Raw genomic sequence first — 57,671 nt, 5'->3', positions numbered from 1 at the left:
ACAAATAAAAAAGCGGGATCACGCATGGGTAACGCAGAAATTATTTCGCAGTATCGGGGCGACAAATTAGCGTCCGAATTCGCCTGGAAAAGTAAATCTTTTATTTTTAATGGTACGACTGTGTCGGCGTTAACCAGTCGGGTAGTGGATGCTTTATCTTTGTTGTCGCAACAAATGGAACAAGTAGAGCAACCGTTTAGTGGAAAGACACCTAAAGATCTGGCGCAACAGTTTCAATCGCTTGATCTTGAGCAACCTTTGTTGTCGTTTACAGAAAGTTTGAAAGAGCTAAAGCAGTTGTATCTTGATGACGCCGTTTATTTTCATCAACCGGGATATATGGCGCATTTGAATTGCCCCATTGTTTATCCGGCCATTGTTGCTGAACTGATACTGTCGTCAGTTAATTCATCACTGGATACCTGGGATCAAAGTGCAGGTGGAACCTTGATCGAGCAGTCATTAATTGACTGGACCATACAAAAAATAGGTCTTGGTAAAAATGCCGATGGTATTTTTACCAGTGGTGGTACTCAGTCTAATTTAATGGCGTTATTGTTGGCACGGGATCATTTTTCTCGCTATCACTTGTTGCACAGTATTAAGCAACAAGGATTGCCTAAGGAAGCGAGCCGGTTTCGAATTTTAACTTCTGAAGTCAGTCATTTTAGTGTGCAAAAGTCGGCTGCTATTCTTGGGCTGGGTTATCAGAGTGTTATTTCGGTTGCTACGGATGGTGCATTTCGAATGGACACTCATGATCTGCAACAAAAACTGATCCAGTGCCGTAACGATAATTTAATTCCTGTTTGTGTTGTGGCAACTGCTGGCACCACTGATTTTGGCAGCATCGATCCGTTGCAAGACATTGCCGATATCTGTCAGCAACAAAAACTGTGGTTTCATGTGGATGCTGCTTATGGTTGCGGACTATTGATTTCGAATCAGCGTCGTAACAAGTTAGTTGGTATAGAACAGGCTGACTCGGTGACAGTGGATTATCATAAGTCATTTTTTCAGCCAGTCAGTTGCGGTGCATTTTTTGTTAAGGATAAACATCAGTTTAAGGATGTTACTCATCATGCGGATTATTTAAACCCATTGAGTCAGTCTCAGGAAGGGACGCCCAATCTGGTTAATAAAAGCATACAGACAACCCGCCGCTTTGATGCATTAAAACTCTGGCTAAGCTTGCGCGTTATTGGTGCTCAGCAATTAGGCGATTACTTTGATCAAGTGTTAGATATTGCTGAGCAAGCCTATTACATGCTGGATAACGAGCCTTGTATAGAAGTATTACATAAGCCCGAGTTATCCGCACTGGTGTTTCGGTATTTGCCACAGAAGCAATCTGATTATAACCATGAAATAAAATCCGAAACCGATACTTGCTCAATTAATGAAGCGATTAGAAAAGCTCTGTTTAAACGGGGAGAGCAGATTATTGCATCAACAAAGGTGAATGGCCTGAGTTACCTAAAGATAACTTTGTTAAACCCACAACTTGAATTAGAACAATTGGTTGAACTGATAGAGACGATTAAACGGATTGGTAATGATCTTATTAAGAGTTTTGATGCTGGTGAAAGTCTTGAATCAGCTATCGAAAACATAATTGAGACAGATGCTGAAAATGAATTTAAAGCTAACGTGAGTACTAATATCAATTCGGTGGCTTAGATAAAGCGTTGTTATTTTTAGTGATGATTAATCATCACTGAATTATTAATCCTATTAATAAAGCCGTAAATAACGACATAAATAAAAGCATTAAGAGCAGAGATATGAAAGAGCGAGTATACGATTTTATCGGAGTGGGTATTGGGCCTTTTAATTTAGGCCTGGCAGCTCTGGTTCAGCCAATAAACAATATTGACTGTCTTTTTTTCGATAACAATTCTGAGTTTAATTGGCATTCCGGCATGATGCTGGAAAGTGCACATTTGCAAACGCCGTTCTTGGCGGATCTGGTGACACTGGCCGATCCCACTCATCCACTCAGCTTTCTTAATTATGCCAAGCAAAATGGTCACTTATATTCGTTTTATATTCGTGAAGATTTTTATTTGATGCGTAAGGAATTTAATCAGTACTGTCAGTGGGTCGCTAATCAACTCGACAGTTTGGCGTTTAATTCGGAAGTTCAATCAATTGAGTATCTGGAGCATGAGGACTGCTTTTGTGTAACCGTTAAACGGGTAAAACAAGCTATATCATCCAGTCAACTATCAGATTACAGTACGAACGACAGTGAGAGTGAGCCTCATTACTACTACTGCCGAAAACTGGTGCTTGGCAGTGGACCTGTTCCAAGTTTACCTAAAGTATGCAGAGCCGATAGTAACAACATTATTCATTCGTCAAATTATCTTCATCATGTTGAGCGAATAAAGAAAAACAAGTCGATTACTCTGGTTGGAAGTGGTCAGAGCGCCGCTGAAATATTTTATGATCTGCTTCAGGATATTGATAGTCACGGATACGAGTTGAACTGGGTTACACGCTCACCCCGGTTTTTTCCTTTGGAATATACCAAGCTAACGCTTGAGATGACCTCGCCAGAATATATTGATTATTTCCATCAGTTACCGTCGGGTAAACGCGATCAGCTTATGCGCGAGCAAAAGCAATTGTTCAAGGGCATTAACACATGCTTGATTAATGATATTTTCGATCTGCTTTACGTGAAACGTTTGTCCGATGATATTCAGGTTAATATGATCACCAACTCTGAGTTGACTGAATGTTATACAAAGCCAGGTGAACAAAAACTTCATTTGTCATTCCATCAAACTGAGCAAGAGTGTGATTTTGAATTCGAAACCCATATGGCTATTTTTGCCAGTGGTTATCAATATCAACAGCCGTCTTATTTAACGCCTGTTAATCGATGGTTATGTTTTGATGAGAAAGGTCGATTTAATGTCGCCCGAAATTACAGCATTGATAAATCCGCCAGTCGGATATTTGTGCAAAATGCAGAAATTCACACTCACGGTTTTGTTGCGCCCGATCTCGGCATGGCCTGTTATCGCAACAGTTGTTTAATACGAGAAATTTGTGGCGAGGAAGTTTACCCCATAGAGCAACGTATTGCTTTTCAGAATTTTGATGCGCGCAATTTTGCACCGGCCAAACGTCAGTTTACCGATCATCAAAGTGCAGAGGCCGTGGCATGAATCTAAAAGCTTCGTTAATTGCGTTAACGTTAATATCAGTGATTTGTGACACGCTGGTATTACCCTTTTATCCGCAGTTTTTTGCTGAAAGCTTTATGATCAGTGATCCACAACATGTTGGTTATTATGTGGCAACTTGTTGTGTGACGGTTATGCTGATGTTCCCGGTATGGGCAAAAGTCGCCCGTTATCTAAACGAAGTACATATATGGGTTTATACCCAGGTGATTGCCGGTGCTTTAGGCATTGCCTGTTATCTGGTGACAGATCTGGTGAGCTTCTGGATAGTGTCGCAATTAATGCTGGTATTTAAAGCAAGTTACTTATTAATATATCCCTATGTGATGCGTCTTGAGCAACAAGATACTCGCATTAATATTGCTGGATTATTTGCGGTATTGATGCACTTTGGTGCGATTGGCGGCGCGTTAATTGGTGGAATGATACTCGACTGGGTAAATGCCCGATTCTTGTATTTGATTATGGCGACTGGTGATGCCACACAAGTGGTTATCTGCCTTTATTTAATTAAACGTTTTGCGATCCCCTTGTTCGCCCGTGATCCGGTAAATACCAATACCAATACCAATAGGACAATAGTAAATCCTAAAGAGTCTCCTTCGACAATGGATATGGTGAGCACGGATGCTTCTTTTTTCTGGCGCAAGTTAACTAAACTTAATCGGATGTTTCATTCGCTGCCTGTACCCGGGTATGTGGTTCAGCTTGGTGTGATTTCGTTACTTTTTTACTTTGCTGCTTTTGCTATCCGACCTTTCTTATCCAGTTACTGGGCATCTATTTCTAACTGGGACAGTACCCTTGTTGCCGGACTGGTATATGCCATTCCTGGTTTAGTGGCGCTGTTGGGTTTATGGGCAAACTATCGGTTTCGTGATCGTTTATCGTCTTACCACAAAATAGCGCTGGCGATGTTATGGGCAATTGTTGGCACTCTTATTCAGAGCATTTCCATTGATTGGCTAATGATTATCGGTCGCCTGATTTATGGTTGGGGACTGTTTCAAGTGATGGTTACTCTGGAGGTGTTACTGTTTCAATTAAGTAAGCCCAGTCAATTTGCTCGAGATTACAGTCAGGTTCATCTGTTTCAGAACATAGGGTTGATATTTGCTTCTTTAATGACCGGTTTTACCGTTGCTGAATTCAGTTTGAGCTGGCCGTTTTATTTGTCCGCCATAGTGTTCGTTTTAACACTGTTAATGTTCCTGATGATTAATCGAGAACATTTTTCGAAAGCAAACAACCAATCTTTTACCACACAAACCGAAAGTATTTAGTAATAGGAATGTGCAAATGAATCATTTTATATCTGACAAGAACACGCCGATTGGAAACATTTCCATTAAACCCTTTGAGATCGAGCGAGATATTAAACAGTTGCATCACTGGGTAACGCAGCCTTATGCAAAGTACTGGGGGTTACTCGATGCTTCATTAGAAAATGTTACCGCAGAGTATCAATCACTGTTAAAACAGTCGGGTAATTTTATTTTTATGGGGTTAGTTAATCATAAGCCGGCTTTCTTGCTGGAGGTATACGAGCCTGAGCATTCCGAGCTGGCAAATATTAACGCCGTTAAACAAGATGATCGGGGAATGCATATTTTAATTGCGCCGCCCGATGAAAAACAGCACGGCTTTTCGTTTCAAGTCATCTGTCAGGCTATGCAGTTTATCTTTGATCATTTTAATACCGACAGAATAGTGGTGGAGCCTGATAGCAGCAATACTAAAATTCATAAGCTTAATCGCCGCGTTGGTTTTGTTCATGACAGAGAAGTTCAGTTAAAAAGCAAAAATGCCTATCTGGCTTTTTGCACCAAAAAACAGTTTCAACTGGCTATCAATAAAGCGAAAGGGGATCGTCAGGTATTTTCAGGTTTTTATTCCAAACCTGCTAACGCTTGTGACATGGTGCAGCCGGAGGTGTGGCGAAAAGTGAATCGTCATCTGGTGTGTAAAGCTATTTCTGAGTTCAGTCATGAGCGTATATTACAACCCAAGTGTATTGGTGAGCATGAAACCTATCAACGATATCAGTTAAACAGTCAAACCGACGATGTGGTTTATCATTTTAATGCCAATCTGCTTGCGCTGGAACATTGGTCTATCGATGCCGATTCAATAAAGCGCTATCAAAGTAATCATCCTATGGATCTGGATGCGGTGGATTTTATTTTGGAGTTTAATGATCAACTTGGTATTCCTGAAGATAAACTGGCGACTTACCTTGAAGAAGTTTCAAGCACTTTATACGGTGCAGCCTATAAGCAGGTAAAATCCTGGAAGGATTCCCGTGAATTGGTACACGCGGATTTTCAGACCATTGAAAGCAATATGTCGGAAGGCCATCCCTGCTTTATTGCGAATAATGGTCGAATTGGATTTGATGCAATGGACTATCAACAGTATGCCCCTGAGTCTGCACAAAGTGTGCGATTTGTCTGGTTGGCTATCCACAAGGAACGAAGCGTTTTTAGTCACAATCAGCAATGGCCGTATCAAAAACTATTAGAGTCTGAGCTTGATCCAACGTTAATTGCTTCGTTTAATAAGACGATTATGCAGCAGTCGGCTGATCCCAAAGATTACTATTTTATTCCAGTTCATCCGTGGCAGTGGTTTCATAAACTCTCGATGATTTTTGCTAATGATATTGCCACAGGGTTTATTATTTGCTTGGGCAATGGCAACGATGTGTATCAGGCGCAGCAGTCTATCAGAACGTTTTTTAATCTTACTTGTCCGCATCGACATTACGTAAAAACAGCACTATCAATTTTAAATATGGGTTTTATGCGCGGACTATCTTCCGACTATATGGCGGTGACGCCTAAAATTAACGACTGGGTGTATGAGCTGGTCGAGCAAGATAAGTTTTTACAGCAAACCTCTTTTACCATACTTCGCGAGGTGGCCGCCATTGGTTATCGAAATCCTCATTATGAATCGAATAAAGTTGAGCAGACACAGTATAAAAAAATGTTGTCAGCTCTATGGCGAGAAAGTCCGGTTACTCAAGTAAAACCCGATCAACAATTAATGACCATGGCGGCTTTGTTGCATATTGATCCGCAAGGCAACGCCTTACTGCCTGAGCTGATTAAGCAATCGGGTTTAACTGTACAGCAATGGTTGCATCAATATTTTAATGCTTATCTTGTTCCGTTACTGCACTGTTTGTACAAACATCATCTGGTGTTTATGCCACACGGGGAAAATATTATTTTGGTGATGGATAAGGGGCGTCCGGTAAAAGCGATTATGAAAGACATTGGAGAGGAAATCTGTCTGATTAATTCTGATACGGAGTTACCACAAGGGATCGAACGTATTAAAGTGACCATGCCGAACGATATTGCCATATTGTCGATTTTTACGGATGTGTTTGATGATGTTTTTCGATTTATGGCAGCGATATTGGTTGAGCATTGCGCGATCAGTGAAGATGATTTCTGGCAGCAGGTTGCAATCAGTATTCATCAGTATCAGGCCTCCATGCCAGAATTGTCTCATCGATTTAAGGAGCTTGATATTTTTGCCGACAGTTTTAATCATTCCTGCCTTAATCGTTTGCAACTGCGTAATAATTTACAAATGGTGAACTTAAGTGATCCCGCAGGCGCACTTCAGTTTGCAGGTGAGCTGGTTAATCCCATTGCAAAGTATCGGTCTATCAAGCAGGACAATAAACTGTCGATTACAAAAGTTGCTGTTAAATCAAATGACCAATTTGACCGATCAACGTCCGTTGCTTAGGGCTGGTAATCTTATAGTGCCGATAATATATCTTAGGCTAAGTTAAGTAATGACGTCATGTATTGTAAGCGTTAATAATTCGAAACTCGAAGCATTAACGCATTACTTAGCAAAATACTACAACCTGACAGTCGATGGGATCTGTGTTCATGACGGTAATCAGCCAAAAGATAGAAATGGTTATCGTGCAAATGATTTGGAACATAATAATCACTGGTATAAAACGGAGCAAATGACAACCTTATTGGTTGACAGTGTTTTTACAAAAATATGTCAGGGTATGCTCAGTCATGTAAAACCGGCTATCGAAAAAAAGAGTAGAGAAAATTCTTGTCCAAAAAAAATAGTCATAGCAAAGCAGTATTCTATATTTCGCTGTTTTACTGAACTCGTTTGGCGTCAGGTGTACACCATTGTTTCGTCAGTGCATCAAGTGAAATCCTGTGTAGACACGGAATCATTGTCATTAAAAATAATCGATGGTGAAGTCTCTGCGGTTAACTTTAATCTTCTTAGTGAACAGAATTTTGAAGAGAGTGGTGCAGTTAGTGGTGCAGCATATCGAAACAACAATATGTCATTAGAAGCTTTAATTGAACATTCTGCTTATTCGATTAAGCAATGGTCAGTCTCTATTGCTGAGTTGGTTCATCAGGTGTTTAACGTTAAATATCAGCTATTAATAATGTCGCTACAGGACATTGTTTTATCGGCACTGGCATCGCAAGCTAAACTGGAATATGAGGATTTAAGGCAATACGCGCTACTATGGTTAAAGCCCTGGCAATCCAGAAAAAACATTGCATTTATTACAGATGAAAGGCAATCAGCCAAATTGCTGCCTATACGAAGAAGCTGTTGCTTTTACTTTCAAGTCGACTCACAGGGTATGTGCACAAACTGTCCAAAATTATCTCGTGCTAAAAAGTATAAAAACTTAATCAAAATTGAACCGGAAATTGAGCCGGAAGTGAGAAATTAATATGTCTTCTAATGTAGCGTTAACTAATGAAGCGTCGTCTAATCATGAGTCATTAAAAAAGAACCGTATAGAGGTGGTTGATATCGCACGAGGATTATCCGTAATTGTTATGATTATGGTACATACCCTCTGGATGTATGGCAGTGAACTAACACAATCCGAATCTGTTATAGGTGATTTGCTACACTTGCTGGGAAAAGGTACTGCGGCATTTCTGGTACTAATGGGATTTTCGATGGCATTATCCTCAAGAAATACTGCATTCGGATTGATCTCTCGTGGTGTGTTGCTGCTTGCGTTTGCTTATGCGCTTAATTTTTTAAAGTTTATTGTGCCCATCACACTGTTTCAAACCATGCCGGAAAGTTTTGTTCAGGCTTATCAGTGGCAGTCGCCATTGAATATTACTCAATATGTTTACTTGTTATTGACCGGCGATATTTTACAGATGGCCGCTATAACTTTAATCATTATGGGGATCTTTAATAAGTGGCTCAGCAGCAATAGCTTTATTATCGTTTTTGGTTTGTTAATTATTGCGCTTTCCGGTGAGCTTCGCGGGGCAACTTTAGACATTAATGGACTAGGCTATTTAGCCAGTTTGTTTTGGAGTGATAATTATCAGGTTTATTTCCCCGTTTTTCCCTGGATGGCTTGTGTATTGTTTGGTCGGTTATTTGGAAACTTATTTGTGCAGAGGCAACACGATCAGGGGTATACCTTTAAAATGATGGCTATCACTGGTGCTGGATTAATTGCTTGTGGTGTCGGATTGATCGCCATTAATACGGAGTATCATTTTAATAACTTCTTTCACCTTGGTCCGGGCGGTGCGCTGTATTTAATTGGTTTAAATGGCGTAGGTATATGGCTACTGTTTCATTTAATAAAAATACTACCGGATAATAAAATCACTCAGTTGCTTTGCTGGTGCAGTGTGCGGGTCACGTCTATTTATGTGTTGCAATGGACATTGATTTGCTGGGGGATGGGCGTGATTGGTTTTAAAACCCTATCGCCTGAGCAATTGATGCTTATGTTACCTTTAATGATTGTATTGACATTAACGGTTCATTATCTTTTGGAGAAAGGCATCCAGTTTAGTCGTCAGATTATTAGAAATAAAATGCAAGCTGATAGTTGCTCAGACCGTTTAAACGCGAGCTGAATGATTTCAACTTTGGCGATTGGCTTTGCCGCATTTTCTCAATGGTTTGTTCGCTGTCTCAGGTGACCAGAAGTACAAGCTTGCGGCCACATTGTGGCCATTGTTATTAAGATGCGTGCGACCACTGGCGCCATCAAATTGAAAACTTGTGTGTTTTGTTGCCAGTTCGGGAAAGCGATGGAAGTCATCTGGGGTTAACTGAATGCCATCGGCAGTGATCTTTAGAATGGCTTCATCAAATGAAACTTTATTCAGTTGCGCGTAGATTTTGGCGTAAGCCATGATAAACACAGAATCGAAAAAGTAAGCTGAGTCGTAAGTAGTGCTATCCAGATTCAGCTTTTCTGAAACCTGTTTAAATACGTTGTAATCCACCCGTTGGCTCTCTGCGATAACCATGGATAGGCACTTTTTAATCTCTGGCAGGTCAGCATTTATAATGGGGGTCGGTTTTACCAGATCGGCGGTAATAAACAGTGGCATGATGGATAGGTTAGCTTGCTCTATATGCTCCAGTACTTGTACTGCCTGAAACTGCGGCAAAATAACAATGACAGTTTGTGGCTTATCATTTTTTAGTGTTTGAATCACCGGTTTCATATTATATTCTTTGTAATTGACCAGTCGACTTAACACTATTTGCTCTATAACCTTTCCATTTTTTTTATTCAATGAATCTATGATTTCATTGGTTAGTTCTATGTCGTAATCATGTTTGGTGCGAATTACGATAACTTTTTTATGGCGACTTTGCTGAGCAATATGTTTCGCAATGGCTTCTCCTTGCATGGCATTGGAAGCGATCAATCGATACACCAGTCCGCGAGAATTATTTTCAACCAACTGATTCATACTGGCGGTGGGGGCGATTAATGGAATGTCATTGGGCAGGGTAAGTTGCTCGGCAACTTGTTGAGCCCGGTCGGACTCAACAGGGCCTATAAGCACTTGCGCATTAAAGTCATCAAGCAATTCTTTGGTAACGGACATAGCCATGTCATTATTGGACGCATCATCACCCCGTATAATGGCAATAGGGCGACCCAATACTCCGCCATGTTTATTGATTATTTCTGCGGCACTGTCTGCAGCAGCAATCAATTCTGTGGAATAAGTGGGGTACTTGCTAACGGGAAGTACCAAACCAATATTTATCGGTTGGTTTAAACCGTCATAGCTTTCGGATACAAAAACACCTTGTCCACCTTTACCCACTTCAACACTTAAAAGCTCGTCAAAGGTTAAGCTACTAAGAGTGTCTTTGCTTCCGGCATTAACAGAAAAAGACGTAAATATTAAAACAAGAAAAGTGAAAACAACTCGAACAGCTATCACTATCATAATTGGTCCATACTAATTTTCTATGAAACATAGTATAGCTGTTTCAACACATACGTCTAATGTGCTATTGGTGTTAATTAGTTTGTGGTTGTATAGATAGAAGAATATCTGTAGAGCAATTTTTAATGTGACAGCGGCTGAAATTATTCGGCACATTCTTGTGCCTCACCCCTTGGGGGCCATCACCTTGTCGGTGATGTTCGGTAGCGCTCTGACCGCCATGGATGGTGGGAATGTAATGAAGTTGTCGGGAACAACTATTACCTTGCGATACACGTAAACCCGTTACTTGGCTTCTCATCCGCACCGTTTCCACAAACAAAAAAGGCCCACCCGAAGGTGAGCCTTGTTTATTTGGTGGAGACGGCGGGAATTGAACCCGCGTCCGCAAATCCGCTGCTTAAGGTTCTACATGTGTAGTCTCGTCTTTAATTTAACCTATTAGTTTCCGACGGACAGGAGCTAATAGGTGAGCTTGTTTAAGTTTAACGGTTGGGCTACAAGCAAGCTTACCCGCGAGTCTCCGTATATGTCTGTCGAGTTCCTACCGGTGACACTCAGAGTCGACAGTTAGCCTTAAGCGGCTAAAGCGTAGTTATCGTCGTTTGCGACTATAATTTTCAGCTAGTGGGTACGAGGTTCGCTGACACCTCGACATGCCCCTTAAGTTTTGTAATCCACGTCGAAGCCAAATCGTCCCCAATGTGTAAAAACTTAAGAATTTCGATTGATAGTTAATCAATTAGGGCAATTATCCCATATTCAAGGGCGTGTCGCTATGGTTTATCGTGTTTCGTGTACCAAGTTGTGAAATACTTTTCGATTGTTATAGATAAAACCTTCAATTATGGGTAAATTTGATTCGTGAGCTAAAATACGTACACTAAGCTTAATAAATACAATAAGTTATTCGAATGGGATCCCGTTTGTGGAGCAAAATCAATCACTAAACTGGCAGTATGTTTGTCGCACCGATCCGGGTAAGGTTCGGGAGCTGAATGAGGATTCTTGCCTGTGCGAGCCTGAATTAGGTCTCTGGGTGGTGGCTGATGGAATGGGTGGTCATTCGTGCGGCGAAGTGGCCAGTCATCAAGCGATTGAGAGTATCAAACAGGAATGTGCCGCCGGTAAGTCGGTTTCTGAGGCTATCCAGCAGGCGCATTTTGATATTCTTAAGGCGGCCGAAAGCGGTGAGGGCGCGGACGGTATGGGCACCACAGCAGTTGCTCTAAAGCATAATGGCAGTGGGTTTTCCATGAACTGGGTTGGTGATAGTCGGGGTTATCTGTGGCAACCGAAAAAAAAGCGGTTAACACAGCTGACACAGGATCACTCATTGGTGGAGCGTTTGTTATCTGCCGGACTTATCAGCCAGGAAGAGTCAAAGTCGCATCCGCAAAGGCATTTGATTACTCAGTGTCTGGGCTCTAAAGAGTTGAAACAGGTTAAGGTGGATACAACCCGTTATCAGTGGGAGCCGGAGCAAGTCATCTTATTGTGCAGTGACGGCCTGACGGAAGAGCTGACCGAGCAAGATATGATCACTATCTTTTCTGCTCAGTCTGATCTGGATATTACCGCCGATAGACTGTTACGAATGGCATTGAATAAGGGCGGACAAGATAATATTTCCATTATTCTTTTGCGTTCACCCATCGAATTACCAAAAGGGTTGAAGGGATTGTGGTATCGCTTATCCCTGATGGCTCGAAAGTTAAAAATAATAAAATAACGTACAATCGAGGCAAGCTGCCGAAGCCCTGTTTGGGCACGCGAGAACAGGATGTTTATTGGTTACATACTATGGGGTACATATGACCGATAAAAAACAGAAAGTAGGACCACAGGGGACACAGGTATTTGATCTGTCCGAAGTGGAGAGTTTACTGGCCAGCCAGTTAAAGGAGCAAAGTGCAGAAGGCACTGGGCAACCGGCTTTAATTGGCATTAGTAAGCCGTTTTCCGGTAAACGTTACATGCTAACCGAAACTCGATATCAGGTCGGTCGTACGCACGACAGCGACATTCGTTTGAATGAGCCCAGTGTGTCGTCTACCCATGCGAAAATTGTTTATTCTGGCGAACAGTGGAAAGTTATTAATTTGTTGTCATCGAATGGTACCTATGTCAACGGCGATAAGGTGTCTGAAAGTGATGTTTACCCCGGTGACCGGATACGCTTTGGTGGCGTAGAATTTATGTTTTCACTGGTTGATGACAGTCAGTCCAACAAACCAGCAAGTTCGCTGGGTTTGGGCACCAAAATTGTGCTTATTGGCATTGTTGCCATTGGTGGACTGGCCGCTGCAGCCTATTACTTAATGTAATGCTGTATATTTATCGGAATAGTCGCTTGCAGGAAGCGTCGAAAGCAACAATGCAGTCGAGTGATGCGACAGTATGAGGCATACTAAACGTGCAATCTCGATTTAAAACGTCTCTGGGCGATGCTAAAGGGGAGCAGCCTACATCGTCCAACAACGCCAATAAGCGTTCACCATCTTCCGGTAAAGCGGAGCGTTCTTCGTCGTTAACAAGTTCTTCAGCCAGTTCGAGCGAGCCTAAATCGAAAGCTGTGCGCCCGAAAAACGTTGGTCGCTATAAAGTGATTGATGAGTTGGGTCGTGGTGCAATGGCTTATGTTTACAAAGCCTACGATCCAGAGATTGATCGGTTTCTTGCGGTGAAAGTATTGCGTGAAGAACTGGCCAATGATGATGATTATCGTGCCGGATTTATTCGCGAAGCAAAACTAGCTGGTCAACTGGCCCATCCGGGCATTGTCACGGTTTATGACGTTGGTGTGGCCGACGACAAACCCTACATCGCTATGGAACTGCTTGACGGCACACCGCTCGATGACCTACTACGCAAGCGTCAGCGCTTTACGGTTAATTTCACTGTTTCTATTTTAGTGCAGCTGACTCGCGCGCTCTATTACGCGCACAAGCAGGGTGTCAGCCATCGTGATATTAAACCCGGTAATATTATGTGCCTGGCCGATAATAAAACCGTCAAGATCACTGATTTTGGTATTGCCCAGCTGGATGATTCATTAGCTTCAGCCGGCAAAACTCAGGAGAAAGTTCTGGGTACGCCGGAATATATGTCACCAGAACAAGTACTGGGTCAATCGCTTGACGCCCGTTCCGATCTCTACTCGCTGGGATCGCTAATTCACACCATGATTACTGGTACAACACCGTTTCGGGCCGATGATTACGGTGAGTTGTTCCGTCAGATCATAAAAGATAAGCCTGAAAACATGTCGGTTGAAGGGGTGACGATCCCCGATGAGTTGCAGGATATTGTTCGTAAACTGTTGCAAAAACAACCGGACAAGCGTTATCAGAATGCCGCGCTATTAATGCGCGACATAAAAGAATTGCTAAACGTGATGGAGACGCAACAGAAGGAGCAGGATCGCCCCGGTTTTGTGTCGTTACGGTTGCGTTGGACCCTTGGTATGGCCAGCCTGGTTGCCGTAACCATGCTGATAGGTTTGGTCATTGTGTATTTTCAGCAGTACAGCGCCATGCGTAATATGGCCACCGATTACGGTTATTCCACCAGCAAACTGATCGCGTTTGAAGTAGCAGAACCCATGTTGCTGCAAGATCAGGTGGCGCTGGAAGCCATTGTGAGTGATTTAAAACAGAATCAGGACATTGAATACGTCAGTCTGCGTAACAATCAGGGCAAGGTGCTCGCCAGTACCTTGTCAGAAGAAGTGAATAAACCTTTTTTACCGTTTGCTGGCAGTGAGTTAATCGATCAAACGGAAAACGCGGCCATCTACAGCCGAACCGTGTCGTCCAACCATCAGGTGTTTGATGTGGATTCGACCATTATGTATCAGGATAAGAAACTTGGCCGTGTGGTGGTCACCGTATCCGCAGATAATCTGGTGCAATCGGCAAAATTAACGTTAATCATTATGATCGTTCTGATGATCATTACCTTGATTGCGGTTTTTGTTATGACTTTGGCGTTTGCCCGAAAAATATCGGCGCAGTCGAAAAAGTTGTCACTGGCACTGGAGCGCATAAGACGCGGACAGTTCAATCGGCGGTTAGGCGTGGAACGTAATGATGAGTTTGGCCGTATGAGTATTGCTTTTAATCAGATGGCGGAATCACTGGAAAAACGATTCGATAAAGGTGCGCCGCGAATTTCTGGCGATACGGAAAAATTACTCGTGTCCAAGCCGACCGGAGAAGCGGTTAAATCCACCGACAGTGATGAGTCTACGGTGATTCTGGAAAAGTATCAGGATTAGTAAAATATGGTTTAAACCATATAAAAAGATAACTTTAAAAAAGCCTGTCGTGTTTCACGACAGGCTTTTTATTTTGAGCAAAAGCGATCCAGTAATGAATTCAATTAAGAATTAAAGTAATCCCGAGTACCGTGCGCTTCTATGGCTTCACCAATGCGGCGCATGGCTCGTGTGTAAGCGGCATCGCGCAAACTTTTACTTTCTTCTTTCGATAAAGACCAGACATCACTGAAGGCACTGCGCATAATTTCACCAAGCCGCTCGTGCACCTGTTCCAGTGACCATGCATAGCCTTGCCTGTTTTGAGCCCACTCAAAGTAACTCACCGTAACACCGCCAGCATTTGCCAATACATCGGGGATAATAACAATGCCTTTATCGTCCAGTATTTTGTCGGCATCGCTTTCGATTGGGCCGTTGGCCACTTCGACAATGTATTTGGCGCGAATGTTATTGGCATTGTCTTTGGTAATGACGCCTTCAAGAGCCGCCGGAATAAGAATATCGACATCCAGCTCCAGCAGTTCTTCATTACTGATGGACTTATGCTCAACCAGTTCGCACACCGAGTGTTCGCAATAAACTGCGCGAACACGGCGTGAGGTTTGTTTTTCTTTATAAATACTTTCAACATCGAAACCATTGGGTGAAAAAATACCGCCCTGTGAATCGCTGATGGCGACCACTTTATAACCGGCTTCTTGCAACAGTCTTACAGCATGGTAGCCACCATTACCAAATCCCTGAACGGCAACAGTGGTTTGCTCCGGTTTTAAATCAACCTGCTTTGCCAGCTCCAACACACATAAATAAGCACCGCGACCGGTGGCATCGTCGCGACCCAGGCTACCGCCAAGACGAACTGGTTTTCCGGTAATAACACCGGGTGCTTTTACGCGTTTGATGGCTTCGTATTCATCGGCCATCCAGCCCATGATTCTGGCATTGGTATAGACATCAGGAGCCGGTATATCAGTTTGTGGACCAATAAAGTCTGCCATGGCACGAACATAAGCGCGCGACAAACGCTCCAGTTCCATCGGCGACAGATTTTTCGGATCGACAATCACACCGCCTTTACCACCGCCATAAGGTAAGCCAACCACCGCGCACTTTATCGTCATCCATAAAGCCAGCGCCTGCACTTCTTCAATACTGACGTCGGGGTGATAACGAATGCCACCCTTTGTTGGACCCAAAACATTATTGTACTGGCAGCGATAGCCGGTAAACCGGTGCGTTGAGCCATCGTCCATTCTTACTGGCAATGAGGCTGTCATGGTCGCTCGAGGATGCATTAGGCCATCTATGATTTCCGCGGAAACGCCTGATGTTTCGCCAATACTTTTTACGCGCTCCAGGGCATCTTCAAATACATTTTTCGACATGATTGTGTCCTTTGTGTTGAGGTGACTGTTCTACTGGTCTTGTGATGGGGTGGTATTGTCCTTGTTACAAGGGCTAACTCAAGACGCAGTGCACAAATTTATTGAAATATTATAGATCAGGATTGATCTGGCGGCCGACTGGAGACTTGATTACACTGAAAAGAACGCAGTAAAGAGTGACTTAGGCAACTGGTAGACAAATTGGCATGAGGTGTAATGATGAAAAAACAGACATTAAAAAACAACTGGTTATCGTTGCTCAGTCTTGCTGTGGCGTTATCGGCTTTGTTTTATAATACCTGGCGCAATGAGCAAACCGAGTTAAACCGTAATTATCGTGCCTCTGGTTTTGAAATTGTTCGTGAAATTGCCAAGTTACAGCTGCTGGTTGATCAAACCTTTTATGCACCAGAATCTAATAATAATGTGATAGAGGGGTGGACTCGCATTAATTTTATACAGTCCTTAAGCGCCATTATGCCATCATCCGTTAAGCAGCGGGCGGATGATTTAAAACTGGTATGGTCTGAACAATGGCAACAATTGAATGAAAAAGAGTCAGCGAATAAATTAATCACTGAGGCAAACAGAGCGCTAGAGCAAGAAGTTTTAATTGCGTTAAAGCAGTTAGATTAACAGTGTTGAAACCTAGTGTTTCATGTAATTAGTTTGCAACTGCAATGTTAAATTAAGAGAAATAGATTAAATTTATGACGAGGCATATTTGTTCGCGATGTCATTATCCTGATAAAACCTGTATTTGTGATCACGTTGAGACGATAACCTGCTCAACCGAAATTATCGTTCTGCAACATCCGGAAGAAATAAAAAATGCAAAAGGCACTGTTCGTTTATTAAGTCTTTCGTTACCCAATCTCCAATGTTTTGTTGGTGAGACATCATCTGATTTTGATGACGTTGCCCAAAAGATATCTGCGTTTAACGGACAGATATATTTATTATTTCCTTGTGATGAAAGTATTGCGTTGGAACAAGCATTTGAGCGTGTGAGCAATCGATTACCGGATCTGGAGCAAAAGAAATTACTGATTGTGATTGATGGCACCTGGCGCAAAGCGTTAAAAATTTATAAACAGAATCCGTGGCTACAGCCACTACAGGCCTATCACTTCTCTCAAAACCTGGCATCGAATTATTATATTCGGCGATCACCGGTTGAGTCTGGTGTGTCCACGCTGGAGGCAGTTGTTTATTTTCTGGAGCTTGTCGAGGGTATCAATAGTCAACCGCTGCATAATCTTTTTGACTACATGCAGCAGCAACAAATAAAGTTGATGCCAGAGGACGTAAAGCAGCGTTATTGTTAAGGCAGTCTATGGCCGCTCTTTTTTTACAAGGAACTTATTAATAAACCATTCCAATACAGTCTTAAAAGATCAACTTTAATTCATTAAACGCCTGCTTAATAGCCTGGAATTTTTCAGCGTTGCCGCCTTTGTCCGGGTGATGTTGTTGAGCCAGTTTCTGGTACTGTTTCTTAACTTTTTGCAAGGTTAACGGTGTTTCTCCCTGAAGCTCCAGACAAATAATGGCGTCTGACTTTTGTTGTATTGCCAGATAGCGTTGCCAGAATTTTTTTTGCATCGCCTGAACCTCCGACTCGGACAGATATAGATTATTTTTATCGAGGTAAAATTCAGCCAATGGGTCACTGTCGCCAATAGGATGATTGTCGCCAAGAGATTTGTTGGCTGCCTGCTCATGTGATGATGTTGTCGGTAATAACTCTATTGTTAACGCTGAAACCGTTAAGTGTAGTTTGTCATCAAATAGGGCTTGTTTGAGCTGATAAAGCTTGTGGAATAAATAAAAGTGTTTCTCATATAGCCTGTTAGGATTAGGCAGCACAGAGAAAAAGTCGGAGTGATGAGTTTCAATATGTTTTAATAATAGGTGCTCACTGATCTTATTGTTGTTTTCGCGCAGGAACTCGATGACGATGTTATTAAAGTCAGGCATAGGTAATCAAGTTAGTCGGTATAGCTGCGGTAATATAAGTTATTAATGGTGATCGTGACTGTCCAGTCGTACCACATTGTCACAGTTTTTTGCTGAGCGAAAAATACTGCGTACCGAAGGTACGGCTGTTAAGTCGATTTCTATACCGTGAAAATCAAGTTTGGGATCATTTATTAGGTTTTTCATTTTTGAAGACTTAAATAAACTGATCAGCATAAACTTCACCAACTTTTTTTCACCCGCTTGCTGCAGTAAGGCTTCCTGTTCGGAAACGGATACTTCCTTAACCTGTTTAAAGCGGGGCATTAACTTGGGCGTCATGCCTATTTCAACTTGCACTTCTTCAACATGAAACCCTGCTTTTTCAAACAATGGAAAAGAAGAAGTGACTTCATCGATCACTGCTTTGAGTTTTTCCATACCCATTTCGCCCATGACCGGGCTTGAGCTATTTGCAGAGTTAGCGGTATTTGAGTGATCACTGGTGCTACTGCTGTCAGTTGAATCGTGCGATGCTGCAGTTCTGGATGATAAAAAGCGGTTGAAGAAGGATTTTAACGACACGGTTTAGCTCGCTATTGTTACAAAACCCCAGTATTGAAGATTTAACCATTAATTACAAGGCATGGATGATTAAAAGCTTAGGGATCACAGAACGGACAATATTGGCTTGCTGGTCTATGCTTAGTAAGCGTGCAACTTATAAAAATAATAGGATGGTAGTGGTTATGTTTTCTAAAATGCAATCTTTGGTGACTCGTATCACAGCGGGCTTCCTGCTTAATGCTATTTTAGGGCTGCTGTTGATGGTGTTTCTACTGTCCTACCATAATCAGGCTGAGCAGCAATTCAGTAACCTCCAGAATCAAAACTTGCCAAAGCTTCTTGCGATCTCAAAGGCTCGCTTTTCGTTGGCTCAGCTTCAGGTGTTGGCTTATAGTCGCTATTCGTTAACTTCTGAACAGGCTGAATACCAGGCCGCGTTAAAAGCTGAGCAAGAGTCCTTAAATAGCAGCATGTCAATGTTGTCATTATCGCTCGACGATTCATTAAAAAAGTTGTTAAGAGACTTCTCTGCTGTAATGAATAGCGAAACCGTAGACTGGGACGAAGCTCGCAGGCATTTAGCCCTGCTTGCGGATTATGCAGAAGCCACGCAGCAACAGCTTGATAAGCGTGCAAGCAAAATAGAACAGCAAACCATTGAGCAGACAGAGCAGGCAACTGCGTTATTAAGCAAAGCATCCTGGTTGACGGAAGGTTTTGTGGTCATTTTAATTATTGCTGCATTTATCGCCTATTTACTGGTTAAAAAATATATTGCCAAACCTGTTGAATCCTTTGCCCGGCAAATAGAAAGGTCGGCGACCGAGCGTGATTTATCGTTAACATTTGACGATGCTTCAAAAACAGAAATTGGGCAAGCGGCTAAGTCTCTGAATAAATTATTTGAATCGTTTCGTACGTTATTGCAAACCACACATCTTGCCACCGGAGAGCTGGAAGTCAGTACACGTGAAATGGACAATGTTGTCACGCGTGCCAATCAGCAAGTCGAAAAGCAGCGCCATGAATCTGATGAGTTGTCACAAACCTTATTGGTTTTTGCGCAGGGAGTAGAAGATGTTTCTGTTCAGGCTTCCGATGCCGAAGCTGCCGCAGAGCAAGGTTATCATCAGTCAACGGTGGGGTATCAGGAAGTTGAGTCAACCGTTCAGCAGATTAATGCGCTTGCTGATAAAGTGTCTAATGTGAGTGAGTTAATATTAAAGCTGCAACAACAGAGCACTCATATCAGCAGTCTTGTAAGTGTTATTCAGCAAATAGCAGAACAAACAAATTTATTGGCACTCAATGCGGCTATTGAGGCTGCCCGTGCTGGCGATTCAGGTCGGGGATTTGCGGTAGTTGCTGATGAGGTGAGGCAATTAGCGACACGCACACAGGAAGCAACAGAAGAGATCCAGGGGGTGATAGAGTCTCTTTCTGACTGCATGAGTGAGTCGACAGCGGCGATGCGAGTTACCGAAGACACTGCTGTGGATTCGGTAAAGCAGGCTCAGTTAGCGGGTGATGCACTCACGGCGATTAAAACGGCGATTGATACAATATTAGCGTCCAATAAAAATATAGCCGCCACTACTTTGAGTCATCGCGATCAGATGGTGTCAGTAAAACAGCGTGTTGAAGAACTTAATGATTTAGTTGGTTTGGTCTCGGAAGAAACCGGAAAGGTATCCCAAGAAACCCAAGTGGTTGTACGCAACATTAGCGCCCTGTATCAGCAAGTAAACTCATTTAAAGGAATTGAATAGTTAAACAAGGGAGCTCTATTTTTGTAGCTTACGGTATTTTGCCATTCAATGTTTTAGACTGAATGGCGTGCCGTTAAATACTTTGCGAAAAAAGTAATACGTATCGAATAAGCTAGAGCGTGTTTATCTTTCATTATTTGTGATGTTGAGTGCTAAAATTAAGCCAGTCGCGGCGTGAATTTTGAGGTTTAGTTATTCTAAATAAGGAATTCTCAACAAAGAATGGCTTAATTTTAGCCTCAACCCTTCGGGCAGGGGTGATTTTATGACACAACTGCGTTATCGGTCATTCAAATACGACTACAGGATGTAGGAGGTAGAACGACTCAGGAGACAAAGTCGAGAATAACTATTCATCACTCCCTCTGCCTTGTTGTGCTATAAAATAAACGCCTGCATCTAAAATAAAGAAAGATAAACAGGCTCTAACTAAACTGCTTTAAAATCAATTACCGAGGCCCGGTTTTCCAGTACATCATCGGGATCGGGTGTTGGCTCACTAAAGGATTCCTGATCAAACGCCATATCGCCATTGTTAAATGGTGTAGGCTGTCGCTCGAAATGCTCAAAGTTATACAATTCCGTATCCAACAGATGTGAAGGGGCAACATTACTCATAGAATTGAATATGGATTCAATGCGTCCGGGGTGTTTGCGATCCCAGTCTTTTAACATTTCTTTTATAATCTTTCGTTGCAGGTTTTCCTGAGAGCCGCACAGGTTACAAGGAATGATCGGAAACTGTTTTAGTTCCGAGTATTTGGCAATGTCTTTTTCGCGGCAATAAGCGAGTGGGCGTATTACCAGATGCTGACCATCGTCACTTAATAATTTAGGCGGCATGGATTTTAATTTGCCGCCAAAAAACATATTAAGAAACAGGGTTTCTACCATATCATCACGGTGATGCCCCAAGGCAATTTTAGTGATGTTGTTTTTGGCCGCCCAACTGTAAATGATGCCCCGTCGTAATCGAGAGCAAAGCGCGCAGGTGGTTTTGCCCTCGGGCACTTTCTCTTTAACAATGGAGTAGGTATCTTCTTCAATAATATGAAAAGGCACCTGCTGCTCGGTCAGATAATTGGGTAACACATGCTCGGGAAAACCGGGTTGTTTTTGATCCAGATTAACCGCAACCAGCTCAAAGGACACAGGCGCGTGCTTTTGCAGATTAAGCAAAATATCGAGCATGGTGTAGGAGTCTTTGCCACCCGACAGACAAACCATGATCTTGTCGCCATCTTCAATCATATTGAAATCGGCTATCGCTCGACCAACGTGTCGACGTAGCTTTTTATGCAGCTTATTGAAGTTTACTTTGTCTGTTTGAGCGGGCGATTGCATGGCGTTACTACGTATTTAATGGGTGATGGATCAGGGCGGCACATTATACTGATGTCATGGGGCGCAGGAAACCTCCTGATTGAATTTTATCCATTTTAATGAGATAACAGCTGTCTAATCCACCAGTGGTGACTCAATAATACAAGAGCCGCTGGTTTTAAGGCGGTTGAGACCATAAAAGCACTTAAAACACGTCATATAGAACCGCTAAAGGCTTGATAATAAATAAAATATTGCATCAAAGATGTGCAGAGTAAGGTAAGGGGGAGGGAATGAGATGTAAGCACTGGCTAACGTTAATCGCGGCAGTTTTGCTGCTGCAAGGTTGCAGTATAAAGTTCTGGTACAACCGGCTTGACTGGGTAGTCCCCTGGTACGTGGATGACTATGTTGAGTTATCGGGCCAGCAAGAAGAGCAGTTGGAAAAACTGATGCTGTTAAAAACTGAATGGCACAGAGAAAATGAGCTACCCCGATATATTGCCTGGCTCGACTCGCTGGATAAAGACATTCGCAACAAACAAGTTGAGCAACGATACGATTTTCATCGACAACAATTGTCGAATTTTTATCAAAATCTGGTGGACGAACTGGCCGGTGATTTTGCCAGCTTAATGGTGCAGTTGTCTGATCAACAAGTGAATGAGTTATTCATTGAACTGGAACAAATGGATCAAGAAACACTGGAAGAGTTTAACGAGTTGTCTGCAGAAGAATTATTTGAACAAAAGGATGAAAACATAGCTGACGGTGTCAGTGAATGGATCGGCCGGTTAAGCAATGAACAAAAAATGATCGTCACCGAATGGGCCAGTCAAGTTCAGTCCACAACTTTGGAGCGAATGGCTTATCGAAAACGCTGGCGTGAGGCAATGCGTGAGGCATTAAAAACGCGCCAACAAGAACAGGGCGCAAATTCAATTCAATCCGTAATGGTCAATGCCCAGTCATTACAAGGCGATGTTTTAAAAGCCATGTATCAAAACAATCGTGAATTAACCCAGCATTATTTAATTCGTATTTATGACACCTTATCGGACAAACAATTAAAGCGTTTGTTGGCAAAAATCAGCGATTACAAAGAGGATTTTACCGATTTGATGGATGATGATTAAGCAAGTTCAAGCTTTTAAACGGATGAGTGTTGGGTGAAACATAACAAGATAAAGTGAACTATTTCACTATATATATCAATATCTTGTATTCTGCGATAATACGATTGTCATCTTCCTGTCACAGTAAAAAATTACCTTTACTTCACTTTTCAGTGTTTTATACTGAATAGGCTGTGAAATGACAGCGAGTATTTATGGCATTGCAAGATCGAAGACCTTTCTGTTGTACCTCGTTTCGTGTGAGCTTAAGTAATTCCTGGATTTTCACGAGTTGTTACTTGCGAGTTGCAGGTGACGGTATCATTGAATAATTAGTTATATCTCAGGAGTAATACAATGTCAGTAACTACTGGTCAGGTAAAATGGTTTAACGAAACGAAAGGTTTTGGATTTCTTGAGCAAGAAAGCGGTCCTGATGTATTCGTTCACTTTAGCTCTATCAAAGGCGATGGATTCAAGACGTTAGCCGAAGGCCAAAGGGTACAATTTGAAATCCAGGATGGACAGAAAGGTCCTCAAGCTGCCAACGTTGAAGTATTGGGTTAATTGGATACTTCCGTAGCAGTAAAAAAACCGCGATTCGTTCGCGGTTTTTTTATGCCCGCTATTTATCAAAGCATCACTGAATAGCGATAAAGGGAAAAAGCTGTTTCAGCATTGAATACCTAAATTCAGGGATACTTAAATACGAGATCCTTAAATGCGGGATACTTTAAATATCGGGTATCTTACATACTGGACAGGTTTCATACTGGATACGTTACATATTGGATATGTTAAATAACGGAGAAGGTTACCAGAGTGGCGATCCTAGAGGTAATGGCATATATTTTAATAAGGGTAAGCGTTTAAACAATAATTATGAATAAACTATGCAGTTCAGCCAATTATCTGGAAGCGAATACCATACGTGCCATGCTCGACAGTGAAGGTATTGAAGTTTTCTTAAAAGGTGAAGCCTTGGCCGGTGCCATGGGCGAGTTGCCTATGAATGTGACCGAAATAGAGGTGTTTGTTAAACCGGAACAGTTTGCACAGGCCGAACGATTGCTGAACGACTTTAAACAGCGGCAGGAACACGGCAACAACTGGTTGTGTGGTGAGTGTGGAGAAGAGAACGCCCCGGCGTTTGAAATTTGCTGGAGTTGTCAGAACAGTCAGTAATCGAAACTTAAAATCCAGTATTTATTACTCAGTGTTCGTTTAGTTTATAGCGACCTGATCAATTCATTAATAAAAAGAGGTTGCGATGTCACTAGAGCAGATAATTATTGTCGTTGAAACCATCTTAATAATGATTGGCGGCGGATATATTTTTAATCAGTATCAGCAGCAAAAGAAGCAGCAAGGCGAAATAGCCGAGGTTGATGAATTAACAGGTGATCTGAGCCGTGCGTCCATGGTGATATTGGGCGATATTGTGTTTGAACAGGCGCGCGTAAGAAATAGCACTTTCAGCGTCGCCATGATCGATCTGGATAATTTTGGTGACATCAACGACACCTATGGCTTCGATGTAGGGGATAAGGTTTTAACATCCGTTGCACAAGTGTTGCAGCAGCACAAACGTCAGGGCGATAAAATCAGTCGCTGGCGAGGTCAGGGTTGGTTAATGTTACTGCCCGAAAGCTCAGCAACAGAAGCACAACGAGTATTTGAACGCATCCAGTCGGCGCTTTACGAGCACGACTTTTCATTTAAGGATAAACGAACGGTTACTGTGAGCATGGGTGTTGCCGAATTATGCACCGATGACACCTGTTTTGATGACATCGCGAAACGTGCGGATACGGTATTATTTCATGCCAAGCAAGATGGTAAAAATCAATTAAAAGTCTCGCAGCCAGAAAGAGAGCTTGATTAAAGAGAGTTCGTTAAAGATACCTTCATTAAAGAGAACTTGGTTAAAGACAGTTTAGTCAAATCGAGCTTAGTTAAAGCGAACCTCATTAAAGAGACATTCATCAAATAGCTTAGTACTTATTGTTATCAACGGACAGAAATATTAATGCAATAATCAGGGAGCGATTTCTTAAAGTTAGATGGATCAAAAAACGTTTCAAGCATTTAATTTTTTAAAAACTCTAAAATCCAATATCAATTATTTAAAAGGACGTCCTATGTATTTTCTAATAGCAGGTATACTTGCTTTTTTAGTTGCGATTATTCACTCAGCACTCGGTGAGCATCTTGTTTTCAGGCGCATGCGAAATAGCACCATCATCCCCACCAATGGCAGCACTTTACTGAAAGAACGTCACGTAAGAATTCTATGGGCAAGCTGGCATATTGTTTCTATTTTTGGTGTAGCTTTGGGTGTCGTCTTGCTGCAGTTATCAATGGAGCCTACTTTAGAGCAATTACGGAGCCTGGTGATTAATGCTATTGCAATATCCATGTTGCTCTCGTCGCTATTGGTTTTCATCAGTACCAAGGCCCGCCATCCGGGATGGATAGGCTTGTTATTAATATCGGTGGCAACATGGTTAGGAGGTTGATTGTTTAGCCGTTGGTTTTTGATATGAGTCGTTAGTTTATGGATGGCTATGTTGAATTTTTATAAATTTTCGAGTGGCGATAAAATACCCGACAGGGAAAGGTATTTTGGCTACAGCTCATGAAAATAAATATTATTTTTAACTCAGGAGCAGTAGGATTCTTCAGTTGAAATGGCATAGTGTTTTGCTTGAATGTATGGAATTTATTGAAAAAATATTGGCGCGTATAATGGAATCTTATGCTATTGAGAGATCTATACAGCATAATTGAGAAAAGTGATTTTTGCTCTAGCCCTTACAGTGAAAGGTCTGTAGTCTTATAAGCCAAAATAGAAAGCGGTTTATTTAAACTTTCGTGAATATAATATATTGTTAGGCCTATAAAGAGATAGTATGAATGTAATCCAAGATTTCTGTAAAATATTAAGAAAAAGATCAGCTGAGCATTCAGAAGCGATGAATCGTTTGCATGATCTCTCGGGTATAATGGCATCTATACTAAGACAAGAACTGGATTCAATGATTAGAGCAATATATTTGCTCAGTATTGCTGATATTTCTGAGAGGACGAGGCTCATTGAACAAACTTTAAATGGCGAAATTTGGACCGTCTCAACCCCAAAAGGAAAACTAAAAAAGGTGACTGATAGGGAAATGGTTGAACAATCGAATAAGCTTCAAGGGTGGACGTTATCAGTTTACAAGTTCGGTTGTGCATTTATACACTTCTCAAGCTTTCACGATTATAGCGTATCAAATCCGTTTTATGCACTTAGCTCGGATGAACAAGATGATATACTCAAACATATGCGTTATTATCATGGCGGGCCGCTTAGTGACAATCCAAGCTTCTCGGAAATCGCATCTTACTTTCCGCGAGTCTTCGAAAAAATTTCAACTAACCTTGAACATTACATAAAAAGCTTGGAGTTAAATGAAGTTGAAAAAATTGCATAACCAGAGTGTGAATTTCGAATCGGCGAAAAGCGTGCCGTTCGAATTACACGAGCGTTAGCCCGCTCACAAAAGTTACCGAAGGGGGAGAGATTTTGAAACACATCCTAGTTAAACAAACCGTAGTGATACCGCTAGGTGCGATGCTTGTCCCAATTCTGATTGCGTTCTTTTTGCCTGGTTACTCATCTATCTCGCAGCACATCAGTGAGGTGGCGCTTCTTGACCACCCCATTGCGCTCATTCAAAGGGTGGCAGCTTTTGTCACCGGGGTTTCGATTGCCTTGTTTGGCACTTGGCTATTCCTAGCCAAGGGATCCAAATACACGGCGGTAGCGGCTGTAGTGTTTGGAGCAAGCATGATATCAAACGGGGTCTTTGTAATGGGCAGCCCGCTCCATGGCTTGTACGGCCTTGGCTTCTTCATGGTTTTAGTCCCGGCCTTCTTTGCCACAGAGATCGCGCCAACTGGTAGTTCGCTACGAAGCTTCTCCATGCTTGTTGCGCTCGTCATCATGCTTTACTTATGGCTTATGCTCTCAGGCTTTGACCCGCACGGGTTTCGCGGCCTGACGCAGCGTGTTGCGACGCTTATTATTTTCGGCTGGTACGCCGTGGCCAGTTACTCCTTGGCGCGTGACATCAACCTTTCGGTCATGCGGTCTGCCAAGCACGCTGCGGCAGCGGGCTAACAATTATTTTAGCCGAAGCCGCTTCGCGGCTTAACTCAGGCGTTAATTTCTTTATTGGAGGATAAGTTGGATACAACTACCATGGCATTAATATATGCCCTTGCAGGTTCAGTATTATTTACTATTTCATTGAGACTTTTTTCTGTAGAGCATAATGTTTTTCATGCAATTGCAGCAGGCTTTTCTGCTGGAGCTTCAGTGATGCTTTTCTCGAATGGCGGGGGTATCATATCATTAATTGTGATGGTGGTTGTATTTAAGGCTTTATCGAAACATGATTTTTCTGAATTTATAGTACCGGTATTTGTAAGTAGATTAGCATTGGTTCCGGTATTATTGTTTTTTGACTTAAATGTATTGTGAAATTAACAAAATAATGCATGCGAATAGTTGCAATTGCGTGATTTGATCGTTAAGTTTCTTCGGGATTCAATCATGGTTCATGGGCTCAACCACATTACAATCACAACAAGTAACATAGACCGTTCAATGAAGTTCTATTGTGAGATATTGGGGTTCAAACCGCACGTTAAATGGGAGGGCGGGGCGTATCTTACTGCCGGCAATGACTGGGTTTGTTTAAGTATTGATACTGTAGCTCCCGCAGGAGATTATAGCCATATTGCGTTTTCGATCTCTCAACCAGATTTGGAAGCACTCAAAGTAGTGGCCAAGGATCGAGGAATAGAAGAGTGGAAAGAGAATGGTAGCGAAGGTGACTCTTTGTATATTCTGGATCCTGATGGCCATAAGGTCGAGTTGCATGTTGGTTCATTGCAGTCACGATTAGAATCTTTACGGGTGAAACCCTATAAAAATATGATTTGGTGTTAAACCTTAACAAATGCCGTCGATGCGGGTGTTAGTGGGCAGCCGTGTTTATTTTCCACTGCTTAAGGCATTAGCCAAAAAAAGGAAATTGAGTGACACACATAAACAGTTTATTAATTAGGCAAGCTCATTTGATTTGGATCGTCTCGGTGATTAACATCGGACTGGGTGTTTTTATTCCTGGCTTCGACTTTTTCGCTAAAAGTATCAGCCATGTTGCTCTTGAAGCGCCAGTTTTTGCTTACACTCATCGAGTTGCAGATATTGTGATAGGTGTTTCCATGTGCGTTTTCGCTTTAGGGAGCCAAGTCATCTCTCCAAACCGATTTTCGGTTTCCATGCTGTCAACATTTTTACTGGGAATAAGCATGATTAGTGCCGGGATTTGGACACTAGAAAGCCCCTTGCACCTATTGTATAACTTATCCATTTTCATGATTATTGTGCCGATGGCATTTGCCCTTGAATTTAAGAACACTATTAAGTCTGCGGCTTTTGAAAATTTTTCCGTTGCGGTAACTCTATTGCACGTATTTATGTTTTGGATGATTTATGCTGGCTTTATTCCTGCGGAATTTAATGGATTAATACAGAGAATATGGGCCATCCCGACAATGGGGTGGTTCGGTATTACTGCTTACATGCTAGGTACGCAGTTATTGTCGGCTAACAATGCAAAGCCCGCGACTAGCAAGTGATTACTGCGTTAAATTGAAAAGTCAAAGCATTATGGGTTGGTGCTCAGGTTATTGAGAACCTCAGACCCAAACAATAAACTATATAATAATCGTAATAAGAAGGTCGCAAAAGATGAAGCGCCTTCTTTGGCGTTTATGTTTATAAGGAAAATATAGTGAATACATGGATTTTTGCTTCAGGAATAATAGGTATATTTACTTCACTAGTGCATATTTTCGCGGGACAAGTTGACCCTGTTAGGCCATTCCTTAAATCTGATCTTCCTGACATACCTAAAGCGACTCTTTTAGCGTGTTGGCATATGGTGTCCGTTATTTTAGTTATGTCGGGTGTTTCACTAACTTATATTGGTTGGTTTAATTTAATTACACTTCAAAGCGTAGTTATTGGTGTCTCAATAACTTTTATAATGTTCTCTATCGTATTTATTGCTGTCGGTTGGTACTTTTTTAAGTTGCAAGCATTCTTAAAGTTACCGCAATGGACTTTATTATTACCTATTGGGGTTTTAGGACTTATTGGATCCGTTCTTAAATAATGAACTGTTTATTACCGTCAGCACAAAATCATCTAAAGGTCATAAGGATATCAGTTGTTTTGAAACTATGCTTGTTTACACTGAGCAATTAATCAATCATATTTAACTAACGAACAATAGCTCATTAATTTTACAATAAGGAAATATTATGAAACCTATTTACTCTCTAATACCGCTATTAGCTTGTTTGTTGTTATTTAGTTGCGGCAGTTATGCGCAAAATAATCAATCGGTGTCAGAAAGATCTTATACTATTGCTTATGACTCTATGGAAACGGATAGCGTCGGAATTTATGAGAGTGATAAAGAAGGTAAGTCAACGATTAAAAGCATCAATGCTAAAGGTGGATACCTGGCTTGGTCTCCTGACGGAAAAAAGTTAGCATTTTATGCCAAATATGATGACAAAAAAACTTGGTCAATTCATACCATGAATAGTGATGGTACAAATAGAAAACGATTAACTCATGCCGTTAATAAATGGGATTATGCGCCTGCATGGTCTCCAGATGGTCAAAAAATCGCTTTTTCTCGTGAGTAAAGAGATACTAATAATGTGGCACGGGCAGAGATTTGGATGATGAATGCTGATGGTAGTGAGCAGACTCAAATAAAAGCCTTGAGTGGTGGTGCGCCAGAGTTTACAAAAGATGGAAGAATTGTTTATAACTCGGAGTTCAAAGACAAAAAGAGTGAAATAAGCATAGCGAATATTGATGGTAGCAACATCATTCAACTAACTGATAATGACGCTGAAGAGTGGCACCCTGACATTTCACCCGATGGTAAGCAAATTGCTTTCATGTCTAAAAGAGATGGCAATTATGAAATTTATCTGATGAACATAGACGGTTCTAATCAAAAGCGCTTAACCACTAATAATACTGATGACTGGTATCCATCCTGGTCACCTGATAGCTCTAAAATAATATATTCATCCGTCAAAGACTACAGTAAAGAAAAGGATATCTATATAATGAATAAAGATGGAACATCCGTAAAAAAGATAATCCCAAATAGTGGCTATGCGGTTTTTCAGCGTTAGCAAGGCCATTGTTAGCCAAATCCAAATAAAAACCATATAATAAATGCAGCATGAGAGGCGCCAAAGATAGCTCGTTCTCGCAGTTCTTATGTGTGATTACAACTAGAACCGAAAAGGAGCCGTTTTGAAAAACCCAACACTATACGCATTTATACTCCTGATAGTTGTTCTATTAATTTACCTAAATGCTCTAATGAGTAGGGAAATATATAACTGGATACCAACTCTGAGGAAGAAAGTTAGCTTGTGGGTATTGGTTTGGACTGTTCCTGTTTTTGGAATTTTTTTAGCAAATAAACTCGGAAACATTGGATGGTTTAAGGGCTATAAATCACAATCGGGAAGTTCATCTGTAGCTGGCGGTTTTATGGAGGCTGACTCAGTGTTTAATCCAGGTGTGAAGAATCGCATTGAAATGGTAGAAAAACAGAAGTCAGAAATACATCACGAGCATATGCAAGCAGATGGTGAAAACACGCGAAACACATAACATTGTTATTCGGAAACCTTTTGTTTGTTGATTTTTTTGGGTGGCTACGCCACTTGACTGCAAACTACACTCAACAAAGCTTTCCCTATACAAAAAGTAAGTACTTGGCATTTTGTAGTGCGGCTGGTATTTAAAGTAGTTTTTGTCTGAAAGATGAGAGTGCAGTTACTGGCCATAATTAAGGTGGTGTGAACGCAGTTTCTTTTGAAGTTGCGCAAAAATATGGTCAAGCGTTCAACCGGGCGCGCCTTCGTCACATGCGTCTAACATGGCGTTATGTAAGAGATAATGTGGCATTATGTATTGAGGTAATAATGAAGTATATTGTTGCGATATTAATTTATTTGTTGGTTGGCTGTGCATCAAATCAGACCATCAAAAAAGATGTTAAGTATGTACCACCCTCAGAACGAACGCTTTTTGATCCAAAAGTTGTGGATGGTGTGTTGATAATGCCACGTGAACAATGGTTTCATAATTTTAAGGCGAGTAGCATTCCGGGGTTATGTAGCGACCCTAAAGCAAAGTTCATTTATGTGTATAAAGGTGCTCGTAAAGACTGTGAAAAAGTCGTGGAGGAGATTCTCGATTTTTGTCTTGAGAAGCTTTCAGGAAACTATATCCCTAAAGAAGTAAAGGGAATTGCTAAAGCTAATGTATATGGTCAAATCATGGGCAGTTGTCTTCTGATTAATTATCAAAACAGTGTTAAAAAAACGTAACCTACTGCTGACGTTATAAAGTTTTGTTGTGAGCTAATAGAGTGTTAACCAATAAACATCAAGCTGCTGGCGTACACTGATCATCATCCGTAGTAATAACACAATTTTTACCATTATTTTTTGCTTTGTATAAACATAGGTCTGCTTTTTTTATAGCTTCATTTAGTGTGGTTGGAAACGTTTCCGGGTAATTAATGCACATACCAATACTGACGGTGATATTAATATTTTTATCCGATGTCATTATTGGTTGCTCTTCGATCTCCTGGCAAATTCGTTCGCCGATGTATTTTGCGTGCTTACCGTCTTCTATCACAATGGAAAAGGCAAACTCTTCTCCACCGATGCGGCCATAGATGTCTTCCTGTCGAAAGATGATTTCCAGTTGACGTGAAATATGTTGAAGAACTTTATCACCAATGTCGTGGCCGTGGGTGTCGTTAATCAATTTGAAATTATCGACATCGAGCAGGCCTGTCACCAGTGTGTAGTGGTTTCTGGTGCAGGCTGATACTTGCTTTTCTGCCTGATCAATAAAGCTTCGTCGGTTGGGTAAATTAGTTAATGGATCGTAATAGGCCAATTGCTCAAGCTTTTTGTTGGCGACCCGCAATTTTTGGGTTTTTTCTTCCACCAGGACTTGTAGATTATGCTTCATTTCTTTTAAATCTTTGTTTCTTTTTTCAAGCTGTTCCGCATGATAAATCATTTCTGTGATATCACGCTCAATGGCTGCAAAATGAGTTACTTGACCAAATTTATTCTTGAGTGGAAATATATTCATTTCTAACCAGTAAGGATGGCCGGTTTTACTGTAATTTAAAATCGTTTCCCGGATTGGTTTTTTATCCGTTAACGATTGCTTGATACGTTTTATTGCAGTCTTATCGGTATGCTTGCCTTGTAAAATTCTTGGCGTTTCGCCAATGACCTCTTCCCGACTGTAACCTGTTAGTTTTTCAAAGGCATCATTAACATACACAATTTTAGGGCCTAGCGGTGCCTCTATATCATCGGCTTCGGTAACAATGACAACGTCATCGGATTTTTCCAATACATTCCTGAAGGAAAACATACTCTTCTGGTCTGTTATGTCCATAAAGGTGACCACTATAAAGCCTTCACCCTGATCCATTTCATGGTAAGCGTTAACGTTAAACCAGGTTATATTTTGACTACTGGAGTCGTCCAGTCCTAATACTTCGTTGGATAAAGGGCTTTTGAAGCGTTTAACTTTACAGACGGGGTATTCTTCAATTTGCAGCGAGCGTCCTGACTCATCAATAAATTGCCATTTGGGATCTTTGGCATCTTTGCCGATAATTTGATCGTAGGTTAACCGGAGCAGTTTTATGGCGGTGGGGTTGGCGTAGACGATGGAAGTATCCCATCGATGAATAACCACACCAATGTGAGCATTTTGTAGCAGGCTTTTGAGACTGATACCGGACAGGTCAAAGGCTTCATTGTGCTCCATGTCGAGCCATCCTGATTATTATCTGCCGAATATAGAGTATAGCCAAGTTAATCGAAAAATTCCTTTATGAGATATTGGTCGGATGATCGGGCTGTTAATGCGTGATCGATATAAAAAATTAAAACGACATTAATCGATCTATCAGTAATTGAGTGGGGTAAATGATAGGCCTAAAATCGTGTTGAATGCTCAGGTTTGCTATACACCCTGTAATGCCAGTAGACTTTGCGACGAGAAATACGCTATTTAATTAAACCATTGAGAACGAATAATAATGAATAAAGTCTGGTCTGGTTTTATCCTGTCGGCATTTTTTGCTGCTTTATGGCAGTGGCTGGTAAACGATCAGGTGGCGGTGTTCAGTGACATGATGACATCGGTATTTGATATGGCATCACTGAGTATCGAAATTGCACTTGGGCTGGTGGGCTTGCTGTGTTTCTGGATGGGGATCCTTAAACTGGCAGAGGCGTCGGGTGCACTCAATGTGTTGTCACAAGTCTTTTCGCCTTTGTTTCACCGGTTAATGCCGGAGCTGCCAAAAAATCATCCGGCGTTTGGTCATATCACCATGAATATGGCGGCGAATATTTTTGGCCTCGATAATGCAGCAACCCCTGCCGGAATAAAAGCAATGGAAAGCATGCAGCAGGTCAACCCGGAAAAAGATGCCGCCAGTAATGCCCAAATACTGTTTCTGGTATTGAATACATCGTCAGTAACTTTGTTTCCGGTCACTATACTGATGTACCGGGCACAGCAACAGGCTGCGCAACCGGCGGATGTGTTTATTCCAATTATTCTGGCCACCTCTGCATCGACATTGGTTGGACTATTGGTGGTGGCGGCTGTGCAAAAGATTAATTTGTTCAATCGTGTGGTGATGAGTTACTTGCTGGTCGCTTTGCTGTTGCTGGTCAGTATTATCTGGGGATTTCAGTCGCTGCCACCGGAACAGATGGCATCGGTATCCTCTGCGCTGGGGAATGGCATATTAATTACCGCCATAACCGCATTTGTGGCGCTGGCGTTGTATAAGCGGGTTGCGGTTTACGAAGAGTTTATCGAGGGCGCTAAACAGGGATTTGAGCTGGCGGTTAAAATAATGCCGTATCTGGTGGCCATGTTGGTGGCGATTGGATTATTGCGATCCAGTGGATTGTTTGATTTGGTGCTTGGGAGTATTGCCGCGGTTGTTTCTGCATTGGGTGGCAGTACCGAATTTGTTGCCGCATTACCAACCGGGTTAATGAATCCTTTTTCGGGCAGCGGTGCCCGGGCGATGATGTTGGAAACCATGAATACCCACGGTGTGGATTCTTTTGCCGGACGACTGGCCGCGATTTTTCAGGGCAGCACCGAAACCACATTTTATGTATTAGCGGTTTATTTTGGTGCGGTGAATATTCGAAAATTACGCCATGCCATTGCCTGTGGCTTAACGGCTGATCTGGCTGGTATAACCGCTGCAATTTTTATTGCCTATTGGTTCTTTGGGTAATGCATATGGGTTTCATAATCGCCGGTTCATAAGTGCAGGAAGAACTGGCTCATATTAGTTAATATTAAGAGACTTCTCTATTCTAAAATTATGGATAATTGTTTAACAAAATCCTATTTACTACACACTGTTCTGTAACAGTTTCTTTACAGTCAGTGTAAAGAATTACTTTTGAAGGCAGACCACAATCAATAAACCAACCTGTTTCTTCTCCTTTAAGAAAAGAACATTTGTCATTAACTATATTTGATATTTTATGGCTAACTTTAATAATCTCTTCTCTGAAGTTGACAGGAATATCTGGTGTGTATACGTTTATTCGATATATTTTGTTTTCGCTAACTTCAACAGTAAATTGAGGGTTATTATTTAAATAGTACCCAGTCTTGACTTCATTGCCGCTAGCATCTCCAATTATCGGTGATTTTTTTACTGTGAATTTTTTTAATAATGCTGCATGTCTGTTCTCAAGTGTAAATTCTTTACTGTTAATGTTTAACCTACCATTTAATTCAACAGATAAATTTACATCTGCAATGATATTCGAAGAGCAACTGACTAATAAAAAGCAAATTAGACCAGTAAATTTATTTTCCATAATTCCTCTTTTCATAATACTTTTCCCTTTTAGAATTTTTTTTTTGCCTAGCATGAAATTTAACTTTTCGACTATCTAAATGTAATCTACCACCATTTGCATCAGCATTGTTAGAAGTTCCATCTTCTTTGGTATAAGTGATGATGCCTGTGAAGCCAGCCTTTGATGCTTCTTCAGCAATAGAGTCTGTATCTGTACCTATTGGAGCAGCACTTGTTACTGAGGGATTTGCATCGACTCCAGTTCCTCCATTACTTGTAACATGATGAGAGCTTTTTGCACCTCCAATTTTTTTATTATGTTCAGCTGTTCTTTGTCCGCTCGTAATAATGTAGTCAACGCCGGGGGTGTTTTTATCCAACCTGTCAAGCTTGATCACTGTAGCCGGGTGAACTCTATGTTTATTTGGATTTCGAACTTCCCTACCGTCCGGATCCACATACTTGTACGGATTGTTATTCCCATAAACATACCGATTGTACGAATGGACATCGCGATAACGTATGGGATCCAACGACATAAAACGCCCAGCTTCAGGGTGATACCACCGTGCTTGCATATAAGATAAGCCGAGTGATTTATCATCTTTATGACCGGTGAAACCCACGTTATTATTATTATCTGCATTAGTGAGTTGTTTTCCAAATGGTTGATATTCCTCGCGCCATTTTACTTGTCCCTCTTCATCAGTTGCCATAATGGGCGAGCCCAGATGGTCGGTATGAATAAAGGTGATCGTTACCTTTTCTGATAAACTATTTAAGTGAGTAGTTACTATGATTATGATAAAGAGTAGCTGTAAAAGCTTCGATAGTTTCATGTTGTTATTCCTTTAAAAATTGCGATTCGAGTTCAATAGCGCGCGAGCGCGAGATTATACTTGAACATCTGGGTTTAAATAAGGTGAGCTGACCAGCTTATTGTAAAGTGAGATTAACATGCCATTTGGATAAATGCTGTGTTGTCTGTATTCGAAAATTACGCCATGCCATTGCCTGTGGCTTAACGGCAGATCTGGCTGGTATAACCGCTGCAATTTTTATTGCCTATTGGTTCTTTGGCTAATACAAAGGTTGGCGTACTATTATCGCGCAGATGATTTCTGTCGGGCATTTATTTACTTTAACAAAGCTGGATTTTTGCTTTGAACAAAAGGATTTTTACACCATTTTTAATCATCAGTTAGTATTTACTTTCACTTGATAATTGGCTGCAAACCGAGTGATTAAAAAATAACCATGTAACAGTTTGATGAAAGCCAACAAAAGTCGTATATGAATCTGAAAGTCAATAGTAATCCACAGAAAAAATTTAATTATTTTTGGCGCTCTGCACAACAAACAAACAATGTGCCTAATCTTTAATCGAGTGAGATATTGTTTGTAACCTATTGATAATAAAGGAAAAATAAAAAGAGGTTAAAAAATATACAATCTGTATAAGGTCGTGGATTTATCAGGGCTGACAGACCTTTTAAAAAACTTTTCCCCATAGTTATCCACAGCTTCTGTGGAAACATTATTACAGGTCAGTGACGGTGCCAGATTGGTCAATTATGACACTTTTGTCGCACTGGCTACGGTGTAATTTTTGCCCTGTTTGTGTTTCTTGTAATTGCCAAAAACATCATTAAAGTTGCGCTTCATAAATTGTCTTAAGCCATTAATGGTGACCACGTAAAATTGGCCGCCAGGTTTAAGGTGCTCTAGGGCATCGTACAAAAATAAGGTCAACATCTCGTTACCCACTTTTGCCGGAATATTGGAGACGATCACGTCAAACTTCTCATCATTGAGTTGCTCAAATCCATTACTGAGAATGGCTTTGGCATTACTTGCTGAGTTGAGTTGGGCGTTCTCGTTGGCGTAATCTACCGCAACAAAATCTTTATCGGCCATCAGGGTGGTGCCATCCGGTGCCATTTTCGCCAGAGTGATCCCCAGTACACCATAGCCGCAACCCAGATCGAAGCAGTCCGCATCGGCTGACAGGCTAATATGGTCGAGCAGCAGGCGGCTGCCTTCATCAACTTCACGAGGGGAAAATACGCCCCAGGTGGACTGAAATTTTAAGGGGTGGCCTTTCAGTTCGGTGGTGAAGCTTAGTGGCGTTCGTAATTTTTCAGTGATGGGTAGTTTGGCTGGTGTCATGGTATTACGGCTTTTGGACGTCTATGAATGTTGGCGCAAGTATAACTCAGACTAACAACCTGTGTTAGCGCCGAAACACTAATTGTGTCAATCAGTGTCCGATGCTGCGAAGGCTGTGTTTTATTCGGCGCTGCTGTAGAATAGCGGCCAGCTTAATTTGATTAAACAAGAGAGTCTTTTCCTTATGAGTGACGGTCCCATCTATAAAGTGTTGTTTGTTAATCAGGGGCAAAATTATGAAATATATGCGCGCCAGGTTCATTCCAGTGGTCTGTATGGCTTTGTGGAAGTTGAGCAGTTGCTATTTGGTGAGCGCGCGCAGGTGGTGGTTGATCCGGCGGAAGAAAAATTAAAGTCCGAATTTGATGGTGTTAAACGCAGCTATATTCCGATGCACGCCATCATCCGTATTGATGAAGTGGAGAAGCAGGGCACCGCTAAAGTTTCCGACTCACAGGGAGGCAATGTGGTGACGCACTTTCCGTTTCCTGCTGGCTCGGCACCAAAACCTAAATAATGATCACTATTTAAAAACAGTTAATGATTCATACAGAGAGTCATTAAGTTAATACCTTATTAGACCATCCAGTATTTTTTATATGCCTAGTTGTTTAGTCGAGCCTTTTCAGTCAAGCCAGTTTCAACATCTGGAAAATCTACCAGATGAGCCGCTGCAGGTTATGCTGCTGTGTCGTCCGGGGTTTGAATCAGAAACCGGGCAGGAAATTCAGGCTGTAGCGCAAACCTGTGAGGTCTATGGTTACGTAAAAACCGTGGAGCAATCCGGTCAGGTTGCGTTTGTCTGTTACGATACAGCTTCCGCTTTGCGGTTGTTTCAACGGTTGGCGGTCAATGATTTGGTGTTTGCCAGAGATTTGATGTTGGCTTTACCCGAACTGAGCCAGCTCGATCCTGCTGATCGGGTAGCCGGAATTATGGCGTTAATATCGGCAGGGCCTGAGGTATGCCAGATAGTCACCTGGTTTAATGACACCAACGAGGGTAAGTCTCTCGCAAAGCTGTGTAAAAAACTGGTGTCGCCTTTAAAGCAGGCTTTAAAAAACACCTGCAGGAACAACACAAACGAGCCTCAGTCAGATAGCTCACAAAGTGACAGCTTTCCTACTGACATCTCTCATATTAACTGCTCTCATACTGACGCCCATCAATCATCCGTTAATCCATTAAATCAGTCCCGTGCTATCTGGCAAGCGGATTCACCCTTGTGCCTGAATCTTTTGTTCACGTCGGGTACCTCTGCAGTGGTTGGCTATTCGTTAAAGTCGCGTCAACCAAAATGGCCCTGCGGTGTGGCGCACCTTAAAATGCCGTCGGACGGGCCAAGCCGATCCACCCTAAAGTTGGATGAAGCCATTTTGTTTTTCTTTGATAAATCTGAGCAGCAGCAACTGTTTGGTTTAGGTAAAACGGCGGTTGATCTGGGCGCTTGCCCCGGAGGCTGGACTTATCAGTTAGTGAAGCGGGAGTTACAGGTGATGGCGATTGATAATGGCGCCATGGCTGAGGCATTAATGAAGAGTGGGCAGGTTGAACATATTAAAGCCGATGGATTCCACTTTCGGCCACCGTACCGCGTTAACTGGCTGGTGTGTGATATGGTCGAGAAACCCATGCGGGTTGCCGAGCTTATGGCAAGCTGGCTGGCAGAGGGCGACTGTGAGCGTGCTATATTCAACTTAAAACTGCCGATGAAAAAGCGTTATCAGGCATTGCTCGAGTGTCAGCGGATCATAGATGATATTCTTGGTTCAAAGCCGTATCAGTTAAGCGCCAAACAGCTGTATCATGATAGAGAAGAAGTGACCTGTTATCTTGCCGTCATTTAGCGGACTTCACTAAAGTGAATAGCCATTTTGCAGTGATTATTAACTCAGCAATTATTAACTCAGATATTAACTCAGAATCATTACCAAAGAGTTCTTTTACTAAGTAGATCGTTATGACCAAACAAATTCCTTTAGGCCAGTCGACAGCGTATCCTGAACGCTACGATCGCGAACTTTTATTTCCTGTTGCGCGGCAAGACAAGCGTACCGAGCTGGGTATTACACAATCGTTGCCATTTGTCGGTAAGGATATCTGGACCGCATACGAAGTGTCGTGGCTGAACAGTAAAGGCAAACCCCAGGTGGCGATTGCCGAATTTTACTTTCCCTGTGAGTCGCCTTTTATTGTGGAGTCTAAATCCTTCAAGCTTTATCTGAATTCATTTAATCAGGAACGTCTGGATTCTATGGCCGAACTGAAAGCACGTTTGATAACCGATTTATCAGAAGCGGTAAAATCCGATGTTAATGTGCTGATGTTTGCTTTATCGGAGTATCAAAGTAAAGGACTGGGTAAATTGACGGGAGCCTGTCTGGATGATCTGGATATTGACTGCGAAATTTACGATTACCAGCCAGAGCTTTTAACATTAAAGTCTGATGGCGCACTGGCTGATGAAGTGGTTTATTCTCACCTGTTAAAAAGTAATTGCCTGATTACGTCCCAACCGGACTGGGCAACGCTGCAAATTCGTTATCAGGGCAACGCCATCGATCACGCCAGTTTATTGCGATATATCGTGTCGTTTCGTAATCATAATGAGTTTCACGAACAGTGCGTTGAGCGGATTTACACTGACATTATGCAGCAATGCCAACCAAAGCAGCTGACGGTAATTGCACGTTATACCAGGCGCGGAGGGCTTGATATCAATCCCTGGCGCAGCAGTCATGAGACAAACATTGAGTTTATGCGACTGGCAAGGCAGTAGGCTGTTTATTACAGGTGGCACAAAAGGCTGTTTATTTTGTGACTTATAACACCGAACCTGAGCAAATATCCAAGTAAGCTAAAGGGGTGTCGAAAGATTAATCAAGGAGACAATCATGGCATACCTGGTGTTAATGACTGAGGGGCAGAATGGTCCTCGCTTTTCGTTGGATAAAATGTCTTTATCCATTGGCCGTTCACCTGAATGCGACATCCATCTGGACGATCCTTCGGTCAGCTTTGAACACGCTGAACTGATGCTCGCTGATCACAACACGGATGAGGTCTGGATCAATGATGTTAACAGCACCAACGGCACCTTTGTGAACAACCAAAAAGTTAACAAAGCCATGTTGAAGGATAACGATAATATTAATATCGGCTTGTCGAACTTTCGTTTTCATAATGATGACGATGCCGTGCTTGAACACACCCAGCAAATCAAAAAGTCGTGGATCCCGGGCGTGTTTTATTTAAAGGATCGCTCTTAGCTAAGCAAACCATTTTGGTTAAACCTTGGTACTGATTTCCTGAAGCCGTAAATCCATTGAACAAACTGTTTGAGAAGATTCCTTGTCTGGGGCACATTGGAAAATGGATCTTGTCTGACGAGCATTTAATCTAATGCTATAGTATGGGGTAAGTTAACTCAGTGGCGAGACTGAGGTTATTAAGGTTATTAAGACAACTCGCTAGCATTATTAACAACAACAGGCTTTTGGAAATAGAGTAACTCGTCCGATTTCTTACTGATTGAATATATCTCCAAAGTCGTTAGAATAGCCTCCCACAACCTGCTCTCGCCCATTTATAGAGAAACCATCGAATATGAGCATGCACTTTTTAGAGTTTGAACAGCCTATTGCTGAACTAGAAGCGCAAATTGAAGAATTGCGCCTGGTCGGTTCTGATGCCGAAATAAATATTTCTGAAGAAATCGCACGACTGCAAAAGAAAAGTCGTGAGCTTACCAAACAAATATTCAGTGATCTGGATGCGTGGCAAGTGGCGCAGTTAGCCCGTCATCCACAACGCCCTTATACCTACGATTATCTCGACAGTATTTTTACTGATTTTGAAGAGCTGTCCGGTGATCGTGCGTTTGCTAACGACTGGGCCATTGTGGGTGGTCTGGCACGTATTGATGAGCAGCCAGTTATGGTGATTGGCCATCAAAAAGGTCGCGACACCAAAGAAAAGATCAAACGTAATTTTGGTATGCCTCGTCCGGAAGGTTACCGCAAAGCACTGCGATTGATGCAAATGGCCGAACGTTTTAAATTGCCGATTGTTACCTTTATTGATACACCGGGCGCTTACCCGGGTGTGGGTGCGGAAGAGCGCGGTCAAAGTGAAGCCATTGCACGAAACCTGAAAGTGATGGCGACATTAAAAACGCCTATCGTATGTACGGTCATTGGCGAAGGCGGATCCGGTGGTGCGTTGGCAATCGGTGTCGGTGATCGGGTTAATATGTTGCAAAACGCAACCTACTCGGTCATTTCGCCAGAAGGCTGCGCCTCCATATTATGGAAGAGTGCTGATAAAGCGAAAGATGCAGCACAGGCCATGGGGATCACTGCGGATCGTCTAAAATCATTGGATCTGGTGGATTCGATAGTGGAAGAGCCTTTAGGCGGCGCTCATCGTGATACGGGTGCTGTGTCGAAAAACTTAAAACAACGCATTCTGGCGGATCTGGAAGAGCTGAACTCACTTAGCACCGAAGAGCTGCTGGATCGTCGTTACCAACGATTGATGTCGTTTGGTGTTTACGACGAGTAACCAGGCCTGTTTGTATGTGTACACAGAGACCGGCTCTGTGTACACTGATTAGAACGATTTTTTATCCCTTCTTTTTGCCGGAAACATTTTTTGGCGGAAGCGTTCTTTTTGCGGAAACAGTCTATGCCGGAAACGCTAGCTCAATCACTTCAAACTTATATTGAACAACATCAACTTGGCCGCTTTAAGCGCTGGTGGGTTGCTTTCAGTGGTGGCGTTGATTCCAGCGTTTTGTTGCATGAACTCAGTTTATTACGACCACAATTTCCCGGCATAGAATTGGCCGCCATCTATATTCATCATGGTATCAGTGATAATGCCGACCGTTGGCTTCAGCACTGCCAACATTTTTGCCAGCAACGAAATATTGTCTTTCAATCAATTTCCGTAGAATTGGCTAATACCACACGCCAGGGACTTGAACAACGTGCTCGTCAGGCCCGTTGGCAGGCTTTTGCTCAACTGTTGGATAAACAGGATTGCCTGTGGCTAGGGCATCATCAGGATGATCAGGTTGAAACATTAATGCTTAATCTGTTTCGGGGAACCGGTGTAAAAGGCGCCGAAGCTATGAAGCCTTTAAGCCGTAAACAGCATTACTGGGTTGCACGGCCGTTTCTGGAACACAGTAAACATTCACTCAAGCAGGCTGCCGAATATTATGAGCTGAGCTGGGTCGAAGATGGATCCAATAATGATGAGCAATTAAGTCGCAATTATTTAAGGCATCAGGTGCTGCCGGCGATCGAAAAAAACTGGCCAGAGGTTAAACAACCGCTGAGTCGTTTTTCGCAGCATATGCAGCAAACGTCACGCTTACTGGATGAACTGGCCGAGCAAGATTATCAGCAGGTGAAGGTCACTTTGGATCCATCATGGTCAAAAACATTCCAGACAGTAATCGATAGCCTGTCATTAACTAAATTAAAAACATTGTCTTCTGATCGGCTGGTGAATTTATTGCGCTACCGAATGAGTACTGTTGCAGACTATTTACCATCGAGTGAAAAATTGAATGAGTTTGCCAGGCAAATTGAAACGGCGACGACAGACAGTAATGCATCACTCAATTGGTCTGACTTTCGGTTGCAACAGTCGGGAGAGCAATTATTTATTGTTACCGAGTCAGACTTTCAACCGACCGTGTGTTCAAAACAGTGGGTGCAGTTTCCCGAATCGTTAGACGTACCCGAGCTTAATTTACGGCTGGAGGCAAAGGCGTCTGACAAAGGTATTCGTGCGCCAACAAAAGATGAACGGGTGACCATTAGAACACGAGTTGGTGGCGAACGATGCTGGCCCGACTACCGAAATAAATCAACATCACTAAAAAAAATATTTCAGGAATTAGATGTCCCTCATTGGCAAAGAAATAAATGGCCATTGGTTTTCTATAATAATGAAATGGTGGGAGCTGTTGGGCTGTTTTATTGCAAACCATTTATGGTCGCTGATACGGATTTAGAGCTACCTGATGTAAACATATCTGATGTGAAACCATCTGATGTAAACATATCGGATGAAAACAGTTTTTTTGAGAGCCAGAGCAAGGTCAAAAATTATTTTGAATTAACATCGACTCGATTGAAAAAATAAACAATTAAGTTTAATTATATTAAAAGATAATTTCTGACTCTGCAGTGATAGCACCCGAACACTTGATCAGGCATTAAAGTTTACAATCAGCTTTTGAGCTTCATCGGCAGGCACTGGTTTACTGAATCGATAACCTTGCGCTTGTAAAATGCCCAGATGTTTTAAAATTTTAATGTGCTCATCCGATTCAACCCCTTCTGCGATAACACCCAGTTTCAAATGGGAACACATAAAGGCTATGGTTTTTACAATGGTTAAATGTTCTTCACTGCGTTCCATTTGATTGATGAAAGAGCGATCAATTTTTATGGTATGCAATGAAAACTTATGCAGATAACTTAGAGACGAGTAGCCTGTACCAAAATCATCAAGTAATACAGGAATGCTACTTTCGGTAAGTTTTTTCAGCAGTTTTTGCGCAAGCTTTTCATTCTCAATTAATAATCCTTCGGTTATTTCTACTTTTAAAGAAGAAGAAGGTAACTCATTTTCCTGAAGCGCCAGTTCAATCTCGCTGATTAAGTCGTGTTGTTCAATTTGTTTTGATGAAAAGTTAACACTGATCGCAATGTCATTAGCCTGACTGTATTGAGTCTGCCAAAATTTTAACGTGCCCAGAGAGTGATGCAAAATAAATTGGCCGATATCGTGGATCATACCGGTTTCTTCGGCAATGGGAATAAACTCATCGGGTGGAATAAAGCCTAATTCATGATGATTCCAACGCGCCAGTGCTTCAAAAGCTATAATTTTATTCTGCTCCAGATCAACAATAGGTTGATAATAAACTTTAATCTGATTTTTTTGCAGCGCATTGCGTAGATCATTTTCAATTCGAAGACGCTTCATGGCATTGTTGTGCATATCCACATCGAACAATTCATAACGAGCCTTGCCAGATTCCTTGGCGTGATACATCGCAGCGTCGGCATCCCTAAGTACGTCATCGGGCGCTTTATAACCATCATTACTGACGGTAACGCCTATACTGGTTGAGGTAAATACCGTATGTTCTTCTAATTGAAACGGCTTTGAAATGGCGTCAATAATTCGATTCGCAATTATTGCAGCATCACGGGCGTTATCTATATCTTTTAAAAGAATACAAAACTCATCACCACCTAATCGTGCAACGGTATCTTCGGGGCGTACGCACTCTTGCAGTCGATGAGATACTTCTTGCAATAAGGCATCACCCATTAAGTGGCCCAGACTGTCATTAATTACTTTAAAGCGATCCAGGTCTAAAAATAATACGGAAAAACTAACGTCATTGTTGCGTTCCCGTTGTTTTAATACCTGTTCCAGTCGATCGGTAAACAAGGCCCGGTTAGGCAGCCCTGTTAAGCTGTCGTGAAACGCTTCAAATGCCAATTTCTTTTGCATTTTATTGCGTTCATCCAGCATGGATTTTAATGTCTGGTTGGTGACCGAAAGTTCGCTGGTGCGCTCTTCAACACGACGTTCCAGTTGATCATTAATCGCTTTAAGATCTTCGTGTGCTTTTTTTAATGAGTCGGTACTACGTTTTCGATTGAGCGCCGTCGAAACTTGTTGCGCCACAAACATTAATATTTCTTCATCCAGTTTGGTGTAAGACTTTCCTTTCAGGTAACTCTGAACCGTTAAAACACCGGATACGCTGTCTTTATCTTTATGGAACAGTGGAACGCCTAACCAGGTTTCTGGTACGGTGCCGACAAAAACATTTTTATCGATCCATTCCTGATGATTGGCTTTATTAATTAAGATGGGCTTGCCAGTTTTTAATACGCGTTCGGTGGGTGAGCAGCTTTCAATGTCAATGTCATCGTCTAAGGTACGGGATTCGGTATTGGCATCAAATTCATCGATCAAATAAGGAAAGTCGATTCGATGCTCTGACTGATCGTAAGTACAGATATAAAAGTTTTTAGACGGCATAATGCCATTAATGATTTTATGTACCGACAGGTAAAACTCATCAATATCGCGGGTGGTGTTAGTGAGTTCGGATATTTTGAATAAAGCAGCCTGTAAAACTTCACCCCGTTCTCTTTCTTTAACTTCACCTTCAAGATCATCATTTATTTTTTGCAGCATGGCAGTACGCTGCGCCACTTTTTGCTCTAAGCTTTCGTTATAATCTTTTAACTGCTGTTCGTATTGTTTTTGTTTTAATACGGAAGCAATTTGTTGTGACACAAAAATTAACAGTTCCTTGTCGTTTTCCGTGTACTTAATATCATCGGAATAACTTTGAATAACCAGTACACCAATAGTCTCCCGATGCGCTTTTAATGGAATGCCCATCCAGTGTGAAGCTAATCGGCCACGCAGTTTAATTTCACCTCGATCTTCCAGTGACTGCAGTACGCTTTTATCCGCTAATAGTGCATTGGCAGTGCGAATGGTGTAACCCGTTAAGGTGAGCTTGAAGGCTTCGATGGGATCGGATTTCCAGCTAGTGGGATCAAAGCTTTCGTCTTCTTCCTCATCATGAAAGTAGACAAATTTAACAAATTGTTTGTCGTTGCTGAGTAATACAATGTAGAAATTGTTGGCGTACATCAATTGGCTAACAATTTTATGCAGATCTTTATAGAAGTCACCGAGGTCTTTTACCTGACTCGATAACGATGCAATCTGCAACATGGCGTTTTGCACTTTTCTAACGTGCTCAATATCATGACTCAGTCGCTCAGACCTTTGTTGGTCCCCGACATCAGAAGAAGCGGATTTTTGATTTGATTCGGATTGCAAGTTATTGATTTACTTTGGTTGAAACGTGTTAGAAAAGAATAGCTAAGAATATCTGTTTTGCCAATAAAATCATTGATTTATACCGTAAAAAGCGCGTATTTCATCGGCCTTTTCCATAGCATCCTGATGCCCCAGGGCAATCAGCTCGCGGGTAAATGATTTTTCAAACAATAAATAGCTTAATACCGTATCGCCGCTATGGCCGTCGATACCAATACGTTTTAAGAAAAATCTCAGCGCTTTTGGCAGGTCTTTAAAGTGATCGCGGGCTATCAGGTTAAGGTCTTTACTGGGGTTGATTACCAGGGTTTCGATGCTTTTTAAGTGAAAATCTTTGCGTCTGACTTTCTCAGGCACCTTGGACAGGGTTTTGTTGATGCGATTAAGCCGTTCAAGATCACTGTCGAGGCTGTCAATAAAGATGCTATCGAGTAAATGACCGCCTATTTCTGCCAATGTCGGATAGCCCTCAGGATGGGTAAAATCGTCGGCGGGGGCCTGCACTGGATCCACCCCTATGACGATGATTTTTTCGGCACCCAGATGAACCGCAGGACTTAATGGCGACAAAAATCGCATGCTGCCATCGCCAAAATATTGATGGCCGACTTTTACCGCCGGGAAAACCATAGGAATGGCAGCAGAGGCCAGCAAGTGATTGCTGTTGATCACAGCCGGATGCCCACGGCGGCGATGACGTCGCCATACGGGCGTATCAGGCTGCCCCTGATAGAAACTGATAGATTCGCCAGTGGTGTAGCTGGAGGAAGTGACACACAGCGCGTTAAGTGCTCCCTGTGAAATCGCTTTATGGATCAGCGGATAGGGGATTACTTTGTCGAGCAAGTGCGCCAGAGGTGTATTGTCGAGCAGTCCAATGGAGCGCTGCTGGCGTCCCCAGAGCAAAATACTTAACCAGCGCAGGGAGTTTCGGCTTAGTTTTAACAGATCGGTATGAAATACCTGCTGACAATGAAAGCTTGCCCAGACATTTTCAAGTCGTCGCATGCCCAGTTTAAAGTGTTGGGCGTAAGCAGCAACGACAGTGGCATTAATTGCACCGGCAGAAGTCCCACAAATGGTGGGAAAAGGATTGATGTGGGTGGTAAATGGCAGTAATTCGGATATGGCCTTTAAAACGCCAACCTGATAGGCCGCCCTGGCTCCGCCGCCCGATAATACCAGCCCTGTATTTCGGTGCGGAATATCCTTCATGCTTTCCAACGTTTGCGCAACGCCCGATACACCTTCATGGGGTATTTCATTCTGCCGTAGCTGCCGTTGTAGCGCGCCAGTGCGTTGGTAATGTTCTTTTTCTCGCGTTTAATGTAGAGACTTAAAATGGCACAGCCATATTTAATATTGGTTTCAATGTCCATCAGGTTGTCGTCGGGATGGCCAATCTCATTTTTCCAGAACGGCATTATTTGCATCAGGCCGCGGGCGCCAACTCTGGAGATGGCAAAACGGTCAAAATTTGATTCGACTTCGATTAATGCTAATACCAGTTGTGGATCAAGCCCATAAGATTTGGCGTACTTATGAGTCATAATAAGCAACTCAAAGCGTTCATCTTCCGGTATTTTTGGTGCGCGCCGGGCGAGCCTTTTTGACATATCCTTGAGCCAGACTTCGGCTTCAAACCGATCGACAAACGAGTGTTCTTCCGCCAACAGATTTTTTAAATCCTGGCGAAAGTTATCGTCGGGCTTTTTCTGGTTGGAATAGACCAGTGAACTGAACGCCACTAATAGTAGCATCAATGTTTTACGACATTGATGCCACAGGGTTGTGCGTTTTATCGGCCTTGGCCCTTTTAAAGAGTATTGCTGATCAATCATCATTACTGAGCAGTTTGTAACTTTTCCATGATAAAGTTTAGAACATTCTGTTGCTCGATATCGACTTTTTCATTATCGCGGCGATGTTTGTATTCGTAGGTGCCAGCATCAATGCCTTTGTCGGAAATCACAATGCGATGAGGCACTCCCATTAATTCCATATCGGCAAACATTACGCCGGGACGTTCTTTGCGATCATCCAATATGACTTCTACGCCATTTTCTTGAAGCTGTTGGTAAAGCTGCTCGGCTGCTTCCTTAACCCTGTGTGAGCGCTTCATATTCATCGGCACTATGGCAACGGTAAAAGGCGCAATCGCCTGAGGCCAGATAATGCCGTAATCGTCGTGATTTTGTTCGATGGCCGCAGCCACTATACGACTGATGCCAATACCGTAGCAGCCCATTTCGAGGGTGGCGGCTTTGCCTGATTCATTAAGCACATTAGCGCCCATTGATTCACTGTACTTGCTGCCCAGTTGGAATATATGCCCAACTTCAATGCCACGTTTAATGGTTAATTTGCCTTTGCCATCGGGTGAGGCATCGCCTTCAACAATATTGCGCAGATCAATCACTTCCATCAGGTTTGCGTCACGATCCCAGTTTGCACCAGTAAAGTGGTAATCGGTTTCGTTGGCACCACAGATAAAGTCCGCCATGACACTGGCGTCACGGTCCACCAATACAGGAATATCCAGACCAACCGGTCCGACACTGCCACTGTTGCAGCCTGCTATTTGAGAAATTTTGTCGTCATTGATCATGGTTAGCGGTGCAGCTACCAGGGCATGTTTTTCAGCTTTAATGGTGTTGAGTTCATGATCGCCGCGTAAGCAAAGTGCAACAACCGGATGCTCTTCGGTGACACCTTCCACCAATAAGGTTTTAAGAGTTTGATTGGCTGAAACCTCAAGATGTTTGGTCAGCTGCTCGATGCTTTTCATCTTAGGTGTTTCGACTTTTTCCAGTGACTTGCTTGCTTCAGGGCGCGATTGTTGTGGCGCCAGAGTTTCGGCTTTTTCCACATTGGCGGCGTAATCGCTGCCATCACTGAAGGCAATGGCGTCTTCGCCTGAATCAGCCAGTACGTGGAATTCGTGAGACGCACTGCCACCAATGGAGCCGGTGTCGGCAATGACGGCACGGTAAGTTAGACCCAATCGATCAAAAATATTGCAGTAAGCCTGATACATTTTTTCATAAGTCTCATTCAGGCTGTCGCTGTCCACATGAAATGAGTAGGCATCTTTCATTAGAAATTCACGGGCACGCATAACACCAAAGCGTGGTCGACGTTCATCCCGAAACTTTGTTTGTATTTGATAGAAGCTGCAGGGTAACTGTTTGTAAGAACGAACATCATCACGGATGATCGCCGTAATCACTTCTTCATGAGTCGGGCCAAGGCAGAATTCACGGTTGTGACGATCTTGCAGTCGCAACAATTCATCGCCGTATTCCTGCCAGCGACCGGATTCTTCCCATAAATCGGCAGGCTGCACCATTGGCATGAGCATTTCTTGTGCGCCCACCTTATTCATTTCATCACGCACAATGGCTTCCACTTTACGCAATACTTTTAACCCGGTGGGTAACCAGCTATACAGGCCTGCGGATGACGCCAGCTTACGAATCAGTCCGGCCCGTAACATAAGTTGGTGGCTAATTAATTCTGCATCCGATGGTGTTTCTCTTAATGTGGCCACTAAGTAGTTGGTTGTGCGCATGGGTTATCCGTTATTCAATTGATGGTTATGTGTCTTGTTATCGGTAAAGGAAATCTAAAAAGAACGCCATTTAGAGCATCTAAAAAGAGTTTCTTTGCGGTTCATCTTTATACTTACGCGCATTTTAGCAGTCTTGTGGCTCAGGCTAAATGATCTATTTAACGCTTCAGGCTGAAATAACAGCTGATGCTGAAAAATCTTAAACGATTTCAGGGAAATTTCGAGCGTCGTTCTTAAGGCGCTAAATCCTCATGGGACAGATCTTGTTGCAATAAGTAGTGACCGTGCAGCCAGCGTACGTCCCGATCCACACCAGACCTGTTTTCTTGAGACAGGCCAAGAGGCAGGCTTTCGCTCAACGAAAAATAACTGGTGGACTCACCTGTAGCGACCACAAAAGGCGAGTGGCTTGACACGCTTGCTGCGGCCAGATCGAGTTTGGCGTGGTTTAATGCTATTGCCTGTTTGGCTTTAATGGTGACCTGTGTACCTTCAAGTGCGGAGTGTTCTATGGTCAGTGCGTTGCCTTGTGGGTTTTTAAGCAACACATTGGTTAATCGAACGCGCGATTGATTGGTTACAATTAACCGCTCTGCTGTCACATTTTTTAGCAATACATTTTCACAGCCGTCGAGAACAATCGTTTTATAGGCACCGCTGATGATGTGTTTATTTTTTTGTTCGCAGTTTAAATTGGTTTGACCGATTGTTTTAGGCATCGGTTGTTTTAAGATTGGCGCCTGATAAATGGCCGACAGCAGCACCTTTTTCAGTTCAAACGGGGTTTCCTGCATCGGGTTATGGCCGGCGTTGGCGATAATATGCAGTTGCGCATTGCTGAGTTTTGCTTCCAGTGTCTGCCCGATACGCAGCGGCGCAACTCTGTCGCGCGCGCCCCAGATTAGATGCACCGGAATGTTGACTCTGGAAACTTCATCGCTGAAGTCTTCATTAATCATGGCCAGTGCTGCATTCAGTGAACTCTTATCTTTAAACAAAGCATTACGAGCAGCAGGGGTGTTGAGTAGCAGTGCCGTTAAATCTGGCAGAGTGTCGGCGGTTTCAAGTAGCCATTCGCTGGCTTTATTAATTTTATTACCGAGCGTATTAATAAAATCAATTTCAAACGGCGTATCAAATAATTGCGACTGCAGATTTTCAACGCGCAAAAAATGTTTCGCGATAACCGAACGGTGCAACATGCCAGCCGAATCAATCATAATCAGTTTATCGACGTTTTCCGGGTAGTCGGCAACAAATTTCAACCCGATGGCTGCGCCCATGGAATGACCAATAACCGTCAGGTTTTGAAGCGCTTGTCGATCAACCAGCCAGTTGAGCAGGCGAGCGTAATTTTCGGGTGAGTATAAGGCATTGGTGGAACCGGATTGTCCAAAGCCTGGCAAATCGATGGCTGTGACGTAAAAGTTTTCTGCAAGATATGGGATAACGGTTTGCCAGTCATCGGCACCCTGAGCCCCTAACCCATGAATTAGCAGTATATTGTTTGCCGATGGCTCTCCCGCTTCGAGTACCCGTATTTGTGTATTGAAGATCGGTTCCTGAATAAAGTAGCTTGAGGGCAGACTGAGTTTGTCCCGACTTGCTGATTTATCCGTCGATTTTTTCGGTGATGCAGCGGATGACTTATTCGATTTAACCGGCTGTTTTGGCTGAATCTGACTGACCGGTGCCGGCGAATGACTCTGGCAGGCAGTTAACAACACCAGCGAAACGGTTATCAGGCAAAATAAAAAACGCTGTGAAAAAAGGTACAGAGAACTAAGCTGTGAGCTGGATAAAAAGTTAGACATAGTGTTATACAGAGCGTCATACAAAGAATCATTCAAAGAATCATTCAAAGCGTTTTTCACAATACTGGTCATCATAAGTTTAAAATAATGTTTGATCATTCAATACACGATTTATACCATCATTTAATCAATAAAACAGGGATCAACTTATCACCATGACGGCATCCTATATTCCATTTAATGCTGCAGGCGCTTCTCTTTGCAGTGAACAAACCATTGATGCGCAAATACAATACCTTAAACAGGAGCAACTGTTGGGCGGGTATTTGTGCGCAGAAAAGCACGCGGACAGTTGGCAACAGTTGTATCAGTCCATTGGTCGTTTGATCGGTTGTGAGCCGCGCAATATCGCCTTGCAGGAAAGCGCCACACGGGGATTACTCTCCGCGCTTATGTCGTTACCCTGGCAATCGGGTGATGAAATAGTCATCTGTGACTTTGAATACGGCGCCAATTATGTAGCACTGTTGCAGTTGGCCAAACGTTATCAGGTGTCGATAAAACGAGTGGCTGTAAAAGATGGATCCATTTCCGCTGAGGATATGGCAAACGCCGTCAACTCAAAGACGCGTCTGGTTCTGCTGACCTGGGTGCCATCACACAATGGGGTGGTGTGTCCGGCAGAAGCCATTGGGCAGGCATTAATGGAACGCAAAAAAAGTTTGGGTTTGTCGTTTGTTTACGCCGTGGATGCCTGCCAGGCCGTGGGGCAAATGCCGGTTGACGTGGCAGCTTTAGCTTGTGACTTTTTATGCGCCACAGGGCGTAAGTTTTTGCGAGCCCCAAGGGGTACCGGGTTTCTTTATGTGTCTGATGAATTGCTTGAACAAAATTATTGTCCGGTAGTTACCGATCATTTTGCAGCACCATTAAAAAGCGATAAGCAGTTTGAGTTGCGCGATGATGCAAAGCGATTTGAGCTCTGGGAGGCCAATTGGTCTGCAAGAATGGGACTCAAAGTTGCGGTTGAGCAATTGCTCGAACAGCAATCGTCGATTTACTTTCAACTGAGCGAACGCGCAGAACAGGTCAGATCCGCGTTAGGTTCGATAGATCAGATTACTTTATGCGACACGGGGGATAAACAGTCTGCGATCATCACTTTTTACTGGTCGGATAAACCTGCAAAAGTGGTGTACCAGCATTTACTGGATGATCGAATCTCTTCCAGTGTGGTGACGCCCGATGCCGGACTTCTTGATTTAACCCGTCGGCAGATTAGCGAACTTAATCGAGTGTCGGTGCATACTTATAATGATGAGTCGGATATTGAAGCATTACAAAAGGCGCTAAAAAAAGTAGTGTGATTTTTTACGGGTTATTTAATAGTGCGGATTCATGGATGAATCTGCGATATAACCAAAAGCTTTGCAATCGAATATTAAAAGGTAAGAGCAGCCAGACGTCTGTTTCATATGCCTGGCTATCGATCTATAATGGACAGATAAAATAGAGTGATCTAATTAAACTTTATTTATTGAGTGCTTTTATTGGTCATACCATGTCTGCATTTCCAAGCACTGTCTCCTATTTCAAATTCAGTCGTGTATTGAGAGTAATAATTATATGTCCAGTCAGCCAGAGAAAGCTTCTAAATCGATTAACAATGGTAATTCGGAAAATACCGATTCTGCTCAAAGCAAACGGCCGCTTTATATTCCTTATGCCGGTCCTATTTTATTAGAAACACCACTGTTAAATAAAGGCAGTGCTTTTACTGAATATGAACGACAAATGTTTAACCTTGAAGGTTTGTTGCCACACAATATTGAAACCATTGAAGAACAGGCAAAGCGAAATTATCGACAACTGCAAGGTTTTAACGATGCACTGGATAAACACATTTATTTGCGAAATATTCAGGATGCAAATGAAACCTCTTTTTATAAATTGATAGTTGATCACATTGAAGAAGTAATGCCGTTAATTTATACCCCAACAGTGGGTAATGCTTGTCAGTCATTTTCACAAATTTATCGCCGCAAACGGGGACTGTTTATTTCCTACCCGGATCGCGATCGCATTGATGACATGTTACAAAACGCTACCAAGCAAAACGTAAAAGTAATAGTAGTGACCGATGGTGAGCGAATTCTTGGTTTGGGCGATCAGGGCATTGGCGGCATGGGAATCCCAATTGGTAAGTTGTCGTTGTATACCGCTTGTGGTGGTATCAGTCCTGCCTATACGCAGCCGGTTGTATTGGATGTTGGTTGTAATAACGAAGAGTTGTTAAATGATCCTATGTATATGGGGTGGCGACATGAACGTATTACCGGCGATGATTATTATGAATTTGTCGACATGTTTATCCAGGCGGTTAAGCGTCGTTGGCCAGAAGCCCTGTTGCAATTTGAAGATTTCGCGGCCACTAATGCAACGCCTTTGTTGGAAAAATATCGCGATGATCTCTGCTGTTTTAATGATGACATACAGGGAACGGCTGCGGTAACCGTTGGCACTTTATTGGCCGGTTGTAAACAACTGGGTCAACAGCTAAAAGATCAGCGGGTTGTATTTTTAGGCGCGGGCTCTGCCGGTTGCGGTATTGCCGAACAAATCATTGCGCAAATGATGCGTGAAGGCTTGTCGGAGTCGGAAGCAAGAGAGCAAGTTTTTCTTATCGACAGTCGCGGTCTGTTAACCGACGATCTGGAGTATTTAAAATCGTTTCAAAAACCTGTGGCACAAAAAGCCGATAAGGTGGCCAGCTGGACAAGAAATGAAAATGGTCGGGTAGACTTTTTAAATACGGTTAAACAGGCTAAACCAACGGTTCTGGTTGGCGTATCGGGACAACCTAACGTGTTTAATCAAGAAATTGTCGAGTTGATGTCTTCGTTTACCGAGCGACCCATCATACTTCCATTATCCAACCCTACCTCAAAATGTGAGGCGTTGCCGGAAGACTTAATCAATTGGACCGATGGCAAAGCCATTGTTGCCACGGGTTCTCCATTTAAGCCTGTGGAGCACAAAGGTAAGCAGTATCCGATTGCTCAGTGCAATAATGCGTATATTTTTCCGGGTATTGGCCTTGGTGTTTTAGCGGCCAAAGCACGTCGGGTGACCGATAATATGCTGATGGCTTCCAGTGAAGCGCTGGCACAATATTCATTAGAGCACTCTGGTGGAGCCTTGTTGCCGCCGCTGTCCGATATACGGGAAGTGAGCCGGGCAATTGCTCATAAAGTGGCCCGTCAGGCCATGGATGATGATGTGGCGGTGACCATTTCCGACGAAGCCCTATGGGAGAAAATTGACAAGAATTTCTGGACGCCGGAATATCGTCATTATCGTCGCACCTCGTTTTAGTCATCTCTTAATAAAGAACTGATCAGCGAATAACTGATCAGTTCTTTTCTTATTTAAAACTTCCCCTGTTATATTCTATTAAGTAGCAGTTTATTTTAAGTGGCCGTTTATTTATCGCGGTGTTTTGTCTATGTCATACTTTGTTCTCAATAGTTATTCAAAATAATAAAAGATAAACACGCTCTAAACTGATTTCTAAATCAAGCATTGAAATGCTATCGACTTCCATTTTTGGTTCTCGAAGCCATAGGGTACGTTTTTAACGTCGACGGAAAACATTTTGCCAGCGTTTTGTTTGATTATTGACCGGCAGATAAGCACGCACGAATAGCCAAACCATGGATTGAGTAAGCGCTGACGGCTGGGCTTCACCTGTCAGGCAACTAATTTGACCTCAAAATATAATTGTAATAGGATGAAATACTTAATTTTTAACGACTTTTCATTCAATGAAAGCGATTTTAAGTGCAGTCGCCATTTTACTGGCGGTCTTTTCTTTTCTTTCCCCTACGTTCGCCTACGCCGAGGTTGAATTAACGCCTGCTGAGCAAGCCAATTCTGAGGGGTATTTTACTTTGAGATGGAAAGGATCCGTGTCGGAATCCATGGTATTGGAAATGTCTACGGCTTCCAGTTTCGATACAGTGGAGCATCAATACCCGGTAACCCGTTTACAATCGATCACCCTGAGCGGCTATGACAATGGTCTCTATCACTTTCGTTTGTACGATCCTGAAAAGGCCGAGTACAGTAATGCCGTAACGGTGTCCGTCGAGCATCGTTCTTTGTCGTTAGCCATTAAATTATTCTTTCTCGGCGCCGTTTTGTTCGTGACGCTTGTTGTTATTATTCTCTTTTCCTCTCGTAAAAATAACTCAATCTAACGGGATCCCACTATGAACTCTGTTGTCATTTCGACTGAATGGGCGTTTACCATTTTATTAGCATTTGGCGTGTTATGGGTTGCGTTTGGTTGGTGGTTAGGTCGCAGTAATAAATCTCTGGACGATTTTATGTTGGCCGGACGAAACGTTGGTTTTGCGTTTGCGTCGGCAACGGCAATGGCCACCTGGATCACCAGTAATACCACTCTGGTGGCACCGCAGCTGACCTATCAATTTGGTATCTGGGGTATGGTGGGTTATTCCATGGCTGCATTGGGATTATTGTTATTTGCACCCATGGCCCAGCGCATTAAAGCGCTTATGCCTCACGGTCATACCTGCGGTGATTTTATTCGTATGCGTTATGGATTTTGGGCCTGGATAGTATTTCTTATTGTGTCACTGTTTTATGCGTTTGGCTGGTTAGTCAGTTTGGGCATGGCCGGCGGCATTTTACTATCGGCACTCAGTGGGCTTGATTATCATATTGGCATGACCGCCATTCTGGTTATATGCGTTTGTTATACCTTACTGGGCGGTTTAAAAGCGGTTATTGCTACCGACTTTGTGCAAACCATTATTATTTTATCGGGTGTGGTGCTCATTGCTTATATTGGGATCACGGAAGTTGGGCTCGATACCATTCACAGCACGGTGAGTGAAGAAAGTCCGCAGCTGTTAAACCTGCTGTTTCCGGCAGCAATTATGTTTCTGTTTAATAATGTGTTTTTTGGCATTGGTGAAATTTTTCATTCCAATGTCTGGTGGTCGCGTGCGTTCGCGTTTAAAGAAAAAATTGGTAAGCGCGCGTTTTTATTATCCGGCATGTTATGGATGCCGATCCCAATTGTGACCGGCTTTGCTGCATTGGCTGCCTCATCGTTGAATGTGTATCCACCGTCAGCGGATATGATCGGACCATTAATTGCGGCCAAGTTACTCGGTAAGATAGGTGCTATCTTTGTGTTTATTGTTGTGTTTTCTGCACTGGCCTCAAGCCTTGACTCATTACTGGCCGCAACCAGTGATTTGATCACAAAAGACATTTACAAAGGTTTAATCAACAAACAGGCCGATAAGCAAAAGCTGTTTAAAATATCGAAATACTCGATACTGATATTGGGCGTTATTACCTGGATTCTTTGCCTGCCAAAAATGACGACTCTGGGTGCATTACTTAATTTCACTGGTGCCTTTGTCGCAAGCACCATATGGCCAATCGTTTTTGGTTTGTACTACCGTCGACTCAACGGCGTGGGAGCGGCATTGGCCATGGCACTGGGTACCAGTTGCGGATTGCTGGCTTACTGGTTGGTCGGTTTTTATGTGGCCGCGTTAACATCCTGTCTGGTGTCGTTGGTGATATGTTTGTTCGCTTTGGTATTGAAAGATCAAAAGTTTGAATGGAAAGACCTCCAACAATAAGAGGGCAACCTATGTATCTGTCTTATGAGTGGTTTGAAATATTAATATATAGCGCTGTTGGCTTAGCGACAGCAGCACCAATTTTACTTATTGTTTTAGCCTTAATTGACTGGAAAAAGGAACAGTTATGGTAGATCCGGTAACCAGTGAAAAAGTCTCTTTTTCACGTCAAAAACTCGACGTCTATGGTGATGCGCATCCAAAGAAATTACTTAAGGCGATATCCGAAGACGGTGACCACTTAAAGAATTTAGCCGAGCAACATATATTATCGGCGGATCAATTTTCTCGAGAAGAGTTGTTACAACTGTTTCGACTTTCGGCAAAGTTTGAAGGTAATCCGGCAAGATTTCGGACGCCTTTAAAAGGAAAAATATTGATCAGTGCTTTTTATGAGCCAAGCACGCGAACGCGTCTGTCATTCGAAAGTGCCTGGCATCGACTGGGCGGCGACATCATGTCGATTACTGATCGTTCTACCACGGGTATTGCGAAAGGTGAATCGTTGGAAGATGTCGGTGAAATGTTTAATAACTACGGCGACTGTGTCGTTCTGCGCGACAGTAACGAAGAGTCGGTGCACTTAATGATGGACAGCTTAAGGATCCCGATTATCAATGCCGGCAATGGAGTTGATGAACACCCGACTCAGGCATTGGCGGATCTTTATACTATTTTAAAATGGCGACCCG

53 protein-coding genes and 1 other RNA gene (1 of these 54 cut by a window edge) are annotated in these 57,671 nt (G+C 42.6%); 39 read left to right on the top strand and 15 right to left on the bottom strand.

The genetic code is table 11. The features are described from left to right. The first annotated feature begins 24 nt into the window (after window positions 1-24). The 6 genes from C8D97_RS07955 to C8D97_RS07930 all read left to right on the top strand — a co-directional run bounded on the left by C8D97_RS07955 (window position 25) and on the right by C8D97_RS07930 (window position 9,112). Entirely contained in the window at window positions 25-1,680 is a 1,656-nt protein-coding gene (locus tag C8D97_RS07955) for a pyridoxal phosphate-dependent decarboxylase family protein (RefSeq protein ID WP_109763234.1), read from the top strand. Window positions 1,681-1,784: 104 nt separating this feature from the next. Next, complete coding sequence (locus C8D97_RS07950; protein ID WP_109763233.1) at window positions 1,785-3,179, top strand: lysine N(6)-hydroxylase/L-ornithine N(5)-oxygenase family protein; 1,395 nt, start codon at window positions 1,785-1,787, stop codon at window positions 3,177-3,179. Then, window positions 3,176-4,480 carry an MFS transporter gene (locus C8D97_RS07945; RefSeq protein WP_109763232.1) on the top strand — a complete coding sequence of 435 codons (1,305 nt, stop codon included), beginning with the start codon at window positions 3,176-3,178 and terminating at the stop codon, window positions 4,478-4,480. Before C8D97_RS07950 ends, C8D97_RS07945 begins: the two co-directional genes overlap by 4 nt. A 16-nt stretch (window positions 4,481-4,496) precedes the next feature. After that, window positions 4,497-6,962: a GNAT family N-acetyltransferase gene (locus C8D97_RS07940; protein ID WP_109763231.1), complete on the top strand. Its 2,466-nt coding sequence runs from the start codon at window positions 4,497-4,499 to the stop codon at window positions 6,960-6,962. 49 nt (window positions 6,963-7,011) lie between these two features. Further along, on the top strand, window positions 7,012-7,944 hold the full coding sequence (locus C8D97_RS07935; RefSeq protein WP_109763230.1) for a (2Fe-2S)-binding protein: 933 nt from the start codon (window positions 7,012-7,014) through the stop codon (window positions 7,942-7,944). Window position 7,945: 1 nt separating this feature from the next. Further along, window positions 7,946-9,112, top strand: coding sequence for a heparan-alpha-glucosaminide N-acetyltransferase domain-containing protein (locus C8D97_RS07930; RefSeq protein WP_109763229.1), 1,167 nt, complete (start codon window positions 7,946-7,948; stop codon window positions 9,110-9,112). Window positions 9,113-9,118: 6 nt separating this feature from the next. Here C8D97_RS07930 and C8D97_RS07925 read toward each other — a convergent pair whose 3' ends face one another. Further along, window positions 9,119-10,453, bottom strand: coding sequence for an ABC transporter substrate-binding protein (locus C8D97_RS07925; RefSeq protein WP_109763228.1), 1,335 nt, complete (start codon window positions 10,451-10,453; stop codon window positions 9,119-9,121). 355 nt (window positions 10,454-10,808) lie between these two features. Further along, window positions 10,809-11,154, bottom strand: a transfer-messenger RNA (tmRNA) gene (ssrA, locus tag C8D97_RS07920). A gap of 227 nt (window positions 11,155-11,381) precedes the next feature. Here ssrA and C8D97_RS07915 point away from each other — a divergent pair. The 3 genes from C8D97_RS07915 to C8D97_RS07905 all read left to right on the top strand — a co-directional run bounded on the left by C8D97_RS07915 (window position 11,382) and on the right by C8D97_RS07905 (window position 14,732). Next, on the top strand, window positions 11,382-12,185 hold the full coding sequence (locus C8D97_RS07915; protein WP_170115183.1) for a PP2C family protein-serine/threonine phosphatase: 804 nt from the start codon (window positions 11,382-11,384) through the stop codon (window positions 12,183-12,185). A gap of 82 nt (window positions 12,186-12,267) precedes the next feature. Then, window positions 12,268-12,780, top strand: a complete 513-nt coding sequence (locus tag C8D97_RS07910) for an FHA domain-containing protein (protein WP_109763226.1) — start codon at window positions 12,268-12,270, stop codon at window positions 12,778-12,780. Between the two features lie 89 nt (window positions 12,781-12,869). After that, window positions 12,870-14,732, top strand: coding sequence for a protein kinase domain-containing protein (locus C8D97_RS07905; protein WP_109763225.1), 1,863 nt, complete (start codon window positions 12,870-12,872; stop codon window positions 14,730-14,732). Between the two features lie 104 nt (window positions 14,733-14,836). Here C8D97_RS07905 and C8D97_RS07900 read toward each other — a convergent pair whose 3' ends face one another. Beyond that, window positions 14,837-16,120 carry a Glu/Leu/Phe/Val family dehydrogenase gene (locus tag C8D97_RS07900; protein WP_109763224.1) on the bottom strand — a complete coding sequence of 428 codons (1,284 nt, stop codon included), beginning with the start codon at window positions 16,118-16,120 and terminating at the stop codon, window positions 14,837-14,839. 216 nt (window positions 16,121-16,336) lie between these two features. Here C8D97_RS07900 and C8D97_RS07895 point away from each other — a divergent pair, with 216 nt between their 5' ends. Together C8D97_RS07895 and C8D97_RS07890 are read left to right on the top strand one after the other, a co-directional pair. After that, complete coding sequence (locus C8D97_RS07895) at window positions 16,337-16,756, top strand: hypothetical protein (protein WP_146196121.1); 420 nt, start codon at window positions 16,337-16,339, stop codon at window positions 16,754-16,756. A 74-nt stretch (window positions 16,757-16,830) separates the two neighbouring features. After that, on the top strand, window positions 16,831-17,448 hold the full coding sequence (locus tag C8D97_RS07890) for a tRNA-uridine aminocarboxypropyltransferase (RefSeq protein ID WP_109763222.1): 618 nt from the start codon (window positions 16,831-16,833) through the stop codon (window positions 17,446-17,448). Between the two features lie 61 nt (window positions 17,449-17,509). Here C8D97_RS07890 and C8D97_RS07885 read toward each other — a convergent pair whose 3' ends face one another. Both C8D97_RS07885 and C8D97_RS07880 read right to left on the bottom strand, forming a co-directional pair. Further along, complete coding sequence (locus tag C8D97_RS07885; RefSeq protein ID WP_109763221.1) at window positions 17,510-18,100, bottom strand: DNA-J related domain-containing protein; 591 nt, start codon at window positions 18,098-18,100, stop codon at window positions 17,510-17,512. Between the two features lie 42 nt (window positions 18,101-18,142). Continuing rightward, window positions 18,143-18,664 (bottom strand): hypothetical protein, encoded by a 522-nt coding sequence (locus tag C8D97_RS07880; protein ID WP_109763220.1) that lies wholly within the window; start codon window positions 18,662-18,664, stop codon window positions 18,143-18,145. 164 nt (window positions 18,665-18,828) lie between these two features. Here C8D97_RS07880 and C8D97_RS07875 point away from each other — a divergent pair, with 164 nt between their 5' ends. After that, complete coding sequence (locus C8D97_RS07875; RefSeq protein ID WP_170115182.1) at window positions 18,829-20,415, top strand: methyl-accepting chemotaxis protein; 1,587 nt, start codon at window positions 18,829-18,831, stop codon at window positions 20,413-20,415. Window positions 20,416-20,844: 429 nt separating this feature from the next. On the opposite strand, the gene ttcA is transcribed toward C8D97_RS07875, so the two are convergent. Beyond that, entirely contained in the window at window positions 20,845-21,759 is a 915-nt protein-coding gene (ttcA, locus tag C8D97_RS07870) for a tRNA 2-thiocytidine(32) synthetase TtcA (protein ID WP_109763218.1), read from the bottom strand. 272 nt (window positions 21,760-22,031) lie between these two features. Here ttcA and C8D97_RS07865 point away from each other — a divergent pair, with 272 nt between their 5' ends. The 15 genes from C8D97_RS07865 to C8D97_RS07795 all read left to right on the top strand — a co-directional run bounded on the left by C8D97_RS07865 (window position 22,032) and on the right by C8D97_RS07795 (window position 31,343). Next, entirely contained in the window at window positions 22,032-22,874 is an 843-nt protein-coding gene (locus C8D97_RS07865; protein ID WP_109763217.1) for a DUF6279 family lipoprotein, read from the top strand. 336 nt (window positions 22,875-23,210) lie between these two features. After that, window positions 23,211-23,420: a cold-shock protein gene (locus tag C8D97_RS07860; protein ID WP_109763216.1), complete on the top strand. Its 210-nt coding sequence runs from the start codon at window positions 23,211-23,213 to the stop codon at window positions 23,418-23,420. 315 nt (window positions 23,421-23,735) lie between these two features. Further along, window positions 23,736-24,038 (top strand): putative signal transducing protein, encoded by a 303-nt coding sequence (locus C8D97_RS07855; RefSeq protein WP_109763215.1) that lies wholly within the window; start codon window positions 23,736-23,738, stop codon window positions 24,036-24,038. Window positions 24,039-24,123: 85 nt separating this feature from the next. After that, a complete protein-coding gene (locus C8D97_RS07850) occupies window positions 24,124-24,738 on the top strand; it encodes a GGDEF domain-containing protein (protein ID WP_109763214.1) in 615 nt (204 codons plus the stop codon). A gap of 178 nt (window positions 24,739-24,916) precedes the next feature. Then, window positions 24,917-25,372, top strand: coding sequence for a hypothetical protein (locus C8D97_RS07845; RefSeq protein WP_210204888.1), 456 nt, complete (start codon window positions 24,917-24,919; stop codon window positions 25,370-25,372). Window positions 25,373-25,765: 393 nt separating this feature from the next. Beyond that, a complete protein-coding gene (locus C8D97_RS07840; protein WP_109763213.1) occupies window positions 25,766-26,329 on the top strand; it encodes a hypothetical protein in 564 nt (187 codons plus the stop codon). 92 nt (window positions 26,330-26,421) lie between these two features. Continuing rightward, complete coding sequence (locus C8D97_RS07835) at window positions 26,422-27,018, top strand: DUF998 domain-containing protein (RefSeq protein ID WP_109763212.1); 597 nt, start codon at window positions 26,422-26,424, stop codon at window positions 27,016-27,018. 66 nt (window positions 27,019-27,084) lie between these two features. Continuing rightward, window positions 27,085-27,381 (top strand): hypothetical protein, encoded by a 297-nt coding sequence (locus C8D97_RS07830; RefSeq protein WP_109763211.1) that lies wholly within the window; start codon window positions 27,085-27,087, stop codon window positions 27,379-27,381. Between the two features lie 72 nt (window positions 27,382-27,453). Further along, window positions 27,454-27,852, top strand: coding sequence for a fosfomycin resistance glutathione transferase (gene fos, locus C8D97_RS07825; protein WP_109763210.1), 399 nt, complete (start codon window positions 27,454-27,456; stop codon window positions 27,850-27,852). Between the two features lie 89 nt (window positions 27,853-27,941). After that, entirely contained in the window at window positions 27,942-28,547 is a 606-nt protein-coding gene (locus tag C8D97_RS07820; RefSeq protein WP_109763209.1) for a DUF998 domain-containing protein, read from the top strand. 155 nt (window positions 28,548-28,702) lie between these two features. Beyond that, on the top strand, window positions 28,703-29,086 hold the full coding sequence (locus tag C8D97_RS07815) for a hypothetical protein (protein ID WP_109763208.1): 384 nt from the start codon (window positions 28,703-28,705) through the stop codon (window positions 29,084-29,086). 148 nt (window positions 29,087-29,234) lie between these two features. Beyond that, a complete protein-coding gene (locus tag C8D97_RS07810) occupies window positions 29,235-29,627 on the top strand; it encodes a TolB family protein (RefSeq protein ID WP_109763371.1) in 393 nt (130 codons plus the stop codon). A 15-nt stretch (window positions 29,628-29,642) separates the two neighbouring features. Further along, the gene (locus C8D97_RS07805; protein WP_280951661.1) at window positions 29,643-30,131 is read left to right on the top strand and encodes a TolB family protein; all 489 of its coding nucleotides are present in this window, start codon (window positions 29,643-29,645) and stop codon (window positions 30,129-30,131) included. 124 nt (window positions 30,132-30,255) lie between these two features. Further along, on the top strand, window positions 30,256-30,621 hold the full coding sequence (locus C8D97_RS07800; protein ID WP_109763206.1) for a hypothetical protein: 366 nt from the start codon (window positions 30,256-30,258) through the stop codon (window positions 30,619-30,621). A gap of 188 nt (window positions 30,622-30,809) precedes the next feature. After that, window positions 30,810-31,343: a hypothetical protein gene (locus C8D97_RS07795; RefSeq protein WP_146196119.1), complete on the top strand. Its 534-nt coding sequence runs from the start codon at window positions 30,810-30,812 to the stop codon at window positions 31,341-31,343. 58 nt (window positions 31,344-31,401) lie between these two features. Here the strand turns inward: C8D97_RS07795 and C8D97_RS07790 are convergent, their stop codons facing one another. Continuing rightward, the gene (locus C8D97_RS07790; RefSeq protein ID WP_109763204.1) at window positions 31,402-32,820 is read right to left on the bottom strand and encodes a sensor domain-containing diguanylate cyclase; all 1,419 of its coding nucleotides are present in this window, start codon (window positions 32,818-32,820) and stop codon (window positions 31,402-31,404) included. Window positions 32,821-33,094: 274 nt separating this feature from the next. Between C8D97_RS07790 and C8D97_RS07785 the strand changes: the two genes are divergently transcribed. Then, a complete protein-coding gene (locus C8D97_RS07785; RefSeq protein WP_245411416.1) occupies window positions 33,095-34,321 on the top strand; it encodes a nucleoside recognition domain-containing protein in 1,227 nt (408 codons plus the stop codon). An 88-nt stretch (window positions 34,322-34,409) separates the two neighbouring features. Here the strand turns inward: C8D97_RS07785 and C8D97_RS07780 are convergent, their stop codons facing one another. The 3 genes from C8D97_RS07780 to C8D97_RS07770 all read right to left on the bottom strand — a co-directional run bounded on the left by C8D97_RS07780 (window position 34,410) and on the right by C8D97_RS07770 (window position 37,069). Next, window positions 34,410-34,934, bottom strand: coding sequence for a hypothetical protein (locus C8D97_RS07780; RefSeq protein ID WP_146196118.1), 525 nt, complete (start codon window positions 34,932-34,934; stop codon window positions 34,410-34,412). Next, the gene (locus C8D97_RS07775; protein ID WP_109763201.1) at window positions 34,909-35,739 is read right to left on the bottom strand and encodes an RHS repeat domain-containing protein; all 831 of its coding nucleotides are present in this window, start codon (window positions 35,737-35,739) and stop codon (window positions 34,909-34,911) included. The genes C8D97_RS07780 and C8D97_RS07775 overlap by 26 nt, the downstream gene beginning before the upstream one ends. Before the next feature lie 733 nt (window positions 35,740-36,472). Beyond that, window positions 36,473-37,069: a class I SAM-dependent methyltransferase gene (locus C8D97_RS07770; protein ID WP_109763200.1), complete on the bottom strand. Its 597-nt coding sequence runs from the start codon at window positions 37,067-37,069 to the stop codon at window positions 36,473-36,475. Window positions 37,070-37,253: 184 nt separating this feature from the next. Between C8D97_RS07770 and C8D97_RS07765 the strand changes: the two genes are divergently transcribed. The 6 genes from C8D97_RS07765 (at window position 37,254) to tilS (ending at window position 43,228) form a co-directional block, all read left to right on the top strand. Next, window positions 37,254-37,586 (top strand): DUF1820 family protein, encoded by a 333-nt coding sequence (locus C8D97_RS07765; protein WP_109763199.1) that lies wholly within the window; start codon window positions 37,254-37,256, stop codon window positions 37,584-37,586. Between the two features lie 82 nt (window positions 37,587-37,668). Continuing rightward, complete coding sequence (gene rlmM, locus C8D97_RS07760) at window positions 37,669-38,916, top strand: 23S rRNA (cytidine(2498)-2'-O)-methyltransferase RlmM (protein WP_109763198.1); 1,248 nt, start codon at window positions 37,669-37,671, stop codon at window positions 38,914-38,916. A 113-nt stretch (window positions 38,917-39,029) separates the two neighbouring features. Further along, window positions 39,030-39,848: an NADPH-dependent 7-cyano-7-deazaguanine reductase QueF gene (queF, locus tag C8D97_RS07755; protein WP_109763197.1), complete on the top strand. Its 819-nt coding sequence runs from the start codon at window positions 39,030-39,032 to the stop codon at window positions 39,846-39,848. 115 nt (window positions 39,849-39,963) lie between these two features. After that, window positions 39,964-40,338, top strand: a complete 375-nt coding sequence (locus C8D97_RS07750; RefSeq protein WP_109763196.1) for an FHA domain-containing protein — start codon at window positions 39,964-39,966, stop codon at window positions 40,336-40,338. Between the two features lie 337 nt (window positions 40,339-40,675). Then, on the top strand, window positions 40,676-41,632 hold the full coding sequence (gene accA / locus C8D97_RS07745) for an acetyl-CoA carboxylase carboxyl transferase subunit alpha (protein WP_109763195.1): 957 nt from the start codon (window positions 40,676-40,678) through the stop codon (window positions 41,630-41,632). A 123-nt stretch (window positions 41,633-41,755) separates the two neighbouring features. Further along, the gene (gene tilS / locus C8D97_RS07740) at window positions 41,756-43,228 is read left to right on the top strand and encodes a tRNA lysidine(34) synthetase TilS (RefSeq protein WP_109763194.1); all 1,473 of its coding nucleotides are present in this window, start codon (window positions 41,756-41,758) and stop codon (window positions 43,226-43,228) included. A 66-nt stretch (window positions 43,229-43,294) separates the two neighbouring features. On the opposite strand, the gene C8D97_RS07735 is transcribed toward tilS, so the two are convergent. From C8D97_RS07735 to C8D97_RS07715, 5 genes are all read right to left on the bottom strand, one after another. Beyond that, window positions 43,295-45,970 carry a sensor domain-containing phosphodiesterase gene (locus tag C8D97_RS07735; protein ID WP_109763193.1) on the bottom strand — a complete coding sequence of 892 codons (2,676 nt, stop codon included), beginning with the start codon at window positions 45,968-45,970 and terminating at the stop codon, window positions 43,295-43,297. Window positions 45,971-46,039: 69 nt separating this feature from the next. Continuing rightward, window positions 46,040-47,185 (bottom strand): patatin-like phospholipase family protein, encoded by a 1,146-nt coding sequence (locus C8D97_RS07730; RefSeq protein WP_109763192.1) that lies wholly within the window; start codon window positions 47,183-47,185, stop codon window positions 46,040-46,042. Beyond that, the gene (locus C8D97_RS07725) at window positions 47,182-47,814 is read right to left on the bottom strand and encodes a lytic transglycosylase domain-containing protein (RefSeq protein ID WP_245411415.1); all 633 of its coding nucleotides are present in this window, start codon (window positions 47,812-47,814) and stop codon (window positions 47,182-47,184) included. Before C8D97_RS07725 ends, C8D97_RS07730 begins: the two co-directional genes overlap by 4 nt. Continuing rightward, window positions 47,814-49,541 (bottom strand): proline--tRNA ligase, encoded by a 1,728-nt coding sequence (locus tag C8D97_RS07720; RefSeq protein ID WP_109763191.1) that lies wholly within the window; start codon window positions 49,539-49,541, stop codon window positions 47,814-47,816. Before C8D97_RS07720 ends, C8D97_RS07725 begins: the two co-directional genes overlap by 1 nt. A gap of 233 nt (window positions 49,542-49,774) precedes the next feature. Beyond that, window positions 49,775-51,454: an alpha/beta fold hydrolase gene (locus C8D97_RS07715; protein WP_109763190.1), complete on the bottom strand. Its 1,680-nt coding sequence runs from the start codon at window positions 51,452-51,454 to the stop codon at window positions 49,775-49,777. Window positions 51,455-51,510: 56 nt separating this feature from the next. Here C8D97_RS07715 and C8D97_RS07710 point away from each other — a divergent pair, with 56 nt between their 5' ends. The 5 genes from C8D97_RS07710 to C8D97_RS07690 all read left to right on the top strand — a co-directional run. After that, complete coding sequence (locus C8D97_RS07710) at window positions 51,511-52,662, top strand: aminotransferase class V-fold PLP-dependent enzyme (RefSeq protein WP_109763189.1); 1,152 nt, start codon at window positions 51,511-51,513, stop codon at window positions 52,660-52,662. Between the two features lie 259 nt (window positions 52,663-52,921). Beyond that, window positions 52,922-54,670, top strand: coding sequence for an NAD-dependent malic enzyme (locus C8D97_RS07705; RefSeq protein WP_109763188.1), 1,749 nt, complete (start codon window positions 52,922-52,924; stop codon window positions 54,668-54,670). Between the two features lie 449 nt (window positions 54,671-55,119). Further along, complete coding sequence (locus C8D97_RS07700) at window positions 55,120-55,554, top strand: hypothetical protein (protein ID WP_109763187.1); 435 nt, start codon at window positions 55,120-55,122, stop codon at window positions 55,552-55,554. Window positions 55,555-55,566: 12 nt separating this feature from the next. Continuing rightward, window positions 55,567-56,979, top strand: coding sequence for a sodium:solute symporter family protein (locus C8D97_RS07695; protein ID WP_109763186.1), 1,413 nt, complete (start codon window positions 55,567-55,569; stop codon window positions 56,977-56,979). 127 nt (window positions 56,980-57,106) lie between these two features. Then, window positions 57,107-57,671, top strand: partial view of an aspartate/ornithine carbamoyltransferase family protein gene (locus tag C8D97_RS07690; RefSeq protein ID WP_109763185.1) — the 5' portion only. The gene runs 515 nt beyond the window's last position; only the first 565 of its 1,080 coding nucleotides appear in the window; it begins with the start codon at window positions 57,107-57,109; its stop codon lies off the right edge, out of view.

The sequence above is a fragment of the Pleionea mediterranea genome, from assembly GCF_003148745.1.
Taxonomy (GTDB): Bacteria; Pseudomonadota; Gammaproteobacteria; order Enterobacterales; family Kangiellaceae; genus Pleionea; species Pleionea mediterranea.
Note: the sequence above shows the minus strand (reverse complement) of the source record. Positions and strands in the feature narration are given on the sequence as shown.

Coding starts and splice junctions, on each gene's coding strand:
- C8D97_RS07865 (WP_109763217.1), top strand. CDS start 22,032: ATGAGATGTAAGCACTGGCTAACGTTAATCGCGGCAGTTTTGCTGCTG.
- C8D97_RS07955 (WP_109763234.1), top strand. CDS start 25: ATGGGTAACGCAGAAATTATTTCGCAGTATCGGGGCGACAAATTAGCG.
- C8D97_RS07705 (WP_109763188.1), top strand. CDS start 52,922: ATGTCCAGTCAGCCAGAGAAAGCTTCTAAATCGATTAACAATGGTAAT.
- C8D97_RS07725 (WP_245411415.1), bottom strand. CDS start 47,814: ATGATGATTGATCAGCAATACTCTTTAAAAGGGCCAAGGCCGATAAAA.
- C8D97_RS07925 (WP_109763228.1), bottom strand. CDS start 10,453: ATGATAGTGATAGCTGTTCGAGTTGTTTTCACTTTTCTTGTTTTAATA.
- rlmM (WP_109763198.1), top strand. CDS start 37,669: ATGCCTAGTTGTTTAGTCGAGCCTTTTCAGTCAAGCCAGTTTCAACAT.
- C8D97_RS07845 (WP_210204888.1), top strand. CDS start 24,917: ATGGATCAAAAAACGTTTCAAGCATTTAATTTTTTAAAAACTCTAAAA.
- C8D97_RS07695 (WP_109763186.1), top strand. CDS start 55,567: ATGAACTCTGTTGTCATTTCGACTGAATGGGCGTTTACCATTTTATTA.
- C8D97_RS07930 (WP_109763229.1), top strand. CDS start 7,946: ATGTCTTCTAATGTAGCGTTAACTAATGAAGCGTCGTCTAATCATGAG.
- C8D97_RS07700 (WP_109763187.1), top strand. CDS start 55,120: ATGAAAGCGATTTTAAGTGCAGTCGCCATTTTACTGGCGGTCTTTTCT.
- C8D97_RS07860 (WP_109763216.1), top strand. CDS start 23,211: ATGTCAGTAACTACTGGTCAGGTAAAATGGTTTAACGAAACGAAAGGT.
- C8D97_RS07770 (WP_109763200.1), bottom strand. CDS start 37,069: ATGACACCAGCCAAACTACCCATCACTGAAAAATTACGAACGCCACTA.
- C8D97_RS07850 (WP_109763214.1), top strand. CDS start 24,124: ATGTCACTAGAGCAGATAATTATTGTCGTTGAAACCATCTTAATAATG.
- C8D97_RS07890 (WP_109763222.1), top strand. CDS start 16,831: ATGACGAGGCATATTTGTTCGCGATGTCATTATCCTGATAAAACCTGT.
- C8D97_RS07750 (WP_109763196.1), top strand. CDS start 39,964: ATGGCATACCTGGTGTTAATGACTGAGGGGCAGAATGGTCCTCGCTTT.
- C8D97_RS07895 (WP_146196121.1), top strand. CDS start 16,337: ATGATGAAAAAACAGACATTAAAAAACAACTGGTTATCGTTGCTCAGT.
- C8D97_RS07950 (WP_109763233.1), top strand. CDS start 1,785: ATGAAAGAGCGAGTATACGATTTTATCGGAGTGGGTATTGGGCCTTTT.
- C8D97_RS07715 (WP_109763190.1), bottom strand. CDS start 51,454: ATGATCAAACATTATTTTAAACTTATGATGACCAGTATTGTGAAAAAC.
- C8D97_RS07935 (WP_109763230.1), top strand. CDS start 7,012: ATGACGTCATGTATTGTAAGCGTTAATAATTCGAAACTCGAAGCATTA.
- C8D97_RS07790 (WP_109763204.1), bottom strand. CDS start 32,820: ATGGAGCACAATGAAGCCTTTGACCTGTCCGGTATCAGTCTCAAAAGC.
- C8D97_RS07780 (WP_146196118.1), bottom strand. CDS start 34,934: ATGAAAAGAGGAATTATGGAAAATAAATTTACTGGTCTAATTTGCTTT.
- C8D97_RS07710 (WP_109763189.1), top strand. CDS start 51,511: ATGACGGCATCCTATATTCCATTTAATGCTGCAGGCGCTTCTCTTTGC.
- C8D97_RS07875 (WP_170115182.1), top strand. CDS start 18,829: ATGTTTTCTAAAATGCAATCTTTGGTGACTCGTATCACAGCGGGCTTC.
- C8D97_RS07775 (WP_109763201.1), bottom strand. CDS start 35,739: ATGAAACTATCGAAGCTTTTACAGCTACTCTTTATCATAATCATAGTA.
- C8D97_RS07900 (WP_109763224.1), bottom strand. CDS start 16,120: ATGTCGAAAAATGTATTTGAAGATGCCCTGGAGCGCGTAAAAAGTATT.
- ttcA (WP_109763218.1), bottom strand. CDS start 21,759: ATGCAATCGCCCGCTCAAACAGACAAAGTAAACTTCAATAAGCTGCAT.
- C8D97_RS07785 (WP_245411416.1), top strand. CDS start 33,095: ATGAATAAAGTCTGGTCTGGTTTTATCCTGTCGGCATTTTTTGCTGCT.
- C8D97_RS07910 (WP_109763226.1), top strand. CDS start 12,268: ATGACCGATAAAAAACAGAAAGTAGGACCACAGGGGACACAGGTATTT.
- accA (WP_109763195.1), top strand. CDS start 40,676: ATGAGCATGCACTTTTTAGAGTTTGAACAGCCTATTGCTGAACTAGAA.
- C8D97_RS07765 (WP_109763199.1), top strand. CDS start 37,254: ATGAGTGACGGTCCCATCTATAAAGTGTTGTTTGTTAATCAGGGGCAA.
- C8D97_RS07810 (WP_109763371.1), top strand. CDS start 29,235: ATGAAACCTATTTACTCTCTAATACCGCTATTAGCTTGTTTGTTGTTA.
- fos (WP_109763210.1), top strand. CDS start 27,454: ATGGTTCATGGGCTCAACCACATTACAATCACAACAAGTAACATAGAC.
- C8D97_RS07885 (WP_109763221.1), bottom strand. CDS start 18,100: ATGCCTGACTTTAATAACATCGTCATCGAGTTCCTGCGCGAAAACAAC.
- C8D97_RS07720 (WP_109763191.1), bottom strand. CDS start 49,541: ATGCGCACAACCAACTACTTAGTGGCCACATTAAGAGAAACACCATCG.
- C8D97_RS07855 (WP_109763215.1), top strand. CDS start 23,736: ATGAATAAACTATGCAGTTCAGCCAATTATCTGGAAGCGAATACCATA.
- C8D97_RS07840 (WP_109763213.1), top strand. CDS start 25,766: ATGAATGTAATCCAAGATTTCTGTAAAATATTAAGAAAAAGATCAGCT.
- C8D97_RS07945 (WP_109763232.1), top strand. CDS start 3,176: ATGAATCTAAAAGCTTCGTTAATTGCGTTAACGTTAATATCAGTGATT.
- C8D97_RS07730 (WP_109763192.1), bottom strand. CDS start 47,185: ATGAAGGATATTCCGCACCGAAATACAGGGCTGGTATTATCGGGCGGC.
- C8D97_RS07940 (WP_109763231.1), top strand. CDS start 4,497: ATGAATCATTTTATATCTGACAAGAACACGCCGATTGGAAACATTTCC.
- tilS (WP_109763194.1), top strand. CDS start 41,756: ATGCCGGAAACGCTAGCTCAATCACTTCAAACTTATATTGAACAACAT.
- queF (WP_109763197.1), top strand. CDS start 39,030: ATGACCAAACAAATTCCTTTAGGCCAGTCGACAGCGTATCCTGAACGC.